We start from the raw sequence: 52,163 nt of genomic DNA on the forward strand, positions 1-52,163 counted from the left end.
TCGCGGTAAGCCTATTACGAGAATGAAGGCCAACGAGATCGCGCGTCTGGGCCTAGTGCGCTCTTTCCAGATCTCAGCAGTGTTTGGACATATGACCGCGCTTGAGAATGTGAGAGTGGCCCTGCAGCGTCCGCTTGGCACTTCGTTTCATTTTTGGAAATCCGAGAAAAGCCTTGACCACCTCAACGAGCACGCCCTCTCGCTGCTTGATGAGGTGGGCCTTGCCGATTACGCCGACGTGCTCACTGTCGAGATGCCCTATGGGCGCAAGCGCGCGCTGGAAGTAGCGACCACCTTGGCATTGGACCCCACGTTGATGCTGCTCGACGAGCCGACCCAGGGCATGGGCGCCGAGGATGTCGATCGCATCGTCGAGCTGATCCGGCGCGTCTCGAAGGGACGCACTGTTTTGATGGTGGAGCACAACCTCAGTGTGGTCAGCCGGCTGTGCGACCGTATCACTGTATTGGCGCGTGGTGCCGTTCTCGCTGAAGGAGATTATGACGAGGTGTCGCGAAACCCCAAGGTGCGGGAGGCCTACATGGGCAGTGAGACAGCGGAAGAGGGGGTGAATGTATGAGTCAGACAGCTAAGACGATCAACGAGCATCACGACCCGTATCACAATCATGATGGCGCCGAGATGCTGCGGGTGAGCGACCTCCATGCCTTTTATGGTGAGTCCCACATTCTCCACGGTGTCGACTTCGACGTGAAGCGCGGTGAGTTGGTGACCCTGCTCGGGCGCAACGGTGCCGGACGCAGCACTACCCTTAAGGCCATCATGAATATGGTCGGCCGGCGTACTGGCTCGATTGTGATTAATGGCAACGAGACTCTGATTATGAAGCCCCATCGCATCCCACGGTTGGGCATCGGCTACTGTCCCGAGGAGCGAGGTATCTTCGCGAGCCTCAACGTCGAGGAAAACTTGCTGTTACCGCCCACGGTGCGCTCCGGCGGTATGTCTATCGACGACATCTACGCCATGTTTCCCAACCTTTACGAACGTCGTCACAGTCAGGGCACCCGCCTCTCCGGCGGAGAACAGCAGATGCTGGCTATGGCGCGGATCCTACGTACCGGCGCGCGACTCTTGCTGCTCGATGAAATCACTGAGGGTCTGGCACCGGTCATTGTCCAGGCGTTAGGTGAAGTACTCGTCAAGCTCAAGCAACACGGCATGACCATCGTGCTGGTGGAGCAGAATTTCCGCTTCGCTGCACCACTGGCCGACCGTCACTTCGTGATGGATCACGGTCGCATCATTGAGGAGATCAGTGCTGCCGAGCTGCCGTCGCGGCGCGATCACCTTAATACCCTGCTGGGGGTGTGACGTCATCGTCTGCCCTCGAGCAACCTTATCGTTATTGATCGATACCACAACAACAAGCCGCCCCTTTGGGGTCACGGAGCAGAGTATGACTCTCAATAAGAAGATACTTACCACAAGTATTGCCGTCGCCACCGCTTCTCTAGTGTCGCTATCGGCCCAAGCAAATGTCAGCGATGATAAGGTTGTCATCGGCTATATGGACGACATGAACGGCACCTACAGTGACCTCGCTGGCCCCGCAGGGCTCACCGCTATCGAAATGGCGGTAGAGGATTTTGGTGGTGAAGTTAATGGTGTGCCCATTGAGCTGATCAGCGCTGATCATCGTAATGACCCGGCAGTGGGCTCTAACTTGGCGCGTGAATGGATGGATCAGGAAGACGTTGATTTGATTACCGGTCTCAACGCTTCTTCGGTCGCGATCGCGGTGACCAAACTGGTCGAGCAGAATAACAAGTATGCCATCGTGACCACGGCAGCCGCTGACAGTATTACTGGTGAACATTGCACACCTAATCATGCCCACTGGGTGTATGACACCTTCGCTGTGTCAGATGCAGCAGCGCGAGCCATCGTCGAACAAGGCGGCGAATCCTGGTTTTTGATGAGTTCTGATTACGCTTTTGGCCATGCCATGGAGAGCGCCGTGGAGAATGCCGTGGAAGAGAGTGGAGGCACGATTGCCGGCAAGGTTCGCCACCCCTTCCCGACGGATGATTTCTCTTCCTACATCCTGCAGGCGCAGGCCTCGGGTGCGCAGATTATCGGGTTGGCCAGCGCCGGGAAAGATTTGGTCAACGCTATCAATACCGCTTACCAGTTCGGTGTTCCTCAAAGCGGACAGACGTTGGCAAGCTTGATGGTATTTATCACCGACATGCAGTCGATCGGACTGGAAGTCGCCCAGGGAACCCAGTTTGTGACCGGCTGGTATTGGGATATGGATGATAAAGCACGTGCGTGGGCTGAGCGCTTCGAGGAGCGTGTCGGGCGCATGCCGACCATGGTGCAGGCGGGAAACTACTCGGCTATCACCAACTACCTGAAGGCGGTCGAAGCGACCGACAGTGATGATCCCGCTGCCGTGCGTGCTTATCTTATGGAGAACCCTATCGAGGATTTCTTCTCACGCAACGGTCGGCTGCGTGAGGATGGTCGCATGGTTCACGACATGTACTTGGCTAAGGTCAAAGCACCCGAGGAATCAGAGGGCGAGTGGGATCTGTTCGAGATCGTCACCACTATTCCTGCCGAAGAGGCCTTCCGTCCGCTCGATGAGAGTCAGTGCGAACTGGTTAACCACTGAGTCGATGCGGAACAGGCGGCGGCTTCAGCCGCCGCTACTGATGGGAGATCCATGAGATGACGATGATTTTTGGAGTGCCATTGATGGTGTTCATGGGCCAGCTGATGCTGGGCCTGATTAACGGTGCCTTCTATGCATTGCTCAGCCTGGGGCTGGCGGTGATCTTCGGCTTGCTGAAGATCGTTAACTTTGCCCATGGTGCCATGTATATGCTGGGCGCCTTCGCTGCGCTTATAGGCTTTCAGTATCTGGGGCTCAACTACTGGTTAGCTCTATTGATCGCACCGCTATTGGTCGCCTGTCTGGGCATGCTGGTCGAGCGATTCCTGCTACGACGCATTGCCCATCTCGATCACCTTTACGGACTGCTCCTGACTTTCGGTCTGGCTCTGATCTTCGAGGGGACACTGATCAACTTTTTTGGTGTCTCGGGAACCAGCTATCCAACGCCTACTGTCCTGCAGGGCGGGCACAACCTGGGCTTCATGTTCTTGCCGACCTACCGTGGCTGGGTGTTGGTGGCTGCATTGATAGTGTGTTTGCTCACTTGGTTCGTGATCGAACGTACACGTCTTGGTGCCTACCTGCGCGCCGGCACTGAGAACCCTGCGTTGATGCAGGCTTTCGGCGTCAATGTCCCTCAGTTGATTACCCTAACTTACGGCTTTGGAGTGGCACTGGCTGCATTCGCCGGCGTGCTTGCCGCGCCCCTTTACCCAGTGTCACCGACCATGGGGGCTAACTTGCTGATCGTGGTATTTGCGGTGGTAGTGATCGGCGGCATGGGTTCAATCCTTGGTGCGGTCATCACAGGGCTGAGCATGGGGCTAATTGAGGGTCTTACCAAGGTCTATTATCCCGAAGCCGCCAACACCGTGATCTTTTTGGTGATGATTCTGGTGTTGCTGCTACGGCCCGCTGGCTTATTTGGCAAGGAGGCTTGAACATGAACACATCATCCACACTAACACCCGCCATGAAATTACAGCGGCGTGCGCTTAGACGCCGTAGCGCCTTTTATCTGGTGCTGATCGCCATCGGCCTGGTGGCGCCCTTCATTGTCTATCCCGTGTTCTTGATGAAAGTGCTGTGCTTCGCGCTGTTTGCCTGTGCCTTTAACTTACTGCTTGGTTACGCGGGGCTGCTCTCCTTCGGGCATGCGGCCTTTCTTTCCACCGGTGGCTATGTCACCGGCTACCTGCTGGCCAGCTACCCGGGACTGACGCCGGAGCTTGGCATTCTCGCCGGTACGGCAGCATCGCTGGTTGTAGGGGCGCTCTTCGGTGCCGTGGCCATTCGGCGGCAGGGAATATACTTCGCCATGATTACGCTGGCCCTGTCGCAGTTGATCTATTTCATTTTTCTGCAGTCGCCGTTCACTGGTGGGGAAGATGGATTGCACGGCGTGCCCAGAGGGGCGCTATTGGGTTTCATCGGCCTGGAAAGCAATCTGGCGATTTACTACTTCGTGTTGGGTGTTTTTCTGATCGGCTTTGCCACTATCCAAAGAGCCGTGCATTCACCATATGGGCAGGTACTCAAGGCGATCCGCGAGAATGAACCGCGCGCTGTGTCACTGGGTTACAACGTCGATGCTTACAAACTGCTCGCTTTTACGCTTTCGGCAGGCATTGCCGGTCTGGCCGGTGCCACCAAGACGCTGGTTTTCCAGCTCGCCTCGCTTACCGATGCTCACTGGCACATGTCTGGGGAGGTGATTCTGATGACGCTGTTAGGCGGTGTCGGCACCCTGTTCGGTCCACTGGTGGGCGCTGGCGTGGTGGTCAGTCTGCAGACGCAGCTGGCGCAATCACCCTTGGGCAATTGGGTGAGCGTTATCCTCGGTACCATTTTTGTGCTCTGCGTGCTGAGTTTCCGCAGCGGTATCGTCGGTGAGATTCAAAAAATCGTTAAAAAGAACTTTAAGTAAGTAACGCCAGCCAAGTTGATGTATCAGGAGAACAAAAACATGAACAAGCAAGCCGTCTGGCAGCCTGATCGTGAATATTGTCAAAACACGCGGTTGCAACAATGGTTAGAAACGTTGGGGTTCGAGAATTACGACAACTTCCTAAACAGAAGTATCAATGAAGTTGACTGGTTCTGGGGAGCACTGGAGGAGAAGTTGGGTGTTGTGTGGCGGACTCCCTACGACTCGGTCATCGAGGATCCGCAGGAAATCATGCACCCGCACTGGTTCCCCAAGGGGCGTCTTAATATCATTGAATCCCTTCTGGAGCGCTGGGCGCATGACCCAGAACATGCTGCCAAGGAGGCTTTGATTGCCCAGTCCGAGAATGGCAGTGAGGTGCGTTATACATACCTCGAACTTACCAGAGAGGTAGCGCGCTGTGCCGATATGCTGTACGCCTTGGGCGTTAGGCGTGGGGATGTGGTGTCGATCTACCTGCCGATGATTCCCCAGGCAATTATTGCCATGCTGGCAGCAATTCGCCTCGGTGCCATCTATGCGCCGGCTTTTTCCGGCTATAACGCCGACGCGCTGGCTGTGCGTCTCGAGGATTCTGGTTCGCGCTTTCTAATAACGGCAGATGGCTACTACCGGCGTGGACGCTTTATCGAGATGAAGGCGAAAGCCGATGAGGCGGTGGCGGCAGGTAGCGCGATTGAGTCAGTCATTGTGGTCAATAACACCGGTTCCGACTCGTCCCGACTGGCGCCCCATGAGCACGATTGGGATGTTCTGATGACGGCCGAGGACATACGCGAGAAGCGCGCCCCCGCCTGTGAAATGGCCAGCGATGATCCGTTGCTGCTGATTTATACCTCGGGCACTTCGGGTAAACCCAAGGGCGCTGTACATACCCATGCTGGCCTTCCGCTTAAATCAGCGCTGGATCTAGGCCTATGTATGGATCTTGGCCAGGACGATACGCTCTTCTGGATCACCGATATGGGTTGGTTAACGGCGCCGGTAGCCATTTTTGGCGCCTTGATGAACGGTGCAACCCTGGCAATCTATGATGGCGCTCCAAACTACCCGGAGGAAGATCGCCTCTGGACACTGGTTGAGGACTTCGGTGCTACTCATGTAGGGATTTCTCCGACCTTTACCCGCAGCCTGATGAAAGGCGACATTACGCCAAATCACTTGGGCGATCAGGTTCGGCTGTTCCTTTCTACCGGCGAACCTTGGGATGACGGGAGCTGGCACTGGTTGTTTGAAACCGTTGGTGGGCGTCGTATTCCTATCATTAACTACGCCGGCGGTACCGAGATTGGCGGCGGAATTCTGGTCAATGTGTTGCTCAGACCCATCGGCCCTTCCTGTTTCAATAGCCCTGTGCCCGGCATGGCCGCGAGTGTCGTCAACTCTGACGGGAAGCACGTTGTTGAAGAACTCGGGGAGTTGGTGATTGATAAGCCCTGGGTTGGCATGACGAAAAGCTTTTGGAACAACAACGCTAAGTATGAGGGGGAATACTTCTCACGATGGGCGGGGCGTTGGGTACATGGCGACATGGCCATCGAGTATCCCGACGGTCAGTTGGAGATTCGTGGACGCTCCGATGACACCATGAACGTCGCCGGTAAGCGCGTGGGACCGGCGGAGATCGAGGGTATCGTAGTGGCTTCTCCTGGCGTTGCTGAAGCGGCGGTGGTTGGTGTGGCTGATCCCATGAAGGGTGAGGTGCCGCTGTGCTTCGTGGTGCTCAAGCCGCAGGCCGAGAGCGAAGGCGTCGAGGCGGCCCTCAAGGCACTGGTGAGCGAGAAGCTGGGCAAGGCCTTCGCCCCACGCGAGGTGTTCGTGGTGGACGCCTTGCCCAAGACCAAGAACGGCAAGCTGCTGCGACGGGTGGTGAAAAACGCCTATATCGGTGGCGATGTGGGCGACCTGTCGGCGCTCGAGAGCTATGAGGCGGTGGAGAATATCGCCCGCCTGCGTGACCGCGGAGATGCCCCCGCATGACGAGTTCGATTGGCGCTGGAGAAGTGATGATGAGTGGCAAAAGAGACGGCGAACGAGTGGTCGTGATAACAGGCGCGGCGAGGGGGGTCGGCAAGGCGATTGCAAAGGTGTTCTGCGAAAATGGAGATCATGTGGCGATCTTCGACTTGGACCGGGAGGCCGGGCAGGCAACAGCCGAGGAGCTGGGCAACTGCCAGGCCTATGCGGTCGATATCACTGATGAAGAGGCCGTCCTGGTGGCCCTCGAGCGGGTAAGCCATCAGCTCGGCCCCGTTGATGTCCTGGTCAACAATGCTGGCTTGCAGTTCATCAGCCCTATTGAAGAATTTCCTTATGAGCAGTGGCAGAAACTGCTTGGCGTCATGCTGTCCGGCTCCTTTCTCATGACCAAGCATGTTGTTGAGGGAATGAAACAGCGTGGCTGGGGGCGCATCGTTAATATTTCCTCGGTACATGGCTTGACCGCTTCTCCTTATAAGTCGGCTTACATCGCTGCCAAGCATGGCGTCATCGGGCTGACTCGTGCAGTGGCTTGTGAAACGGCAAGTCAGGGAGTAACTGTCAATGCCATTCTGCCTGGAGCGGTGGATACCGAGTTGCTACGCAACCAGCTCGGTAGAATAGCCGAGGAAGAGGGCTGCTCTCCTGAGCAGGCATTGAAGAAGCATATTCTCTCCAAGCAGCCCATCCATCGATTGATCGGTGCCAGCGAGGTCGCAGGCCTGGTCGCCTATCTCGCCTCCGATGCAGCGGGCGGTGTAACGGGTGAGGCTATGCGTATAGCCGGCGGGTGGCGCTGATGTCGACTGAGAAATACGATCCAGTGCTGCGATTCAATAGTCGCTGGCTGACGCTCGAGGGACATGAATTCCCTCTCTTCCAGGCACGTATTAAGCGAGAGCGTATGCTTCGCTATCTTGAATTTCTAGGTCGGCCAGGACATGAGACGGAGAAAAACATCGTCTGTGAGGATATCGGGTCAGTCCTGCCCACCTTTCCCTTTTCTTTGGAGATGGAAGCCGGCGTAGTGAACGTGGTGGCGCGACTTCTTGAAGTCGATGCCAACTGCTTGCTTCACGCAGAGCAGGCTTTTACCTACTACGGTCCGCTGCGCTGCGAGGATCTCGTCACTGTGGAGTCATGGCTTCAGGACGTGACTTGGAAGCCCGGCAGTCGGGTCTGTTTCTTCGGTAAGGAGAGTCGCTTTCTTGTGGATGGGCGACTGACGGTTAGTAGCCGGTCTGTCTATGCCATCAAGGCTATCAAGGGGGGGAAGGATGACGGGGCAGAATAGCGAAGGAAAATTGACTGACTTTGAGCCGATCCGGCTGCGAAAAATGAACAAAGAGACACTTCACGCATACGCTGAGTTGTCTGGTGACAAGAACCCGATTCATCTTGATCGGGAGCAAGCCCTCCTTGCCGGCCACTCTGACATCATTTGCCACGGCATGCTTTCCATGACCGATATCGGCGGTTGGCTGACGCGTGCCATGGAAGGGTGGCAACTGGTCGATATCGCATGCCGCTTCGTGGCACCGATGGCCATCGGTACCCGCCTCAAGGTAGCGGGCGTCTGCATCGAACAACTGCAAAGCGGCGGGGTTCCCCGGGCCAGCGTCGACTTCACCGCCGAGGATGCCGGCGGCGTCATCAGGGTCACAGGGCGGGCCGACTTTCAGTGGACGAGCGCTGTAACACCCTGATCTTCCATCATCGACAAGAACAATCGAGGAGCCTGTCATGCAAGACGTCTTTCTCTGCCATCCGCGGCGCAGTGCCGTGGGGCGCTTCGGCGGCACCCTTTCCAGCGTGCGCCCCGACAATCTGGCGGCCAGCATCTTCAAGGCGGTGCTGGCGGAGTCTCCCGAGCTGGACCCTGCCGCGATCGAGGAAGTCTTCATGGGTTGTGCCAACCAGGCCGGTGAGGACAACCGCAACGTGGCGCGAATGTCGGCGTTGTTGGCAGGCTTGCCCCCCTCGGTACCTGGCACCACTATGAATCGCCTGTGCGGCTCCGGCATGGACGCGGTGGGCACCGCCTTCCGCGCCATCAAGGCCGGCGAGATGGAGCTGGCCCTGGCCGGCGGCGTGGAGTCCATGTCCCGCGCGCCCTACGTGCTGGACAAGGCCGACAGTGCCTTCTCCCGCGGCCAGAAGATCGAGGACACCACCATCGGTTGGCGCTTCATCAACCCGCTGATGAAGACGGTCTACGGTGTGGAATCCATGCCCGAGACCGCTGAGAATGTCGCCGAGAATTTTAAGATTGCGCGTGAAGATCAGGACGCTTTTGCTCTTCGCTCGCAGCAGAAAGCTGCCGCCGCGCAAAAAGCCGGCCGCTTCGCCCAAGAGATCACCGCGATCGAAATTCCGCGCAGTAAGCAGGAGTCGCTGATCTTTGATCAAGACGAGCACCTGCGGGAGACAAGTCTCGAGAAGCTCGCAAGCCTGCCCACTCCTTTTCGTAAGGGTGGTTCCGTCACAGCAGGCAACGCGTCGGGTATAAATGACGGTGCCGCCGCTATGCTGGTGGCTAGTGCTGAAGCGGTAGAGAAACACAGCTTGGCACCGATAGCGAAAATCCTGGGTATGGCTACTGCCGGCGTTGAGCCATGCATTATGGGCTATGGTCCGGTGCCCGCAGTGCAAAAACTGCTCAAGCGTACTGGTGTAAGCATTGATGAGATTGACGTAATCGAACTCAACGAAGCCTTCGCCGCTCAAGCACTCGCCTGTATGCGCGATCTTGGCATTGCCGACGACGACCCACGCGTAAACCCTAACGGCGGTGCTATTGCCCTTGGCCATCCGCTGGGAATGTCCGGGGCACGGTTGCTGCTCACTGCCGCGCACGAGCTGCAAAATAGTAGTAAGCGCTATGCTCTCTGTACTATGTGCGTGGGAGTGGGACAAGGAATCGCTACACTTCTGGAGAGGGTGGATATATGAAGGCTGTATTCATTACCGGCCATGGTGGCAACGAGGTGATTAACGTCAGAGAATGCGAGTATCCGCAACGCCGGCCGGGTGAGGCGCTGGTGCGCATTGAGGCAGGGACCCTTAACCAAGTTGACCTCTATATGCGAAATAGCGGTGCTGGCATTACTCATCAGCTACCGCTGATCATGGGTCTTGATGGCGCTGGTGTCGTGGAAAAAATAGATGCTGATGAGACTCGGATTTCAGTTGGTCAGCGGGTTGTGGTGTTTCCAGGTATGTCCTGCGGGCGCTGTGAATTTTGTCGGCGTGGCGACGATGTGCTTTGCACCGGTATGAAGCTGATGGGGGAGCATTGTGATGGCACCTTCGCTCAGTGGATCAGCGTGCCGGTTGAGAACCTCTTTTCTATGCCAAAGCATTTGGACTTTGTGCAAGCTGCGGCGATGGGTGTGAACTATCTCACTGCCTGGCGGATGCTGTTTACCCGGGCGCAGTTGAAGCCTTGGGAAACTGTACTGGTTTTCGGGGTCGGTGGTGGCGTATCGCTTGCTGTCATGCATTTAGCCAAGAGTATTGGCGCCAGGGTGGTTGTTACCTCCAGGGAAGAGGGGAAGCTCGAAAAAGCCCGCAATATGGGGGCGAATGAGACGATCAATAGCCAGACGCATGATGTGGCCAAGGCAGTGATGGCGCTTACTGAGGGGCGTGGTGTAGATGTGGTCGTCGAGAATGTCGGCGAGGCTGTCTGGTCATCAGCCATGAAGTCTTTGGTACGTGGGGGAAGGCTAGTGACCTGCGGAGCGACATCAGGTGACCAGCCGCCGGCGGATCTGAAGCGGATCTTCATCCGTCAGCTACAGATTATTGGCTCTACTAGTGGAAATTCCTCTGAATTTAAACAGCTACTAGCCTATGCTGAACGGCATAGGATTATCCCAATGATCGATAGCGTATTTTCTTTGGACGATATCCACCAGGCATTGGACCGTTTGGAATCAGATGGCAGGATGGGAAAGGTTGGGCTAGCGCTGAATCCGCCTAAGTAGGTTGTTGGCACCGGCAACGTTACGGTATCTAGGCGGTACTGACTAGTGGAGATGTAGGTTGGTGGGGTTTGTAATCACGCTGGAAATTTCAAGCGGCAAAAGATGTTATAAATTTTCCAATTTTTGCGTGTGACATTTTCGTACCAAAGGAATTGCTAAAAGTGATCTGTAAGGGAAACGCTGCATAAATACTGACGTAGGTGCTTAAGCGTCACCTTCGGGAAAATGTGGCTTTCTATCGTCTGACAGGGTGCACCCTGATGAAACAGATCTCGTTTGCTCAGGCTGAGCATCAGCACAAGAAGAAGGTCACCCGCCGGGAACGATTCCTGGCATAGATGGATGTCCTGATGCCATGGCAACGCTTGATTGAGGCGCTGTCACTGTCCTATTTTCCGAATTCGGCGGGCAAGCGCGGCGTTGTACATACCATCGGGCTGAGTGACAAGGGGATGCCGGGCGTCTACCGCATCGAATTACAGGTCACGGCAGGCAGCGGCAAACTGGCCATGTCCGGCCTATGGAATTCCATGGCCGCCAAGGAACAGGTCAAGATGGCGTTTGATTACTTCAAGGCCAACGCCAGCCGCATCAGCGGTGCCCGAAAGGTCATGGAGCACGATTTTCACCTGCATGTGGTCGACCTGCAAAGCACCGGCGTATTGCGGGATATCGCACTGGCCAGCCTGGTGGCGTTCTCCTCCGGGCTGGTGGGAAAGCCCACCCAGAGCCAGATGGTCGTGCTGGGCGATATGAGCCTGGGCGGCAGCCTCAAACCCGTGGAAAGCCTCGCCGAGTGCCTTCAGGTAACGTTTGATGCGGGCGGCAAGCGCGTCACTCTCCCGATGAGCAGTGCCATGGATATTCCGACGATCCCCGGTGAGCTGTTCACCAAATTCCAGACCAGTTTCTACGCCGAGCCCGTGGATGCGGTGGTCAAAGCGCTGGGGGTGGAATAAGGTTATTAATGAGAACGAGCTAGCTAGTCCCGCATGGTGCATACCATATCAGTGAGCAAAAGATTGGCAGGTGAGGAGCATAGAGATGAAAGTGACTGAAAAAGTAGAAGTCGATGCCGTCACCGATGTGGTATGCGATGTATGTCTAACCTCAACCCGCACAGCAGGTGAAAATCTTGAGTACGCCACCCTTCAAGCGCACTGGGGCTACGGCACCCAGCACGATGGAGAACGGTACGAGCTGCACCTGTGTGAAAGCTGCTTTTTCGGTACGTTGGCTTATTTCAAGCAGGAGCGCAGAGTGCAAAATTTATTCAGCGAAGATGGCTGTGCATTGAGTGCAGACGACCACTTGGGGTTGGTAGCCGAAGACGACTACTTCCGCGATGAAGGTGGCAACAAAGCGCAATAGGTATTCGCTTTATCAACTGCGCGTGATAGAGGTTACGTACGACAGCAAACGACTCTGAGCGGTCATGCCGGCAAATACTGCAGGCACGTTCGTTCATGTTATGCAGCGGGCACGGTGATTGATGTTATTTTGCCGAGTTATAATTAATATTTAGTGGTTTCAATAAGTTAGGATATGCGTGGTGCGCTAGATAACATTATTAAACGTGCCGTCACGTTCATCTTGTATCACAGCGTTCCGCCTAATCACTGTTGAACTAAACCGCTTCGCGGCAGCTGTCGACGAACCACGCCTTTCGCCTCATCGGGCCACACTGTTGATTGACCCACGTGGGTCAATCAACAGGAGTGACGACGATGACTGCCTTGCGACAGAAGATGATCGCGGCCATGCGTCAGCGTGGCTTTGCGCAACGTACCCACAACACCTACCTGATGGTGATCACTGATCTGGCACGTTATTTCCACCGCCCGCCAGACACGTTGAGTACCGACGACCTGCAACACTTCTTCAATCACCTGGTTCAGGAACGCGGTTTGTCCGCGGCCAGCTGCCGTGTCTACCTGCACGGCGTACGGTTTCTGTACTTGCACGTGTTGCAGTGGCCGTCGTTTGATGTGCCGCTCACCGTCCCCAAAAAACCGCAGCGGATTCCAGAGCTGCTGACTCGCGACGAGGTTCGGCGGATTCTGTCCGCCTGTCAAAACGCCAAGCATCGCATGATGCTCGAACTATGCTACGGCTGCGGATTACGTGTGACCGAGGTCTGCCACCTGCGAGTCAGTGACATCGACAGCCAGCGTTATCAACTCCGTGTGACGCAGGGCAAGGGCGGCAAGGATCGTATGGTGCTACTACCGGTGACCCTGCTTGATCGCTTGCGCGATTACTGGCGCGCCTACCGGCCAGTCACATGGCTGTTCCCGAGCGCTCTGTTTCCCGATCAAGCACTGCACTCCAGTGCGCCGCAGAAGGCCTTTACCCAAGCCAAGCGCCTGGCCGGAGTCGAGCGGGTCGGTGGCATCCATAGCCTGCGCCATGCCTATGCCACCCATGTCTTGGAGCAGGGCCTGCCCGTTCATCAGCTCCAGCGGCTGCTAGGCCACCGGAACCTCCAGTCGACGATGCGCTACCTGCACTGGCTACCGAGCCAGCAAGGGGGCGATCAGTGTCATATTGACCTAGTGGCCGCCTTGGAGGTGAGCCATGACTAAGGCCGCTACCTTGCAACAGGCGCTGACCCGCTTCCTCGATCCCACCGGTCTTGATCGCCAGCGCCAACGGGTGTGTACCCATCTGCTGGCCTGCCGAACGGAGGCGATGGGTGGGATGATCTTGCAGTGCTCCGACTGCGCTTACGTACAGCCACGCTACTTTGGCTGTCGCGATCGTCACTGCCCACAGTGCCAAGGCCGTGCTAGAGTGATCTTACCCAGCAACAGTGGACACTCGTTTAAGCGATCATTCGGACTTCAAACGCCTCTGGGCTGATCATCCCTATAGCACTGTGCCGTCGTTGCTTGGTAAGCGTCCGGTGATCACACCTTGTCAGGTATAGTCGGCTTCCAGTTGTGGGGTAATAGCTCATCGATGGCGTTGTTTTTCTGTGTCGGCAACCGAGTCAGTACATCCTTCAGATAGGCATAGGGATCAAGCCCGTTTAGCTTCGCTGTCTGGATCAGTGTCATGACCGCCGCCGCACGTTGGCCACTACGCAGTGACCCTGCGAACAGCCAGTTGGAACGACCTAGCGCCCAGGGCCGGATCTGGTTTTCCACCCAGTTGTTGTCGATAGGTACAGAGCCATCATCAAGGTAGCGCGTCAGCGCTTCCCAACGTTTGAGACTGTAATCCAACGCTTTGGCGGTGCCGGAGCCATCCGGTACCTTCTGGCGATGCGACAGCATCCATTGATGCAGCGCATCAGCGATTGGTTTGGCTCTGGTTTGACGGATTTCTCGCCGCTTATCCGGTGGCAGATCTTTGGTTTCCCGTTCGATCTCGTAGAGTCCGCCGATGGTTTCCAGGGCCTTGGCCGCCAGTTCGCTCTTATTGGTGTCGTGCAGGTCGTAGAACTTGCGCCGGGCATGAGCCATGCAACCGATTTCGGTAATGCCGTTACCGAACCCGGCCTTGTAACCGGCGTAGTCGTCACAGACCAGTTTGCCCTGCCAGTCACCCAGGAAGGTTCGGGCATGTTCGCCCGCACGACTGGGAGCGAAGTCATAAACCGTGGCGCTCAGGTCCGAGAACGATGGGGTGCAGTAGACCCAGACGTAGGCTTTGTGGGTTTTCTTCTTGCCTGGGACCAGCATGCTGACCGGGGTTTCATCGGCGTGCAGAACGCTGTGCTCCAGCAGGGCATGTCTCAGCGCATCCGCCAGGGGCTGCAACTGCACACCACAGGCACCGACCCATTCGGCCAGCGTAGAGCGCGGTATTTCCAGGCCGGCACGGCCGAAGATACGTTCCTGACGGTACAGTGGCAGATGGTCCGCGTATTTGGCCACCAGCACCTGGGCCAGCAGACCGGCGGTGGGAATACCCTTGTCGATTACCTGCGGTGGTACCGGCGCCTGGATCAGGGTTTCGCACTCGTCGCAGGCCCACTTGCCACGGATATGACGCTCCACCGTGAGCTCGCCCGGGACGTAATCCAGCTTCTCGCTGACGTCCTCACCGATGCGTTTGAGTTGGCAGCCACACTGGCACTGAGTATTGTCCGGTTCGTGGTGGATCAGGATACGGGGCAGTTCTGGTGGCAGTGAGGTCCGCTTGGGTGTTTGCTTTGGCCGAGCCGCTTTCTGCTCGTCGGTCATCGCCTGATCCAGCTCAGCTTCGATCGAGGCCAGGTCGCTGTCGATCAGTTCATCCAGCAGTTTTCCCTGAACTGCGTCCAGTTGCTCGCTGCGCCGAGCGTACTTGTGACGCTTGAGGATGGCGACTTCGTGGGTCAGCTTCTCGATGATGGCATTACTGCACACCAACTCTCGTTCCTTCCGGCCCAGGATTTGATCCTTGGCATCCAAAGAGTCCATGAGTTCCGTTGCCAGGGCACGGAGCTGATCGGCAGAGAGTTGGTTGATATCGGGGCGCTGAGACATGCCCGATAGTATGCCAAGCCCATGAGCTGCAAGCGATTCGCAATTCTGGTTATAGCGGTGCTACGGCACTTGTGGTTACAGGATGGAGATGACGCCGTCGGACCCAAGGCGTTGCCATGGTAGGCCCTGAACCAGGGCGGCCAACTGTTCTTCGGTCAGGCACAGTTGGCTACCGCGCCAGGGTTCACCCCAATGGAACTTACCCCTATTCAACCGGCGAGCACAGAGCCATATGCCGAGACCGTCGTGGATCAGTACTTTCATCCGGTTGCCCCGCTTGTTGGCGAATAAATAGGCGCAATGGGGTCTGGCCGAACCGAAGACCTGAATAACCCGGGCCAAGGCCTTGTCGGGCCCTGCCCGCATGTCCAGTGGTTCAGTGGCCAGCCAGATCTCATCGATGCGGATCATCCTAACAGGTCCCGTAACAGAGCCACACACTGATGGGCCTGCTCCGCCGGCCACTCCACCATGATCGGACCACCGGCGCGGGGAATCTCAATACGGATGGTATTACGCTTGTCCGAGGCCAACTGGTTGCCCGGTAAAGAGGTTGCCGCAGGCAGATTAACCGGAACAAATCCCGGTGTTGCTGGTATTTGATCAGGCCGCTGCGCTTCTCTCATCTAGCGCCGGACCATGTTCGCGTTGAGGCCGTTATCCAGCGAGATCCGGGAAATGGAGACGCCGGGTTCCAGGCACTGGGCAACAATTTGGGCTTTGAACTCCCGGGAAAACCGGCGACGTCGTTGGTAGGGCCTGGATACGCTTAATTCGTTCATGCTAAGTGTCCACTAAAAAAATAAGTGGACACTATCTTGACGGCGGTAGCGCCTGGCTCAAGATGAGATCACCGGACGCTTACGTTGCTTGTTGTAGTCCAGTTCGATGTATTCAAACACCTGGCGTCTCATCATATCTCGCGTTTTAAAGTTCTCGCCGTGGATCGCTTCCACCTTGAGGCTGTGAAAGAAGCTTTCGGCACAGGCGTTATCATAACAGTTGCCTTTCGCGCTCATACTGCACTTGAGTTCATGTCGCGTCAGTAGCGACTGATACAGCGTCGAACAGTACTGACCACCTCGATCTGAATGGACGATCACGCCTGTTGGCATTTTACGTTTCCATAGCGCCATTTGTAGTGCATCACAGACAAGATCTGCCGTCATACGCTCGCTCATTGCCCAACCAACGACTTTGCGAGAGTAAAGATCAATTAGCACAGCAAGATAAAGCCAACCTTCACCCGTCGCCAAGTAGGTGATATCACCCACCCACTTTTGATTAGGGGCTGAAGCCCTGAAGTCTTGCTCTAGCAGGTTTGGCGCAACAGGTAGCGAATGTCGAGAGTTTGTGGTGGCCTTGAACTTACGGGCAGCTTTAGCACGCAGGCCTTGTCGCTGTAAGCTGGCAGCCACGGTCTTGCGATTCACCGGTATTCCGTCATCTTGCAGGTCTAGAGCTAATCTCGGGGCGCCTGAGCGGCCTTTACGTTGGTGAAACGCCGCAGCCACACGCTTATCGAGAACGGCTTGCTGGCTGCGCTTTAGAGACAGACCTCCTTCGCGCTGTCGCCAAGCGTAGTAGCCGCTTCGAGCGACCCCAACAACATGGCACATGCGCTGAACACTGAAAGCCTGGCGATGACGATGGATAAAGGCGTACTTCACTTCAGGCTCTTCGCAAAGTACACCGCGGCCTTTTTTGTGATAGCCAGCTCCTCATTGGCTTCGGCTAATTGCCGCTTCAGACGAACGTTTTCTTCTGCCAGCGACCGCTCTCGCTCAGATGTATCTTGCTGTTGCTGAACCTTAGAACGCCACTGATAAAGCTGACTCGAGTGTATGCCCAGTTCACGAGCCGCTGCGGCAACGCCTATGCGATCAGCAAGCGCTAACGCTTCTTGCCGATAGGTATCTGAGTAACGGGTATAGGATTTTTTCTTCATTGATGTCGTCGATCTTGCCATGGTTCACCTCGTTGCAGTGTATTACATTCTTGAGGTGTCCATCGTTACTGGGCAAGATCAACCCGCCTAGGGTTTGTAAGACAGACGAAGTAAGCATAAAAAAGCCGCCACGCGTTAGCGTCGGCGGCAGGCTAATGCTTCTACTCTCTAGCGCTATTGTGCCTGCAACATAGGCGTCCCTGGCCGCCAGAAAACGTTTTGCCCAATCCGGCTAAAGCCCCACTGGCTTTTGCTACGAAACGCACGCTGTTGGTTATCTGTCATTGCACTCTGCCCGTCTGCATCACGAATATAACGAGCCAGTGTCATGGCGGCTGGCTGGCCGTAGCGTGCACCCGGGGAGGCGCATGTCCAGATATGGCGTAAGGTCATCGCAATATCAGGTTCATGTTGGTCTAAGTAGGTAAGGCCATAGGCACACGCTTCTAGCGTAAACGCATCGTGGCTACAGAGCTTCCACGCCGCGTTAGGCTTGCCTTTCGCGTCGTAGGTATACGTCTTGCCAATATCGTGCAACAGCCCCGCTACAAAGCACGTTTCCTGCATCAGGCGCGGCATAGCTGGCTCATTTAAACGCAGCATGGCAACAGCATTATTCGCGACGTTCAGCGAATGCTCTAGCAACCCACCTGCATAGGCGTGGTGGTAGGTCACGCTGGCGGGTGCATTCAGAAACGCCTCGATACGGTCCTTACGTTCCAATACCCGTGTTAAAAACGCCCGGAGATGCTCTGATTGAAGCGACTGCACGGTCTCGACTAATTGATCGAACACCGCTGGTGCGGGGGCGTACACGCGTGGCAACGATTGTAGCGTGTCCAGTGAATGGATTTCCTCACGGGTCGCCTTGCGGAGCTCATCAAGCAGGAATTGGCCTGATAAGCACTTTACTCCTGATGCAGTAACAAAATCCAAATGGCCAATGCGCTCAGGTACGTGTGTCTTGGCCAAATTCAGCATTGCGATACGATCACCTTCGCAGTCGCTTAGCCGAAGCTTTAGAAAAGGCGTTTTTGCATTGTCGAACTCCACCACGCGCCCCGTAAGGCGATAAGTGCCCGTAAAAGTGCGAGACAGGTGTGCTGGAGCTTGTTGATTAGGCAGTTTCATGGCGGTGCTCCTTCTCGGGCTTGGTGGACGTGGCATTGCCTAATAAACGCTCGAAAGCAGAGCCGTCCATACGTGTGGCATTAGGCACATAGCGCGAATAGACCTTAAACAGCATCTCGGTTGAACTGTGGCCTAACATGCGCGCTACCCACTCTGGGTTCTCACCCGAGGCTAGAAACAGCGTCGCGGCGGTATGGCGCGTTTGGTACGGGCGGCGTTTGGTAAGCCCCAGTGACCGCAGTAGGGGATACCACACGCGTTTCGTCACGTTGTTGTGATCAAGCGGCTGTCCCAGTTGATTGCAGAACACGAACTGGCTCATACGCCCAGTCGCGGCGTACTGCGTTTTTAAGGCGTCATATACCTGCCCAAACATGGGGATTTCACGCTGGGAGCCATCGGTCTTGGTGTATTCCGTTTCGCCATTGATCAATGTCTCGCGCACCAAGATTTCTCGTTTAGCGAAATCGACATTTTTCCACTTCAATCCATCTATTTCACCGGTACGCATACCGGTAAAAAAGCGCACCGTGTAGTAGTTGCGATAGTCGGGGCGCACGTTATCGATGATGCGGTGGACTTCATGGAGCGAGAAGGGCTCGATGTGCGTTTTCTGTAGCTTTAACGGTTTGATATTTTTGTAGGGCGTCTCGAAATCGAATCGCTCGGCAGCTTCATCCAGCACCATGCGAAGAATGGTCATATGGCTGTTGATAGTCTTTGGCGATACGAGCCCCGTGCTGCCACGCCCTTTGCGCTTGGCCAGCTTGGCGCGAAACCCCATGATGTCGGCCTTGGTGATATCACCAATGGGCTTTTTACCGAATGCGGGCTTCAGCGAGCTATTCAAGATCGAGCGCACATTGCGCACGTGGGAAGCACGCCACTGGATCTTGCTCTCCTCAAACCACTGCTCAGCAAAGTCGTTGAAGAGTGGTGTGTCTAAAGCCACTGCATCTTGATGCTCAGTGGTAGGAGCTTGCTGGTGGCCTTTCAGTTTCTGTAAATTGCTGCTGTTGGGGAAAAACTCGGCATAATTGAATTCGCCTAGCAGCATCTTTGCTTCCATGCGCTGTAACAGCAGCTCCAGCTGTTTGCGATTTTTGGCGTTATCGTCAAGCAGGGTCTGCTCACGAAAGCGCTGGCCGTCAAACCGAAAGTCAATAAAAAGCTTTTTGCTTTCCTTGCGCGCGCGCACCTTACCCATGGCAGACTCCTCCATTCGCCATCGGTATGGTGACTTGTTGTTGGCGAGGTGTTGCTTGCAGCATTTCTTCTTGGATAGCCTCCCAGATATACAGAATTTTCCGACGTCCAAAGGGACGGATGTAATGGGTGCCTTCAATGAGCACGCTGTCTTTGAGTTGCTGGCGGATAGTGCGCGCATCGTATTTGATACGTGAGGCGAGTTCTTCCGTTGTCAAAAAAGTGCAGTCCATGAGATTATCTCCTCATGTGGTGATCATTTGATAATATTTTTAATCTCTCGATTAGGAATATATACAATCAAATGATTATTTCAAGCACTTTTTGATAATTTTTATGATCAATAATAGAGAAGACGATGATTCGGTATCACTTAAAAGAGTTGATTGCAGAGAAGGAATTTGCCGAGCGGCGCAGAATTACGATCGGGGAGATAGCGAAAGAAACGGGCATCAATCGGATGACGTTATCGAAAATTATCAATCACCCAGGCCACAGCACGGTGACAGATAATCTAGATAGGCTTTGCTACTACTTTAATTGTGAGATCGAACAGCTAGTGACTCACATCAAGGAGTCCAGTCCAGAACCTGCGCCTTAACTCGGTAGGAAAGAAAAAGAAGGAAATGCTGAATCAATTGTTCGGTGCCTGAAGGTCGCCGCCTTTTTTACCTACCAATAGGCATTTTTAAAAATGGGCACGGTGTGGGCACAATTTGGGCACAGAGCTTTTTGGAATGACAGGCAACAAAAAAGGCAGATCATTAAGTAACTGATCTGCCTTTCAAAATATTGGTAGCGGGGACCGGATTTGAACCGATGACCTTCGGGTTATGAGCCCGACGAGCTACCAGACTGCTCCACCCCGCATCAACGTGTGGCGTATTCTACAGAAGTTTTAGATGAAGTCAATAGGGTGATTAACACGTTTGGCTTATAGCCGTTGATTATGACCTGCGGCAACATGAGGTAAGTGAAGCTATGCTTTATATAGCCATAACAACAAGCTTACGTTGGTGCACCGAATTGCCAAATAGTGCACTAGGGTAATACAGGCGCAGTCGCGCTTATTCACAATGGCTTGCGACACAACGTGCATACTTTGCGATCCAAGCCATTTGTCATATCAGGGAGGTAGTCAATGGCCAATCAAGCCCCCGTCGCCTGGGTAACTGGTGGAACTGGTGGTATCGGTACGGCAATTTGTCGTTCGTTGGCAGATGCGGGATATCTGGTTGTGGCGGGTTATCGCAACCCGGACAAGGCCAAAACCTGGCTAGAAACGCAGCACGCCGACGGCTATAACAATATCGAATTGTCTGGAGTCGACCTCGCTGATCACCACGCCTGCCTGGAAGGAGCCCGCGAAATCCACGACAAGTATGGCCCGATTAGCGTGCTGGTGAACTGTGCGGGGATTACCCGCGATGGCACCATGAAAAAAATGTCCTACGAGCAGTGGTATGAAGTGCTCGACACCAACCTCAATAGCGTTTTTAACACCTGCCGTAGCGTCATTGAGATGATGCTTGAAAATGGCTATGGTCGGATTATCAATATTTCTTCCATCAATGGTCGTAAAGGCCAGTTTGGTCAGGTCAATTACGCGGCGGCGAAAGCCGGTATGCATGGCCTAACCATGTCGCTGGCGCAGGAAACCGCGACCAAAGGGATTACCGTTAATACCGTATCGCCTGGCTATATCGCCACCGATATGATTATGAATATTCCAGAAAAAGTGCGCGAAGCAATCCGGGAAACAATTCCCGTGAAGCGCTATGGCACGCCAGAGGAGATTGGCCGACTGGTCACCTTCTTAGCCGATAAGGAGTCAGGGTTTATCACCGGTGCGAACATTGATATCAACGGTGGTCAGTTTATGGGCTAGTGGTTAGCTCAAGAGGAGAACGTAAACGGGAGGCTCATAGCCTCCCGTTTTCTTGCTAATGCTACGGCAATGGAACCCGCGCCAGGCGGCTTAGCAGGTTATCCAGCTCTTCCACTTCAGCGGTCCATAGCGTGGCGGGCATTGGACCTAGCGCCAATAGCGCAACCAGGATGTCGACAACGTCTTGATCACGGCTGCGCGCTTGGTTGAAGCCTTCATTCAAGCGCTCTACCTGAATTGCCAGGCGCAGCGGTTCGTCGCTTTGCCGCACGCTACCCACGGCCAGCATCGACAAGTGCACTCTTAGCCTGGCGAGAGAGTCGGCTATGCGGGCGTGATCCGCGTCGGATAGCGGTGCTGCCACGTTATGGCGCTGTTGATTACGTGCGTCATGTGCCTCATTAAAGGCGGGGGGAAGCGAGGCGCTAAGCACCGTTTGGGCATCCACATCGCTGAGGGCGCCCTCACTGAGGTAGCGCTGGTCGGCTGCTAAGTGAGCGTTTACTAACGGCATAAGAGCGTGCCACTGCTGAACCGTATCGGCAACCGCCAGGCGGTTTAAGCGTTCGCGACGCGCTCGCACAATCCCGCTCATTCTTCGCTGCATGCCTTCGCTGCGCCGATTGCGTGGCAGCGGCTCAAGCTGGTTGGCCTGTTCGATAAAGCGATCCAGTGCGGCCGCCTCGCTGGCCTCAATAGGTTGCCAGCTATCCATTTCGTCGATCAGGGTCTGCATCTCATCCAACTGCTGTTGCTGGCGCGCTGCCTGCTCATTTTTATGCGCATCGCGCTGGGCAAAGAGTTGGTCGCACTCATGGCGAAAAGTTTTCCACAACGTTTGCTCTTCGCCTTTGGGTGCCCGGCCTAGCGTTCGCCACTGTTGCTGTAGCTGTTTGGTCTGGTGAATACGCTGGGCTAATGGTTGGCTGTCGTCGCTGCGCAGCGCGCTCACTTGGCTAATCAGGTCGCGTTTTTGTGAGGCGATAGTCTCAGCGCGTTGATCAATTAAGGTCTGCAAACGGTGACGAATAGTGCCGAAACGACGCCCAACGGTTTCAGAGCGCTCGCGTGGCACGGGGCTATAGTGCCGCCATTGGTGGCGCGCTTTGTCGCGAATTTGCCGCAGCACATCAGGGTCGGCGTCTTCAGCGGGCTGGGCCAGTAGGCTTTCAAGCTGATCGCACAGCGCCTCGCGGGCTTGAAGGTTGGTCTCACGCTCTTGGCTAAGCTGATCCCGCCAGGGGGCGAGGCGCTCGTGGATGCGATCCGAAGCGCTGCGAAAACGCGCGGACTGTTCGCGGTTGGCCGCCGCATCGCCCAGTGATTTCCACTCTTTGACCAGTTGGCGATGGTGGCGGTCAAGCGCTTCTTCCGCCATATGGGGGTCGTTAGCCAGAGTTTCGATGCTGGCACATAGCTGCTCGCGCTTGGGTCCGGCGACGAACCCCCGCCAGTCGCGTAGTTCTGCCAACCGGGCGGCTAAATGCTTTAAGCGCGTTTTGAGCGGTTGAGCAGAGGGGCTTTCCAATGCTTCGATGCGTGGTTTTAGCCGCTGATGCAGGCGGCTGGCACTTTTAAAGGCGCCGCGTTCTAGCAAGTGCTCAAAGGTGTCGAGTTCCGCACCATGGGTCTCCAGTGTGGCGCTGTCTTCTGTAGGCTGCGAGGGGGCGGTGTTGTCAGCGTTGAGAGCCGCTTGGGCGCGGCCGAGCAGCGCGGGGGGCGTTAAGGCTTCCGGCCATTGGCATTCGCTAATCAGTGTGGCCAGGGTAGCGTGGTCACCACTGGCCAGTGCGGTTTCGATGGCGGCGCTTACCGCACACCAGCGCTGCCATGCCTCTAAGCACTGATCGTAGTGCTGTATCGCCAGCGTGTAGCGCTGGCGCAGGGTCTCGCTGGGCGGATGCATATCGGAAAGCGCCTGCCAGCGTTGGCCGAGCAGTTGGCGCTGGGCGCGCAGGCTGTCGATATCCTGCACGGTCATGGCGGAAGCGTGGCGCAGGCCATCGAAGGTCTCTTCGATCCCTTCAAGCAGCTGTTCGCGGGTGTTTTCGGCTTCCTCGCGGCGCTCGTCGCTCTGCTGCCGAGCCTGCTCCTGGGTCTCGTGGTCGTGGAGCGTTTTGCGGCAATTGAGTACGGCTTGATGAAAGCGCTGCTCCTGTTCCACGCTGGGTGGCTGCGTCAGCTGCTCCCACTGGCGTTCAAGATGCCGAAAGCGGCCGCCGTAAAGTGGTTCCCAAGGCGCATGTGCGTGCTGCTCCAGCTGTTTCAGAAGTGTTTCGCGCTGCTGCGCTTCCGCTTCCAGCCACTGGGCATCGCTGCGCAAGCGGTTTAGGCGCTCCCGCGCCAAGCGAACCACCTGACGGTCGCGGCGCGCCTCTTTTACTAACCGCTTAAGGCCCTCTTCGTCCTCAATGCGTTCGGCGGCCTGATGGCGAACGGCGGCCACACCGTTATGGCAGGCTTGACGAATCAGGTCATTTTCATCGCTTAGCTTGCTCAGTGCGACCAAGCGCAGATTAAGGTTGTCACCTTGTAGGGCGACCGCACTCAGCACCCTTGGTTCTTCAATCTGTTCGACCAGAGATTGGCGTTGGTGCAGATCGGTATGGCCTTCTCGCCCGCTGAGTCGTTGGCAAACGGCATTGAACCAGGCTTCCTCCTGCTGATGCTGGGGGTAAGCATTGACCAGTCCCTCACAGTCATCCAGGGCCAGCAGCGCGGTAAGGCGAATCTGGCTATCGCTATCTTGAGCGAGCGACTGCAGCGCTTGGCGCTGTTCGGCTTGCTCTGGATTCAGTCGTTGGAGGGCCTGACGGCGCACCTCGGGGTCAGGGTGTTGCCACCGAGGTGCGAACAGGCGTCTTAACAGTCCGTGCATGGATCATCCTGCTAGTATGAAATGCGTAGCGTGAAAAAAACGGCTCGGTGGTTGCAGTCACCGGCGCTGTCGCTTAGCTTGGCGTTGCTATTGCTATCTTGTAATAAGCATGGTGTGACAAGCAGCTATTTTCTAGGCCACACTGCTTCTAGAACACACTGTTTTTAGGCTACAGTGTTTCTAGACGACGAAATGCGTGATAGTACGCTACCTTTATCTTATCTGAACATGACGGGGAGTTCGGCCATGAGCCTTAACGTGGATAGTGCCGCAGTGGCCTTTACCTTCAAAGGCGGCATGCTGCCGATGACCGTCATGGAGTTAAGTAGCGCTGATCCGGAACAAATCCGGCAGCAGTTGGCTGGCAAATTCTCCCAGTCGCCTGCTTTCTTTCAGCATACACCGGTTGTGCTCAGCGTGGAAAAACTCGATGAACCCCACTTAGCTCTTGAGCGCATTTGTGCTGTATGCCGTGACCATAAACTGTTGCCGGTGGCCGTTCGCGGCGGCAGCGAGCCAGTACGCCAGTCGGCCTGGGCGCTGGGGTTGGGGTGGTTTCCGCCAGTGGCAGAGGGGCGTGCCCGGGTGCTGGAAAGTGTTAGCAACTCGCCGGTGCATGAGGTTACCCGTGAGGAGACGGTGAGCGAGACGGAAGCGCCAACCCTTGCTACCCGGCTGTATCGCGGCACCGTGCGTTCGGGGCAGCAAGTCAGCGCTGCTGATGGCGATTTAGTTGTCATCGGGGCGGTGAATGCCGGGGCAGAAGTGCTGGCTGCCGGCAGTATTCACGTTTATGGCGCGCTACGCGGTCGTGCTTTGGCGGGGATTCATGGTAACACTCAAGCGGGCATTTATTGCCGCGAACTGGCCGCCGAACTGCTTTCGGTGGCGGGTAATTATAAGCGCTCGGAAGATATCGATGCACAGCTGCGGGGTCAGCCTGCAGAAGTGCACTTTGCGCAAGAACAGCTCGAAATTAAGCCATTAGGGTAATGTTTCCGTATGAGCGCACGTTGGTGCTTCATGCCTAGCGACGCCGAAGACGCTATCCGTTACAGTATGGCATGTTGATGACATTGACGTTCCCGTTATGCGCAGAGCGCCCACTGAACTTGCGCTCGCGACCAACGACTTCAAGAAGGAAGTGACTTTTGGCCAAGATAATTGTAGTGACCTCTGGTAAAGGGGGGGTCGGTAAAACCACCAGCGCTGCGGCAATCTCCACCGGGCTTGCGTTGCGCGGTAAAAAAACCGTCGTGATCGATTTTGATGTGGGGCTGCGTAATCTCGACCTGATCATGGGCTGCGAGCGGCGTGTGGTGTATGACCTAGTCAACGTGATTCAAGGCGAAGCGGGGCTTAATCAGGCGCTGATTCGCGACAAGCGCGTTGAGAATCTGTTCATTCTGCCTGCCTCACAAACCCGCGATAAAGATGCCTTAACCCAGGAAGGCGTCGCGGAGATCCTGGAGAAGTTGAAAGAAGATTTCGATTACATTCTGTGTGATTCTCCCGCGGGTATTGAACGCGGTGCGCAGTTGGCCATGTATTTTGCCGATGAAGCGATTGTGGTCACCAACCCCGAAGTATCGTCAGTGCGCGACTCTGATCGTATTTTAGGCCTGCTGGCCTCTAAAACCCGGCGCGCTGAGCAGGGCGATGACCCCATCAAGGAGCACCTGCTGGTTACCCGCTATAACCCCGAGCGAGTCACCTCTGGCGATATGCTGACGCTGGACGATATTCGCGAAATTTTGGCGATTAATCTGCTGGGCCTGATTCCGGAGTCTGAAGCCGTACTGCGTGCTTCCAACCAGGGCGTGCCCGTCACCCACGATATCTCCAGCGACGCGGGCCAAGCCTACAGCGACACGGTATCGCGCCTGCTTGGCGAAGACATGCCGCTGCGTTTCCATGAAATGCAACGCAAAGGCCTGCTAAGCCGTATGTTCGGGGGAGGTCGTCGATGAAACTGCTGGAGTTCTTGAAGCGTGAGCGCAGGAAATCCGCCTCGGTAGCCAAAGAACGTTTGCAAATTATTGTGGCGCACCAGCGTAGTCAGCGCGGTCAGCCTGACTATATGCCGATGCTTGAACGCGAACTGCTTGAGGTGATCCGTCGTTACGTGCATGTGGACGACGACGCCATTCAAATTTCCTTGGACAGCGAAGACAACTGCTCTGTGCTGGAGCTTAACGTGACGCTTCCAAAGAGCTGAGCCCTTTAGCTAAGTCCAGGAACTGAAGGCGGGGCGAAAGGGGCGGCGGGTGTGCTAGGCTTGGGCTTTTCATTGCCCAGCGGAGTGTTTATTCATGGCATCACCCAATGCTGCCCCTGCCAGTTTTCTCTGGCATGATTATGAAACCTTCGGGGCTGACCCGCGCCGCGATCGGCCCGCTCAGTTCGCTGCACTGCGCACGGATGCAGAACTGAACGAGATCGGTGAGCCCATTGAGCTCTACTGCAAACCCGCTGATGACTACCTGCCTCATCCTGCTGCCTGTTTGATCACCGGAATTACCCCGCAAAAAGCCCAGCGCCATGGTCTCCCCGAAGCAGAGTTCGCGGGTGAGATTCAGCGCCACATGAGCGAGCCGGGTACCTGCGTAGTGGGCTACAACAGCCTGCGTTTTGATGACGAAGTTTCGCGCCACCTGTTTTACCGCAATTTGCTTGACCCTTATTCCCGCGAGTGGCAAAACGGCAATTCCCGCTGGGATTTAATCGATATTGTGCGCGCCTTTTATGCGCTGCGCCCGGATGGCATTGAATGGCCGCTGCGCGAAGACGGTGCGCCCAGCTTTAAGCTCGAGCACTTAACCGCCGCCAACGGCATTGCCCATGAGGGTGCCCACGATGCGGTGGCAGATGTCCGCGCCACTATCGCCTTGGCGCGGTTGCTCAAAGTGCGCAATGCCAAGCTGTTTGACTATCTGCTCGGCCTGCGCGGTAAGCGCGCGGTGGCCAAGCAGCTCGACTTACCCAACGCCAAGCCGCTGCTGCATATCTCCCGCCGTTATCCCGCTAGCCGGGGCTGTAGTGCACTAGTCATGCCGCTGGCCGAGCACCCGACAAACCCTAATGGGGTGATTGTTTACGATTTGAGCGTTGATCCCAGCGATATGCTGAGCATGTCGGCGGAGCAAATTCGTGAGCGGGTGTTTGTCAGTCAGCAGGATCTCGCCGAAGGCGAGGCGCGCATTCCGCTAAAGGTAATCCATATCAACCGCTGCCCAGTGGTGTTCCCCGCTAGTGCTTTGAAAGACGTTGAGGGGCCTCATCAGGGCGAGTACGGCACCATTGTTGAACGCTTGGGTTTGGATGTTGCGGCCTGTCGACAGCACTGGAAAACCCTGCGCGATGCCAGCGGTGTCGCCGCTAAGGTCGCCGAGGTGTTTAGTGCCGGTTACGACGATGTACCCCAAGACCCTGATCTAATGCTCTATTCGGGCAGTTTCTTCTCCGCTGCTGACCGTCAGCAGATGGAGCGGGTGCGAGAGATGGAACCGTGGGACCTGGTCGGTCAGCGCTTTGCGTTTCAGGATCCGCGTTTGGAAGAGATGCTGTTTCGCTTTCGTGCGCGCAGTTACCCCGACACGTTGGAAGGCGAAGAGCGCGAGCAGTGGGAGGCGTTTCGCTGGATGCGGATCAATGACCCGGCCTTGGTGGGCTTTACGCTTAAGGCGTTTGCGCGGGAAATCGAGCAGTACAATCAGCAAACCCTCACTGATCGCGAGCGGCAGGTTCTGGAAGAGCTGGTGATGTTCGTGGAAGCCATGATGCCGGCCCAGGCATTTGACGCCTGAGCCGGTACCGATGGCCTAACAGCGCTGTTTATTCACGCACTTTAGGCAGCGCTGAGCGCGCTTCCCGATAAGTACTCACATCGCTGGGTTCGTCGCCCGGATTAAAGCGTATGTCCAGAGTGTGCTCGCGCAGCGATGGCCAGAGAGCCTTAATATCCTCAAGGCTAACGTTAAGCACTAGCTCGGCCAACTGGTCACGGCGGTCGAAGCGAACGTCTTCAAGCGCCGTGGCTTGCCAATAGCGGTTAGCCATGCCTGAAAGGCTGGTATCGCGCTGGCGTAACTGGTCGTGAACTGCTTGGCGATAAGGCACTAAGTCAGCGTCGCTAAGTTGTTCAAGACGCTGGTTAGCCTCGTCAAGAAATGCATCCATCCGCTCAGCAATAGTGCCGCTCTCGACATCGGGGGATTGCACCATGAGCGCAATCCCTGGTGCTTCGAGCAGCGGTGAATAGCCTGCGTTGACGATGTAGCCGAGCTGCTGCTCGGTGCGCAGCTGCTGGTAGAACGGTGTTTCCAGCCACTGGGCGATCACGGCGGTGGCGGCTTGCTCCTCTGGGGTCTGGTCGCGACCTTGCATGTAGCGCAGTACCAAAGACTCATCCCGCGTGCTATGAGGGTGCAGCACGCGGTGCTCCTCACTGGCCGCAAGGGGGATTAAGTTAGCAATGGCATCGCGGGTTAGGCGTGGCTTGAGCTTAGCGCGCATCAGCTGAGTTTGTTCACGGGCCAGGTCAGCATCCAGGTTGCCCACCGCCATAGCGTCGACGTACAGGTCATTTAGAAAGCGCTTGCGGAAATTTTCCAGGTGCCCCCGATCAAATCGCTCGCTGGCGGCGAGAAGCTCTGCGTTAGACCACTGCGGTGTGAGCAGGGCTTCGCCTAGCGTACGGCTGGCTTGGCCGGTGAGCGACGCCTGGGGCGCGTTGCGCCACTCCCGCTGGAGCTGGTAACGCACGCGCTCGAAGGCGCTGTCGCTGATCGGCGCGGTTTTAAGCTGCTCAAGCACGCTTTCAATCAGTGGGGTTTGACCATCTCTCCACCCCGAAAACGATAGCGTCATGCCTCGGGCGTGGGGATAGGCGCTGAATGACTGCCCTGCCAGCCACGCGGGGTAGAGCGATTCATTCAGGCTGTCATTCAGCCAGCTGGCCAGCAGACGGGTGAGTACCGCTTCTTCAGCGGAGTAGCTGGCGGTGGGGTTTTGCAGGCTAACGCGCCACTCAACTTTAGGGGTGTTAAAGCGCTCATCCTGCATGTGCCAAGCCGTAAACGAGGGCGTGTCGACCAGCAGGCTGGGATGCTCATCCTGCCCCTCTATCAGCGTCAAGTCACTGGCAATAAAGGGGTTGGGGCCAGGGAGCTGCAAGCCACTTAGTGCTTGACCTGACTGGTCGGGCGCTTGCTCTTTCCACTGGGTGTTGAACCACGGTGACACGGTGTCGCTTTCGACATCCGGCGCCGAGTAGAAACGCAGCATGTTATCTGGCGTTAGCGCGTTTAGGTAGGTCTGCTGGAGTTCTGCATCGGGGCCATCCATGCGGTAGGCCGCGTACTGCACGTCTTCTACCGGGTAGCGCGATAGGCTCATGGAGAGGCGTGTGGCTTCCTGCTGCGGGGCGCCATGTTGCTGGAAGCGGAAGGCCTGTTCATTAAGGTCTGCTTGTTCCTGGTAACGCCACTCAGCAAGGCCGTCGTTGCGCAGTTGCCCGATGGCCGCAAACAGGGTGGCTTCAATATCGTCAAGGCGCTCGGCGCCTGCGGGCGTTAGGCTGATGGAGACTGTGAACAGCGCTTGGTTGCCATCACCGCGGCCAACGCCAGCGGAAAGACCGTCGGCCAGACCGGCATCGCGCAGTACCGCTAACAGGCTACCTTCACCTTCATCGCCAAGCAGGTGGGCGATTACCTGGGTGGGTTTTGTGCGGTAGTCGTCGGTGGGGTCGGGTACCGGGAAGTAGAAGCGTAATTGACGGCGATCCTGCAGCGACTGACGCTCGATATAGTGGGGGAGCGTGTCTGAATCAACCAGCGGCGCGTCAATCGTCGGCACGCTTAAGTCGTTGTTGGGAATATCGGCAAAGCGTTCGGCGACCAGCTCTTCCAATTGATCCAGCGGCTGCGGCGCCACAATCGCCAGGTTCATCACATTGGCGTCGTAATGCTGGTGATAAAAATCGATCACCCGCTCGCGCAGCGTGGCTTCGCCTTCAGGCGGGCTGGCCAATGTTTCCCGGCTACCCACCGCAAAGCCGGTGGTGGGATTGTCAGGGTTGAGCAGTTGGTTGAGCACATCGTTTTCGCGCCGGGATTCGTCGCGAATGCGCGCCATATACTCCGAGTGAACGATATTGCGCTCGCTCTCCAGGTGGTCGGCGTTAAACAGCGGTGAAAGGAAAAATTCGCTGAAACGGTCAAGCGCACCCGGCAGTGCCGACGGCTCAATATCAAAGAAGTAATTGGTATCCTGCTGGGCGGTAAAGGCGTTGTGGGAACCCGCATTATTGGAAATGTAGCGCTGGTAGCCGTCGGATTCGGGGTAGGGGTCGGTGCCTAGAAACAGCATATGTTCGAGAAAATGTGCTAATCCCTGAAGGTCATCGGGATCTTGGGCGCTGCCGACCCGTACATTCATCGACGCTGCCGCTTTGTCCGCTTCTGGGTCGCTGACCAGTAATACATTGAGGCCATTTTCAAGCGTCAAAACCCGGTAGTCGCGGCTGTCATACGGGCTAATGATTGGGGTGACCGTATCAGCAATGGCGTCGGCAACGGCGTCATCATTCGCGGCGAAGGCGAGTGGCATCATCGCGATGCTGGCAATGACGCCAAGCAGTGCGCGCTGAGGGAAAAGCCGCCGGCGGGTTAAGCAAGTGGATTGCAACATTACAGCTCCTGTGACACAGCCCAGCGCAGCATCGACCCGGTGGGGTGGGCACAAGCCGGTGACTGGTAGGCGGGATTATTGACATGTTTAGATACCGGAAAAGCGCCCAACAGTTCCAATGGCGCCGGGGTTAATAGCGAATTAAGCGTTGCTAAATCCGTATCCGGGTTGAGCCAGGCGGATAGCGCATGGCTGGGAATAGTGACCGGCAAACGGTCGGTTAATGGCGATAAAAGTAAATTAGCGGGCACGGTGATCAGGGCTGCGGAATCGGTGAACGCCGTTAACGTGGTGTGGTAGCGGCACCAGAGTCCGCCCAACAGCAGCGGCGCACGGGATACCTGGGTGACTAGATAGGGCTGCTTGCTACGCGGCTGGCTTTTCCAGACATAGAATCCACTAACCGGAATAACGCAGCGGCGCGCGCTAAAGGCATCGCGAAACATAGCACGTGTTTCAAGGGTTTCGGCTCGGGCGCAGTGGGGGGCGTGATCCAGTACCTCCAGCCAGGGGGGCGTCAGACCCCAGAAAATTGACGACAGCCGATACTCCCCCTGCTCAAGGCGAATCGCCGAGATGGGCCTTCTAGGCGCTAAGTTGGGCGATTCAACCAGTGGCTCAGGAGTGGCTAGCGTCGGTAATAAACGGGCCAGCGGTAAATGTTGCACATGCAGTCGCCCCGTCATAGCTATCTCCTTAAGCAAAATCGTCGAGGAAGTGTACCTGCATCGCGGGGGACTTCGCGCAATAAAGCACGAAATGGTGTGTTTTAGTGTCGAAAACAGTGTTCGATGTAAGGTATCCTATCGTATCCCTTGCTCCCGCTAAAGCGCAGTGAGGCTTTCCTCCTTGTTTGCCGTTGACCTTAAGAGATCGCCATGGCCCGTCCTAGACAGCATGCGCCCGATGCCCTCCACGCGCAGGTCATGCACGCTTGTGATGAGTGGTTGGCTGAGCAGCCAGTCCATGGCCTCTCACTGCGTGCTTTGGCCAGAGAAGTCGGCTGCGCCCCCAGCACCCTACTGAAGCTATATGGCAGCTTCAATAACTTATTGCAGCACGTCAATGTGGAAACCTTGGCACGCTTACAGCACACCATTACCAGCCTGGTCGATGATGACCCTGAGCCATGGCTGCGCTCCCTGGCGCGTGCCTACTGGCGGTTCGCCGAGCAGGATTGTTACCGCTGGCAACTGCTGTTCGATTATCCGTTGGCCCAAGAGGGTGAGCTGGATCAGCGCCAGAGCGATTTGATCGAAGCGCTATTTACCCAAGTTGAGGCCTCGATCAAAGCTTACCAGCCCGCGCTGGATGATCTCGAAGCCCGCCGTTTGGGGCGCACGCTGTGGGGTAGCGTTCACGGGCTAGTCCAGCTTGGGCTGAATGAGCGGTTGGGCTACTGGCAGGGGCAGCAGTTGAAAGTGGATGAATTGTTGGATCAACTGATGAGCACTATTTTGGCCGGTTTGCGCCATCGTGAGGCGGCGACGTGATGGGTTGGGTCAATGCGGCCCGCCAGGCGCTACGCTGGCTGATTTTTGTCTCCATGCGCCTCTGCTACCGACTGCAGGTGCATGGGCGTGAGCATATCCCCAAGCAGGGGGGCGCGCTGGTGGTGTGTAACCACGTCAGTTTTATGGATGCCTTGGTGCTCGGTGGCGCTAGCCCCCGGCCACTGCGCTTTGTCATGGATCAACCGATTTTTGACTCCCCCTGGCTTAAGTGGTGGTTTCAGCTGGTCGGTGCGATTCCCATTGAGTCTGAACGGCGCAGCCCTGGCGCCCTTAGGCGTGCGTTGGATGACGTCAGCGCAGCGCTACGCGAGGGGCAGGTCGTGATGGTCTTTCCTGAAGGGCGACTGACCCCGGATGGCGAGATTCACGCCTTTCGGCGCGGCTTAGAGGCGATTCTCGCTCGGGACGATGTGCCGGTGATTCCGGCAGGGCTGGCAGGCTTATGGGGGTCGTGGACATCTCACCATAACGGCAAGGCGCTTAAAAAGTGCCCTAAGCGGTTTCGGGCGCCGGTGAGCTTGCACTTTGGCTCACCGCTCAACCGCCTGGACGCCGATGACATAGCGCTGCGGCGGTTTCTTGAAGCGCGGGTTAGGGCGTTAAAAGCGGCGGCGGATCAGGATCTTGCCAACCGCCGCTAACGCGCTTGTTGGTCGTTAGCGGCGTGGCACCCGCAGCTTTTGCCAGCAGCGCGCCGAGGTGATGAGATTATCGCGAATCTCCAAAATCTCCATGCGCATATTGCCAATCTGCAGGCACGCCGGGCCTTCTGGGAAGGCTTCAAGGTGCTCAAGAATGAGCCCGTTGAGCGTCTTGGGGCCGTCGGTAGGTAGTTGCCAGCCAAGCATCTTGTTAATTTCACGGATATTGGCGGTGCCTTCAATCACATGGCTGCCGTCGTCCTGCTGGTGAATCTCCTCGTCTTCGGACACGTCAGTAGTGAACTCGCCCACGATCTCTTCCAGAATATCTTCCAGCGTCACCAGGCCTTCCACGTCGCCGTACTCATCCACCACAATGCCGATACGCCGCTTCTGCTTCTGAAAGTTGAGCAGTTGTGTATGTAACGGTGTGGATTCGGGAATGAAGTAGGGTTCGCGAGCCTCCTGCACAATCGACGCTTTGGTGACTTCGTCCCGGGAGAGAAAGCGAGCTGCATTGCGCAGGTGTAGCATGCCAATAATGTTATTGATGTCGCCTTTGTAGACTGGCAGTCGGGTGTGCTGGCTGGTGCGAATCTGGGTCAAAATCTCTTCGAGCGAGTCATCCAGGTCAATGCCCAGCACCTCGTGGCGCGGCACCATAATGTCGTTGACGGTGACGTTCTCAAGGTCAAGAATCGATAACAGCATCGCCCGGTGGCGGTAGGGAATTAGCGTGCCCGCCTCGTGTACCACCGTGCGCAGCTCGTCGCGGGTTAGGCTGTCACCGCCGTTATCAACGCTTTTTACGCCCACTAGCCGGAGTAGGCCATTGGATACCACGTTGACCAGCCAGACCAGTGGGTAAAGCAGCTTTAGCAACGGCTCAAGGGCATAGGACGTAGGGTAGGCGATCCTTTCGGGCTTAATGGCGGCGTAAGTCTTCGGCGTCACTTCGGCGAAAATCAGAATCGTAATGGTCAGCAGGGCGGTAGAGATCGCCGGGCCTGATACGTCGCCAAAGAAGTGAATGGCGATAATGGTGGCAATGGAGGCCGCCAGATTATTGACGAAGTTGTTGCCGATCAGGATAACGCCAATCAGGCGGTCTGGGCGGGTGAGCAGGCGCATAACCCGTTTGGCTCTGCGGTCACCGCTGTTAGCTTGATGGCTCAAGCGATAGCGGTTAATCGACATCATGCCGGTTTCAGAGCTGGAGAAAAACGCAGAAAGCACTATAAGTAAGGCTAGCAGGCCGAACAGTAACCCCAGGGGGAAGTCGTCGCTCAAGTCGAAAAGTCCTTTGTGGCGAATTAGGCTCGATTTGTAGAAGGTCGCGAGTGGAGTGTCAAGACAACCAAAGGCGTTGTTGCGCCCCCGTTAACGATTGAGAGCTATCGATTGAGTACAACCTCAAGAATAAACTTGCTGCCAAAGTAAGCTAACACCAGTAGGGTACAGCCGCCCAGTGTCCAACGCACGGCACGCATGCCACGCCAGCCAAAGCGGTAACGGCCGATCAAAAGCGTTGTGAAGATTATCCAGGCCAGCAGTGACAGCACCGTTTTATGTGCCAAATGCTGGGCAAAGAAGTTGTCGAGAAAAATCAGCCCGCTTGCGATGGAGAGAGTCAGTAGAATAATGCCCGCCCAGACCAGCTCGAACAGCACCCGTTCCATCGTGGTCAGCGGCGGTAATGACTGCACAATGCCGCGAATATGATGGTGGCGCAGCGCCTGGTTCTGCAGGCCGACCAGCACGGCCTGAACGGCGGCAATCGCCAATACGGCAAAGGCCAGCGCTGAACTTATCGCATGCAATAAAATACCCGGCGTCAGCCCGGTATGGCCGCCCTGGTTCGGCAGCCAAGTGGCGGCGAGCAGTGCAATGCCCGCCAGCGGAAACAGCGCAATGCCGGCGTTAAGCACCGGTTTGAACAGGCTGGCTACCAGCACCACGTTAACCGCCACCGCCATCAACAGTGTAGCGCTGGTGGTAAAGCCCGGCAGCAGGCCTGGGGATTGGCCCACTAGTATGACCACGACAGGAATGTGGAGCAGTAAACCCAGTACGGCAAGCAGGCGCACCATGCCCTGGCGGGGCGGTACACGCCGGAACAGCGTCATGCCCTGCCAAATGGCAGCGGCAACATAAACAATAAAAGCAATCGTGGCGAAAGGGAGCGCCTGCATGATGCTATCCGTGCGCCTTGCAGCGCGTTGCGGTGAATAAATAAACGGGTTAAGTGTGATTACGACGCAAATCTATCCAGCTACTATAACGAATCCTAGCGGCGTCGCCCAGCGGGGTAAGCGCACGAAAATAGCCAGTAGTGCCGAATGTACCCCATGGAGACTCGAAGCTTGAGCGCGTATAATCTTTCCACTAATTAGTCCCGGGCGTGCGCGCCGACGGCAGTGACGGAGGCAGAGAGGCCCCATGTTCCAGAATCTAAGTGAGCGTCTTTCCCAGACGTTAAAGTCGATTAAGGGTCAGGCTCGCCTGACCGACGACAATATTAAAGATACCCTGCGCGAAGTACGCCGCGCACTGCTTGAGGCCGACGTAGCACTGCCGGTCATCAAGGAATTCATTGAACGCGTGCGCGAACGGGCAGTTGGGCAGGAAGTCTCCAAAAGCCTGTCGCCTGGCCAGCAGTTCGTCAAAATCGTCCAGCAAGAGCTGGAAGCGATTATGGGCGAAGCCAACGACGGCTTTGTGCTGAAGGGTTCTCCCGCCGTTGTCTTGATGGCTGGTTTACAGGGCGCGGGTAAAACCACCTCGGTGGCCAAACTGGCCCGCTACCTGCGCGAACGCGAGAAGAAGAAAGTCTTGGTAGTGTCTGCCGACGTCTACCGCCCGGCGGCCATCGACCAGCTGGAAACCCTGGCCAAAGAGGTCGAGGTAGATTTCTTCCCCTCACGCTCTGACCAGCAGCCGGTGGCGATTGCCGAAGCGGCCATCAAGCACGCCAAGATCCAGTTTCACGATGTGGTGCTGATTGATACCGCCGGTCGTCTGGCGATCGATGAAGCCATGATGGCGGAGATCCAGGCGCTGCATAAAGCGGTTTCCCCTCAGGAAACGCTGTTTGTTGTCGATGCCATGACCGGCCAGGATGCCGCCAATACCGCCAAGGCGTTCAGCGAAGCGCTGCCGCTAACCGGTGTGATCCTAACCAAAGCCGACGGTGATGCCCGCGGCGGTGCCGCGCTGTCGGTACGCCACATTACTGGCAAGCCCATCAAGTTTATGGGGATGGGCGAAAAAGTTGACGCCCTGGAGCCGTTCCACCCCGACCGGGTTGCCTCGCGTATCCTGGGCATGGGCGACATGCTGTCGCTGATCGAGGAAGCCGAGCGCACCGTCGATAAATCCAAAGCCGACAAGCTGGCCAAAAAGGTCAAGAAAGGCGACGGTTTTGATCTGGAAGATTTCCGCGACCAGCTCCAGCAGCTCAAGAAAATGGGCGGCATGGGCGGTCTGATGGGCAAGTTGCCCGGCATGGGGCAGATGGCTGAAATGGCCCAAGGCCCCGGCCCTGAGAAAGAGCTGGGCAAGCTGGAAGCGCTGATTAACTCAATGACGCCTAAAGAGCGCCGCAAGCCTGATATCATCAACGGTTCGCGCAAGCGCCGCATTGCCACTGGTGCGGGCCTACAAGTGCCCGACCTGAATCGTCTGCTCAAGCAGCATAAGCAGATGCAGAAGATGATGAAGAAAGCGGGCCAAAAAGGCGGCATGCAGAAAATGATGCGTGGTATGTCCGGCATGATGGGCGGCGGCGGTGGTCCGGGAGGCCCAGGTGGAATGGGCGGTATGGGTGGTCCAGGCGGATTGCCCCGCCGTTAATTCGCTGCCAGCTCGCTGGGGAAGGTTGACGGTCTATGAGTTTTCTGGCTATCAGGCTTTCCAAGCCGAGCGCATTTGCGTAGAATGCGGCCTCTTCATGCGTGGGTGTTGCGTAAAAGCGCGTCAATCGCGGTAGCAGCACCTCTCAATGAAGGCCTTTATATAGCCTATAGCACGACGAGTGTTTCGATAGCCGATAGCGCTAACAACACACTCTCGTAACCTCAACCGAAGGATAGTTATCGTATGGTTACCATTCGTTTGGCCCGTGGTGGCGCCAAGAAGCGTCCCTTTTACCACCTGACCGTTACCGACTCGCGTAACGCTCGCGACGGTCGCTTCATCGAGCGTATCGGCTTCTTCAACCCGGTTGCCCGTGGTCAGGAAGAGCGTCTGCGCGTTGACCTAGACCGCGTTGTTCACTGGCAGAGCCAAGGCGCCCAGCTGTCTGGTCGCGTTGCTGAGCTGGTTAAAGAAGCACGCAAACAGGCTTAAACCTGCTTTTGAGTCTTGTTGTCTGAGACTTGTTGCGTGAGAAAGAAAGTGAGTGCTGGGTAGCTGAGGTCGTCGATGACGCGTTTTGAAAGTAGCCAAACTGACGACACGCATGTGGTGCTAGGCAAGCTGACTAGCCCTTATGGGGTGAAAGGTTGGCTTAAGGTGTACTCCTACACTAGCCCAATGGACAGCATTCTTGAGTACCCGGAATGGTGGGTGCGCCAGGGCGAAAACCTAAAGCGCATAAGCATTGTTCAGGGGCGTCGGCAGGGCAAGGGAATTGTAGTGCAGCTTGAAGGGGTCGATGACCGTAGTGCGGCGGAAGCATTAGCCCAAACGGACATCTTAATGCCCAAAGAGGCGCTACCTAAGCTTTCCGACGATGAGTATTATTGGCATGAGCTTGAAGGCATGGCGGTCTTCACTCAGGCCGGCGAACGGCTAGGACGGGTAAGCTACCTGTTTGAAACCGGCGCCAACGATGTCATGGTGGTTCGCGGCGATTCTGAGTCAATCGACAAGCGCGAGCGACTGCTGCCTTTTTTGCCAGACGATGTCATTGTCGAAATCAGTGCCGAAGAGGGCCGCATGGTCGTCGATTGGGATCCTGAGTTTTGACCAAACTGATCAATAGTTTGAGCGGTGATATGTCTACCGACTCGGCAGAGCCGGTGCGAGGTGAAAATGCAGTCGTGTCGCCAGCAATGTGGATTGGCGTGGTGTCGTTGTTTCCCGAGATGTTCGACGCGCTAACGCAACAAGGTGTCGTCGGCAGAGCGGTAGAGAAACAACGCATCGCACTGGAGTTTTGGAACCCGCGGGATTACGCCACTGACCGCCACCGCAGCGTTGATGATCGCCCCTACGGCGGTGGTCCAGGTATGTTGATGAAAGTCGACACCCTGCGCGCAGCGATCTGTGCGGCCCGGGAACGGGCGCAGCAAGCCACCGGCTTAGTGCCGACGGTGATCTACCTCTCGCCCCAAGGGCGTAAGCTGGATCAGCAGGGCGTTCAAGCACTGGCTTCCGCCGGGCCTTTAGTGGTCGTGGCTGGGCGCTATGAAGGCATTGATGAACGCGTGGTGGAGAGTGACATCGATGAAGAGTGGTCGATTGGCGACTATGTGCTGAGCGGCGGCGAGCTGCCAGCAATGGTGCTGATTGATGCAGCGGCAAGGCTGATTCCCGGCGTGCTGGGCCATCAGGATTCCGCTGTCGAAGACTCGTTTAATGACGGTCTGTTAGACTGCCCGCACTATACCCGTCCAGAGGTCATTGACGGGCGCCAGGTGCCGGATGTGCTGCTAAGCGGTAATCATGCAGCTATCAAGCGTTGGCGATTAAAGCAGTCACTAGGCCGGACATGGCAACGTCGCCCCGATCTTTTAGAAGGGCGAACATTAGATGCCGAACAGCGCAAGCTGTTGAACGAGTTTATCGAGGAACACGCTCTGTCCACTCAGTAGTTGCTTTTTAGCTAACAAGCTTTTCAACAACTTAGAGCAGAGCGGCGGTGCAGGGCGAAAAAAGCGCACCTGTGTCACCCATAACGACTCCCGCGTAGCTCGTTTCGAGCGCCGGGATCACGGCTTCCGCCACCCATGATTGAGCGGTCAAGCCAACACGTTATTCAGGAGTATGATGATGAGCAGTAAAAGCAAAGTGATCCAGGCGATCGAATCTGAGCAAATGGGCAAGGAAATTCCTGCCTTTTCTCCCGGCGACACCATTGTCGTTCAGGTAAAAGTAAAAGAAGGCACCCGCGAGCGTCTACAGGCGTTTGAAGGTGTGGTCATCGGTAAGCGTAACCGCGGCCTGAACTCCGCTTTCACCGTGCGTAAAATTTCTCACGGCGTTGGCGTTGAGCGTACCTTCCAGACCTACAGCCCGCTGGTTGACTCTATCGAAGTCAAGCGTCGCGGTGACGTGCGTCAAGCCAAGCTTTACTACCTGCGCGAGCGCAGCGGTCGTTCTGCACGTATCAAGGAAAAGCTGGCTTAAACGCCGCTATTTCTGCGGGCGCGCGCTGTTTTCTAACAGCCGCGCCTGGATACCAAAACCCCGTCTCCGCTTTGCGGGGCGGGGTTTTTTTATCTACATGCATGTTTATATCGCTGAGTAAAAGCGGCAGAAGGTAGCTAACGTATGAGCGTTATCGATGCATTTTTAGATGCCCTGTGGCTAGAGCAGGGCGCCAGCGATCATACGTTAGCCGCCTATCGGCGTGATTTAACCGCCTGGCAAACCCACTTGGAGAGCCACGGCGAAGCGCTCTTGGCGCCGCCGCCGGAGCGACTCAGTGAGTGGCTGGCAAGCCGCCGGGAGGAAGGCTATCAGTTGCGCAGTAATGCCCGGCTGCTATCGACGCTGCGCAGCTTCTACCGCTGGGGGCGTTTAAATAACCAGGTGGAAAGCGACCCGCTCACCGACATCAAGCTGCCGCGCGTGATCCCCGGTTTACCGAATACCTTGGAAGAGGACGAGGTCGAGCGCTTACTCTTAGCGCCAGATACCGACACCCCGCTGGGCGTCCGTGACCGTGCCATGCTGGAATTGCTTTATGCCTGTGGCTTGCGGGTCTCTGAACTGGTAGGGCTCACCGGCGACGCGGTCAACCTGCGTCAAAACGTGGTGCGGGTACGCGGTAAAGGCGATAAAGACCGTCTGGTACCCATGGGTGAAGAGGCGGCGGATTGGCTGGCGCACTATATGCAGACCGCACGGCTGGCGCTGATGAGCGACCCAACTCGGCCTGCGCTATTTCCCGGCCGGGGCGATAAAGCCATGACCCGACAGACCTTTTGGCACCGAATTAAGGTGCATGCGATAACCGCAGGGATTACCCGGCCACTGTCTCCGCATACGCTTCGCCATGCATTTGCCACCCATTTATTGAATCATGGGGCCAATTTGCGGGTCGTACAGCTGCTGCTAGGTCATAGCGACCTGTCGACGACCCAAATTTATACCCATGTAGCCCAGGCGCGTTTGGAAAGCCTGCATGCAGAACATCACCCAAGAGGTTGAATTGATAATGCGTCAACGCCGTTTTGTAGCACTCCCTTTATTAACACCCTCCTTGATGCTGGCGTGTTTGTTCTCCGCCAGCCTGTTGCCCGTCGCTGCCCAGGCTGATGACGTGGCAGACCAGCTGGCGGGATCACTAAGTGTCAATGGCCAGCAGATGCCCGTAGAGGCAGTCACCAAAACGCCTATGGAAGGCGTCTATCACGTCCGCTTAGAGAGCGGCGAATCTTTCTACTCCAATGCTGACGGTAGCCACTTTCTGGTCGGCGACCTGTACGAAAATGCCGATGAAGGGCTGGTCAATTTAACTGAGCAAGAGCAGAACCAAGAACGTGCCGATGCATTGGCGGCCGTGCCTGACCGTGAGTTGGTGATCTTTCGCGGCGCCAATGAACCGAAAGCCACTATAACGGTGTTTACTGACCCGACTTGCCCCTACTGCGCGCGGTTACACGACACCATTCCAGAGTTGAATGAACGCGGCATTGCCGTTCACTATATGGCGTTTCCCCGTGCGGGCATGGGAAGCCAAGCCGCCGCCACGCTGCAGCAGGTGTGGTGCTCGGATAACCGCAGCGAAGCGATGACCCAAGCCAAGGAAGGCCAGACTATTTCCAGCGCAGCAGACTGCGACAATCCCGTAGCAGGGCAGTATGATCTGGGCAAAGCATTGGGCGTACAGGGCACTCCTGCGATTATTTTGCCCGATGGGCAGCTAGTGCCGGGATTTGTGCCCCCCGAGCGGCTATCCGCCATGTTAGGCTTGGATGACGAATAACGTCACATTGAAAGATAATACAAAACGCTGAGACACGGTCTTTAAGATCGCATTCATAACCGTAATTAAGGCCAGCACCACCAGGTGCACAACACGAAAGGGGAAGTATTTTGAAACCGGTAAGAGTAGGTATCTGTGGTTTAGGCACTGTCGGTGGCGGCACCTTTAACGTATTGACCCGCAACGCCGACGATATTGCGCGTCGCGCTGGCCGCCCTATTGTGGTTGAGCAGATTGCTCACCGCAGTATTCATCCTGACTGCGATATTACCGGCATCAATGCCACCTCCGATGTATTTGAAGTGGCGACTAACCCGAATGTAGATGTCCTGGTGGAGCTGATTGGCGGCTACGACATCGCCCGCGAGCTGGTGCTCACCGCCATTGAAAATGGTAAGCACGTGGTCACTGCCAACAAGGCGCTGATTGCCGTGCACGGCAACGAAATCTTCAAGGCCGCGCATGAAAAGGGCGTCATCGTGGCGTTTGAGGCCGCGGTGGCCGGCGGTATCCCCGTCATTAAATCGCTGCGCGAAGGCCTGGGTGCCAACCGCATCGAGTGGGTGGCGGGCATTATCAACGGCACCGGCAACTATATCCTTACCCATATGCGCGATGAAGGCCGCGCCTTTGAAGACGTGCTCGCAGAAGCCCAGGCGCTAGGCTACGCTGAGTCTGATCCCACCTTTGACGTGGAAGGTATCGATGCCGCGCACAAGCTGACGATTTTGGCCTCAATTGCCTACGGCGTGCCGCTGCAGTTCGAGAAAGCCTTCACCGAAGGTATCTCGCGGATTACCGCGGAAGACGTCGAGCAGGCCGACAATCTAGGCTATGTGATCAAGCACCTGGGTATTTCCAAGCGTACCGATCAAGGCCTGGAACTGCGGGTTCACCCTACGCTGATTCCCAAAGAGCGTCTGCTGGCCAATGTTCATGGCGTAAAAAATGCCATCGCGGTGATGGGCGATGCGGTAGGACCGACGCTCTACTACGGTGCTGGCGCGGGTGCAGAGCCGACCGCTTCAGCGGTGGTGGCCGATTTACTCGACGTGGCGCGGGATATCTCAACCGAGCACCGCTACCGGGTGCCGTACCTGGCGTTTAGCGGCATCGACGAAGATGTCAGCCAACTGCCCATCATGCCGATGGAAGATATCATCACGGCCTACTACCTGCGCCTGCTGGCGGTGGATCGCCCCGGCGTGTTGGCGCGGGTGGCCACGATTCTATCTGAGCAGGGCATCTCGATCGAGGCACTGATTCAGAAAGAGGCGACCGAAGGCGAGCTGGTGCCGATCATTCTGCTGACACACCGTACCAAAGAGAAACAGATGAACGCAGCGATTCGCGAAATCGAATCCATGGCCGATATTGCGGGCCCCGTCACGCGTATTCGCGTGGAAAGCTTGAGTGAAGGGGAGTAAGCCTAGATGCGCTATATCAGCACGCGTGGGCAGGCACCCGCGCTCTCCTTTGAGGAAGTGGTGCTCACCGGTATGGCCAGCGACGGCGGTCTCTATGTGCCGGAAACCCTGCCAGAATTCTCCCGCGAAGAGCTGGCCGACATGGCCGGGCTCCCCTACGCGGAAATCGCTTTCCGAGTGATGAAGCCGTTTGTGAATGGTGAAATTGACGACGCGACGTTCCACAGCATCGTCACCGAGGCCTATGCGACCTTCAATCATGACGCCGTGCTACCGCTCAAGCAGTTGGACGCCAATCATTTCCTGCTTGAACAGTTCCACGGCCCAACGCTGGCGTTTAAAGATGTGGCGCTACAACTGCTCGGCCGCCTGCTGGATCACTTCCTGAAAAAGCGCGGCGAGCGCGCGGTGATCATGGGCGCGACCTCCGGCGATACCGGCTCAGCGGCGATTGAGGGCTGTCGCCACTGCGACAACCTGGATATCTTTATCCTGCACCCGCACAACCGGGTCTCGGAAGTACAGCGTCGGCAAATGACCTCGGTGCTGGCCAATAACGTCTTTAACATTGCCATTGAAGGCAATTTCGACGACGCCCAGGCGATGGTCAAGGCCAGCTTTGCCGACCAGTCGTTCCTCAACGGTACCCGTTTGGTCGCAGTGAATTCGATCAACTGGGCGCGCATTATGGCGCAGATCGTTTACTACATTGCGTCAGGTGTTGCCTTGGGCGCGCCGCACCGGGAGGTGAGCTTCTGCGTGCCGTCGGCTAACTTTGGTAACGTCTTTGCAGGCTATATGGCCTATAAGATGGGGTTGCCGGTGAAGCAGTTCATCATCGCCACCAACGCCAACGATATTCTTCACCGTACGTTGGCCGCCAACGACTTCTCCAAAAAAGAGCTGGCGGCAACGCTGGCGCCCTCCATGGATATCGTCGTGTCGTCCAACTTTGAGCGCCTCCTGTTTGACGCCTATGACCGTGATGGTTTGGCCGTCGCAGCACTGCTTGAACGCTTCCAGCAGGAGCCGACGGCGTTGGCCGATGCGCCGCTGGCCAAGCTGCGCGAGAAGTTTTCCAGTTACAGCGTGGACGATGCAACGATTCTGGAAGCGATTCGCGACGCCCATAAGCGCACCGGCGAAATGCTCGACCCGCATACCGCCACCGGCTACCGTGCCGCCGAGCGCGCCCGCGCAGATCAATCAACGCCGATGATAACGCTGGCCACTGCGCACCCGGCCAAGTTTGCCGAAGCCGTTGTCAAAGCGGGCTTCCTGGGCGTGCCACTGCCGCCGCATATGGAAGACCTGATTGAGCGGGAAGAGCGCTATACCGTGTTGCCCGCCGAGCTTGCCGCTGTGCAGCAGTTTGTCGTGGAAAACCGGCGTTGAATGCCCGTTCGTTGAGACACCGATGACCTCAGTGATCGATTTGCCCCATAACACTCTGTCTTCTAATACAAGCAGGCCGCGCTTAGAGCCTCGTCCCGTGGACGAGGCGCTCTATGCCCGTGCCCAAGCAGAAGGCTTAAGCGAGCTGCAGGCGCGGCTGTTGGCTTCGCGGTTGCCGGGCTACAGCGGTGAGCTTGCGCCGTTAATTGCCCCCAGCCTGCGCTATCTGGCCCATCCGGAAAAACTCGCCGACGGTCGCCGCGCTGCCGAGCGCATTGCCCAAGCAGTAGCGGAAGGCGAAGCGATTGGTATCCTTACCGACTACGACGTGGATGGCATCACCTCCCACGTGGTGATCCGGCGCACCCTGGTGGAGTTATTCGGCGTGCCGGAAGGCAAACTACACAGCCTGATTGGCCACCGTATTCATGACGGCTACGGCATTAGCCTGCCGCTGGTGGAACGCACGCTGGCGCAAAAGCCGTTTCCCACCCTGGTCATCACCGCTGACTGCGGTAGCTCTGATGAGCCCCGCATCGCACGCCTTAAGGCAGCGGGTATCGATGTGGTGGTGAGTGACCACCACGCGCTGCCCATTGAGGGGCCGCCAAGTTCGGCATTTGCCTGCGTTAATCCTACCCGGGATGACTGCGAGTATCCTGATAAAACCATCGCCGGCTGTATGGTGGCGTGGCTATTGATGTCGCTCGCCCGCGGTGTGCTGATTGAGTGGGGAGCGCTGTCGGAATCGACGCCCAAGCTTTCGCCTTGGCTCTCTTACGTAGCCTTGGGCACCGTGGCGGATTGTGTCTCCCTGGGCGGCAGTCCAGCGAACCGTGCAGTGGTCAATCAAGGTTTAAAACTGATTAATCGCATGGATGCGGCTTGCTGGCGGGCGATGGCTACCCGCCTGGGCGCTGACAGCGTGCCGTTTAACGCCGAGACGCTAGCGTTTCAGATGGGGCCACGCATTAATGCCCGTTCGCGGCTGGACGACCCCTACGCGGCGCTGCACTTTATGCTCGCCGAGAACGATGGCGTCGCCAATCGCCAGCTCGACGTTTTGGATCAGGATAACCAGTCCCGCAAAGCGATTGAGGCTGATATGGCTGCCGAGGCGCGTACCCTGGCGGTAAGTGCGTTAACCGCCGACGAGCCCGCCGTGGTGGTGCTGTTGGAAGATGGCCACCCAGGCGTGCAGGGCATTGTTGCCTCACGTTTGGTACAGGCTTATGGTCGCCCAGCGTTGGTGCTTACCCAGGCGTCGGCGCCGGGTATGCTCACGGGTTCCGGGCGTTCGATTGATGGGCTGCACCTGCGCGATGCACTACAGCGCACCTTTGAGCTTGCTCCTCAGACGTTACCACGCTTTGGCGGCCATAGTGGCGCAGCAGGCGTGGGCGTGCCTCGGGATCAGCTTGATGCCTTTAAAGCGGCTTTCCTGCAGGCAGTAGGCGAGCAGCTGGGCGGGCGGACGCTCTATCCGCGGTTATGGACCGATGGCGAGCTTTCCACGGCGCAGCTTTCGCTGACCACCTTGCAGGAGATCGAAACGCTTGGTCCCTACGGACGGGAATTCGACCCGCCGCTGTTTGAAGGGCGCTTTATTGTCGAAGCGCTGCGTCCGGTGGGGGCAGATGGCGCGCACCTGATGCTGGAGCTCTCAACTGGCCCGGTGACCTGTAAAGCGATCTGGTTTCGCGCCCTAACGCCGGGGGAACTGCCTGGGTTTAGCGTTGGCGATACGCTGCACTGCGCCTATAAGCTTAATCTCAACCGTTGGCGTGGACGGGAAACGTTGCAATTAATGGTCGAGCACGCCAGTCCTATCTAAACAAAGCACTTAATAACGTCAACAACTCATGTAAGGACGCCCTATGCGCGTGGAAGATTTACCCAAGGATCAACATCGCCCCTACGAAGATGTCATGGCGATGCTGCTGGGCACGTTCTTTGTCGCGTTGGGAGTGACCTTTTACACCCATGCGGTGCTACTGACCGGCAGTACGGCAGGCTTGGCGCTGCTGTTGAGCTACATGACCAGCAGCGTGACCGGTTGGGGCTTTGGGGTGTACTTTTTTGCCATTAACCTGCCGTTTTACTACTTGGCGGTGAAGCGCATGGGCTGGAGTTTTACCCTGCGGACCTTCGCCGCCATCGGCTTGGTCTCGCTGTTTTCCGAGCTAACCCAGGGCTGGGTGCAGTTTGCCAGTGTGCCCTCGATCTACGCCGCCTTAATGGGCGGCGCGCTGATGGGCATCGGTATGCTGATGCTGTTTCGCCACCGCACGAGCCTTGGCGGTATCAATATTCTCGCGCTCTACTTGCAGGATAAACACGGCTTTCGTGCAGGCTACGTTCAATTGGCCATCGACGGCGTTATCCTGCTGATTGCGCTGACCCAGCTACCGCTGGATCGCGTGGGCTATTCGGTGCTGGGGGCGCTGACGCTCAACCTGATTATCGCTCTGAACCATAAGCCAGGGCGTTATATTGGGGTGAGCTGAGAGGAGGCATTGCTTAAGACAACCGCTTTTCATCGTCTATCACGCAGACCTTGGTAGGCACTTGGTGCGACCATTTCCAGAACACAATATTAACGTCTCGATGGGTCGCTCCCTTGGCTTGGGACGGCACTCGAATGCCCGCGAATCCCATCGTGATCAACTGCTCCGCGACTTCCCAGGCGATAACGGGCTCGCGCCTTATTTTCTTATCTAACCAGGCTTCCTGCATCCAGCTCTCTGGATGCGGTCGAACGCGCGTTTGGATAGCTGGGTCACAGAGATCGAGAATCGGACCGCAATTTACCTCATAGCTGCACAGCGTCAGCGGTTGCGTCTTAAAGGGAAAGCCTTGTTGAGCCTCAAGCCAGGCTGTTTCGAACCGCTCACTGGTGTACAGCGCGGGCAGGTCAACGGGGTTCCAGCGGCCGCCGTTGCGTGCGGCGCCTGCTCCTGATGTGGGTGCATGCTGCCATCTGGGGTTGTGCCCACGATAGACCAGCCCTGTGTATTGAAACCCAAGTGCCAGCAGACTCACGCATAGCCTCCCTCGGCAATGTGGGAGAGGTAGGCGCGGACATCATCCGCCCGCCCGTGACTAACCAGTTCTTCAGCGGTGAAATCCCCCAGCGGCGCGATAGGGTAGCTGCGATACCAAGACCATGCGGCGCTTATCGACCCCGCCCAGGGTTCAATGCGCTTAAGTATTTCCATAGTTTGGCGCAGGCGCTGCTGTGTGGAGACGGCGCGGAGACGGTCTTTACGGATGATGGCGTTGTGGCTAAGCCCAATCGCATGGGCGAACTCACGTTTGGTAATATGCAACTCGTCAAGGAGCGCGTCGGTGATAATAAAACCTTCATGATCCAAGACGCTGTTGATGTCAGGACTCATAAATGTCACCTATATAGGCGTATGTTTACGTCATTATGGGTGACAATAAGGCATTTGTAAAAAACGGCAGTTGTAAACGCGTGGCGATAAGTGTGGCGAAACGAAAGTTGAAGACGTTGGCTCAGCCAGCTTTGCTAAGCCAGAACCACCACACGATAGCGGCGATAAGCCCAAGCCCCGCCAAGTTGATCAATAGACTCATGCGACGTCCTCCTGGCTGGGTGACTTCCAGAGGCGCAAGCGGTTGGCGTTACTCACCACGGTGATGGAAGAGAGTGACATGGCAGCGCCCGCGATCATCGGTGAGAGCAGCATGCCGGTGAGCGGGTAGAGCACCCCCGCAGCAATGGGAATACACAGTAGGTTGTAGCCAAACGCGCCTACCAGGTTCTGTTTGATATTGCGCAGCGTGGCGCGGCTGATCTCTATGGCTGACGCCACCCCGTGCAGCGAGCCGCGCATTAGCGTGATACCCGCGCTCTCAATGGCCACATCGGTGCCTTGGCCAATCGCAAACCCCACATTTGCCCGGGCCAGCGCCGGGGCGTCGTTGATGCCATCGCCCACCATGCCAACGATTTCTCCCGCCTTTTGACGGCGCTCAATCTCGGCGTGCTTGTCCTCGGGTAGCAGGCCTGCGCGGTACTCATCAATGCCTACTTCTTGAGCAATCGCCTTGGCGGTGTGCTCGTTATCGCCGGTTAGCATGACGATGGTTAAGCCATCTTTTTGCAGGCGCTTGATGGCGGCCGCGGTGTCGTGGCGAAGCGGGTCGCTGATGCCAAATAGGGCGGCCAGTTTGCCATCTACCGCCAAGTACACCAGCGTGCGGGCCTGCTCCTCTAGAGCGCGTGCTTGCTCTTCAGCTGCCTTGAGATCCACACCGGCTTCGCTTAACAGACGCGCATTGCCCAGCAGCAATGCTTTGCCGTCGGCAGTTTGGGCTTTTACCCCGCCACCAGTCACGCTGTCGAAACCATTAATCTCGGCAGGGTTGGCGTTGTGTTCATCCGCGTAGGTCATTAACGCCGCCGCCAGTGGGTGTTCGGAGCCGCGCTCAAGCGCGTTGACCAGCGCCAGCACGGTGGATTGCTCCACGCCAAACATTTGCGCATCGGTAACGCTGGGCTTGCCCTGGGTGAGCGTGCCGGTCTTATCGACTACTAGCGTGGTCAGCTTGCTGGCGGTTTGCAGCGCCTCGCCGCTGCGCACCAGCACCCCGTGCTCCGCCGCTTTACCGACACCGATCATGGTCGAGATCGGCGTCGCCAGACCCAGCGCACAGGGGCAAGCAATAATCAGCACGGTGGTCGCCGTCACCAGCATATGGATCACCTGGGGAGCGGGCCCTAGGTTGAACCACACCAGGGCCGTCAATACGGCAATGATCATTACCGCAGGTACAAAAACGCTGGAGACCTGGTCGGCTAGCTCGCCAATCGGTGGGCGCGAGTTTTGGGCGCTCGCTACCTGTTCGGTAATCTGCCCCAGGCGAGTGTCGGTGCCCACCCGCGTGGCGCGATAGATCAAGCCGCCTTTGCCATTCACCGTGCCAGCGCTGACTTCATCCCCTGCGTTTTTGGCGATGGGGAGTGGCTCGCCGGTAAGCATCGACTCATCGATATGGCTTTGGCCTTCAACGACGTCACCATCCACCGGTAAGCGCTCGCCGGGGCGTACCCGTACGTGGTCGCCAGCACGCACAGCGTCAATATCCACTTCTTGCTCGTGACCGTCGCGAATCACCCGCGCCGTGCGGCTCTGCAGATCGAGCAGGCGCTTTAGCGCGTTGCTAGTGCGGCCCCGGGCGCGTAGCTCCATGGCATTGCCGAGCAGAATCAACCCGATCACCATCGCTGAGGCTTCAAAGTAGATGCCCTGGGCAACCTCGGGTAACCACGGCGCAAACAGCACCACGGCCATGGAATATAGCCAGGCGGCGCCAGTGCCCATAGCGACCAAGGTATCCATATTGGCCTGGTGGTGCTTAAACTGCTTCCAGGCGTTGACGAAAAAGTGGCGTCCTGGGAAGGCCAAAATGCCCAAGGTTAATAAGCCGATCACCAGCCAGTAGAGACGCCCCATGCCCATCGGGTGGGGATGGAAAAAAAACATGCTCATCATCAGCGGAACCGCCAGTGCCAGCGAGATGGCACTTCCGCGCAGCCGTTTTTGGTACGTCTTGGCGTCCTGTTCTGCACGAGTGCGTTCTGCTTCCCGCATATCCACAATCGGTTCGGCGCCATAGCCGGCTGACTCAACGGCGGCGATTAACGCTTGGGTCTCGGCACTGCCAAATACCTGGGCGGAGTGGGTGCCAAAATTGACGCTGGCGGTGTCGACTCCCTCAGTGCGCTCTAGTGCTTTCTGCACGCTGTTGACGCAGCTGGCGCAGGTCATCCCACTAATCGCCAAGCGCTGTTTCTTGCCTTGCCCTTGAGACTGGGAGTGAGCACTTGCGGTTTTTTCAGCTTCGGCATCAGCGGGTGCCGCGGTTTCTGGCTGATTATCAGCATCGTCTGGGGCTGCTTCCTCCAGAGCTGCTTCGCCTGGCGGGTAGCCCGCCGCGGTCAAGCGTTGATCAAGCTCGGCGTCGGTTAGAGTCGAAACAACCTCGAGGCGTTTTTCGCTAGGCATGCCGGTGACGTCTGCTTCAGGGTCACCACTTTGAATCGCCTCGCGCATACGCTTGACGCAGCCCTGGCAATTCATGCCGGGGATGGTTCGCGTGGTGGCTCCATTTGCAGGGCTTACGCTTGAGGCGGCTTCGGTAGAGGCGTCGCTCATGGGGTCTCCTTGGTAGACGTGGCGTCAGGAAAACTCTCAATCAGGCGGCACACGCTGTGGCCGTCGGGGGAACCGTCGGGCATCTGCTGCCAACTCTCCATGGCCTGTTCCATTCGTTCGGCTAGCGCTTCCAGCTCGGCAATACGTGCGCGGATTTGTGGCAGGCGGCTGGCGAGTAAGTCGCGTACCAAGGGGCAGGGGGAGTCTCCTTGGTCGGCGTGGGTCAGGATGTCGCGAATCTCCGCCACGCTAAAACCGAGCTTGCGTGCCCGCTGAATAAAGCGCAGCCGCTCTAAGTCGGTATCTGAAAATAGCTGATAGCCGTTATCCGGGTGGCGCTGAGGAGCAAGTAGCCGCTCACGAGCGTAGTGACGCACGGTCTCGGCGGTAACACCGCCTCGTTTAGCAAGCTCGTTAACTTTCATGGCCTGTTCTCCCGACCGGTTAAATAGTAACCACTTTAGTGTAGAACCTATGGGTTACCCATAGGTCAAGGGCGACTTTGTGCAATAAGCTAAGATGACTAAAACACTGATTTAAAACGACCGTGCGACTAATGTATAAGTCAAAAATAAAATAAAACGAACGTTTGCCCTTGAACCTTTGGCTCAGTTGCGAGAAAACAGTCATGTAAAAATAAAGCGAGTGGATCGTCGGTATCCACGGGATCATCGGGAAGAGAGGCCCACTATGAATAATAAATTTAATAAGCTCACCCTGGCTGCTGCCATTACAGCCGCCTTCGCCAGCCAAGCCCACGCGGGCGGGTATCAAGTCAACGAGCAGAGCGTGAGTGGGCAGGGCTATGGCCATGCCGGGCGCAGCTCTAATATCCATGATGCCACGATCGTGTACGGTAACCCTGCAGGTATGTCGTTTTTGGATCGTGCGCAAGTGACGGTTGGGGGAACCTATCTAAACGTAAATACTGATCTTTCTAATGTCGAAGCTAGCCGCTTTATTGATTCGGGCGTGGCCGCTGGCGGCGCCCCCAATGGCAATCAGATTCCCATCGGCAGCATTCCTGGGGGGAATGATGGCGATATGGTGCCTGGCACTCCCATTCCTTTTGCGTTCTATGCGCAGCCAGTGACTGATCAGTTAGCGTTTGGGTTCGGGGTGTATGCACCCTTTGGCTCCAAAACCGACTACGAAGATGATTTCCAGGGACGCTATTTTGGCGACTATACCGAAGTCAAAGTGATCAGTGCGCAGCCGACGGTTTCTTATCGCTTTAACGATCAATGGTCGGTTGGTGCGGGTATTACCTACAACCAAGTGGAGGGGGAACTGCGTCGCCAGCTACCCTCTGAGGCTACGTTTAATCCAGCTGCCGACATCGACTCTCGGGTGGATGGTGACGATGAAGCCTGGGGTTATAACCTGGGTGTGATTTATCGACCGGTGCCTGAAACCACCTTGGGCCTGACCTATCGCTCAAAGGTAGATTACACCCTGGAAGGTGATTTTAGCGCTACCGACCCGCTGGGTAATGTCCTTCGCTCAGATACCGCGAACCTGGATTTAACCACCCCAGAGACGGTTAACTTCTCCGTGACCCAGCAGATGACCGATCGTCTCAAGCTGATGTTCGGGGCGTCCTGGGTTCGCTGGAGCCAGTTTGATCAAATTCTGGTTACCGGAAGCCAAGGTGATACGATTACCCGAGAAGTTCAGAACTATTCAAATGCCTGGGCGTTTGCCACTGGCGGCGAGTATCAGTTAACGAAGACATTAGCGCTTCGTGCTGGGGTAACGTTGGACTTTACACCCACCAATGATGAAGACCGCAGCGTGCGTATTCCTTCTGACGATCGGCGTATTTTCTCGCTGGGGGCAGGATGGAGCCCAACGCCTGATATGACCATTGACGTGGCGTACTCCTATCTCACGGAGCGCGGCACCTTTGTTGAACAGGATCGTAACGATCTGCTCCAAGGTGCAGGCGGCGCGTCCTACTCAGCCGACTACAAAAACGAAGCCCACGGTTTTGGTGCGCAGTTAACCTATCGCTTTTAAGCTTGAGAGAGCTAAACCCCAATGAAACCCGGCGCACGCCGGGTTTT

51 protein-coding genes, 1 tRNA gene and 2 pseudogenes (1 of these 54 running past the window's edge) are annotated in these 52,163 nt (G+C 56.7%); 36 read left to right on the forward strand and 18 right to left on the reverse strand.

Features of this window, described 5'->3' with window-relative positions:
* From ACT3UM_RS16245 to ACT3UM_RS16320, 16 genes and pseudogenes are all read left to right on the forward strand, one after another.
* Positions 1-580 carry the 3' portion of an ABC transporter ATP-binding protein gene (locus ACT3UM_RS16245; protein ID WP_444674109.1) on the forward strand. The gene continues 194 nt to the left of window position 1, outside the view, so only the last 580 of its 774 coding nucleotides appear in the window; its start codon lies off the left edge, out of view; it ends in the stop codon at positions 578-580.
* 62 nt (positions 581-642) lie between these two features.
* Positions 643-1,335: an ABC transporter ATP-binding protein gene (locus tag ACT3UM_RS16250; RefSeq protein ID WP_444674126.1), complete on the forward strand. Its 693-nt coding sequence runs from the start codon at positions 643-645 to the stop codon at positions 1,333-1,335.
* 85 nt (positions 1,336-1,420) lie between these two features.
* Positions 1,421-2,641: an ABC transporter substrate-binding protein gene (locus ACT3UM_RS16255; RefSeq protein WP_444674110.1), complete on the forward strand. Its 1,221-nt coding sequence runs from the start codon at positions 1,421-1,423 to the stop codon at positions 2,639-2,641.
* Between the two features lie 56 nt (positions 2,642-2,697).
* Entirely contained in the window at positions 2,698-3,585 is an 888-nt protein-coding gene (locus ACT3UM_RS16260) for a branched-chain amino acid ABC transporter permease (protein WP_444674111.1), read from the forward strand.
* A 2-nt stretch (positions 3,586-3,587) separates the two neighbouring features.
* The gene (locus tag ACT3UM_RS16265) at positions 3,588-4,571 is read left to right on the forward strand and encodes a branched-chain amino acid ABC transporter permease (RefSeq protein ID WP_444674112.1); all 984 of its coding nucleotides are present in this window, start codon (positions 3,588-3,590) and stop codon (positions 4,569-4,571) included.
* Positions 4,572-4,610: 39 nt separating this feature from the next.
* The gene (locus ACT3UM_RS16270; protein WP_444674113.1) at positions 4,611-6,572 is read left to right on the forward strand and encodes an AMP-binding protein; all 1,962 of its coding nucleotides are present in this window, start codon (positions 4,611-4,613) and stop codon (positions 6,570-6,572) included.
* A 56-nt stretch (positions 6,573-6,628) separates the two neighbouring features.
* Positions 6,629-7,372 carry a 3-hydroxybutyrate dehydrogenase gene (locus ACT3UM_RS16275; RefSeq protein ID WP_498900477.1) on the forward strand — a complete coding sequence of 248 codons (744 nt, stop codon included), beginning with the start codon at positions 6,629-6,631 and terminating at the stop codon, positions 7,370-7,372.
* Positions 7,372-7,866, forward strand: a complete 495-nt coding sequence (locus tag ACT3UM_RS16280; RefSeq protein WP_444674115.1) for an FAS1-like dehydratase domain-containing protein — start codon at positions 7,372-7,374, stop codon at positions 7,864-7,866. Before ACT3UM_RS16275 ends, ACT3UM_RS16280 begins: the two co-directional genes overlap by 1 nt.
* The gene (locus ACT3UM_RS16285) at positions 7,850-8,278 is read left to right on the forward strand and encodes a MaoC/PaaZ C-terminal domain-containing protein (RefSeq protein ID WP_444674116.1); all 429 of its coding nucleotides are present in this window, start codon (positions 7,850-7,852) and stop codon (positions 8,276-8,278) included. The genes ACT3UM_RS16280 and ACT3UM_RS16285 overlap by 17 nt, the downstream gene beginning before the upstream one ends.
* 37 nt (positions 8,279-8,315) lie before the next feature.
* Positions 8,316-9,524 (forward strand): 3-oxoadipyl-CoA thiolase, encoded by a 1,209-nt coding sequence (gene pcaF / locus ACT3UM_RS16290; RefSeq protein ID WP_444674117.1) that lies wholly within the window; start codon positions 8,316-8,318, stop codon positions 9,522-9,524.
* Positions 9,521-10,561, forward strand: coding sequence for a zinc-binding dehydrogenase (locus ACT3UM_RS16295; RefSeq protein WP_498900480.1), 1,041 nt, complete (start codon positions 9,521-9,523; stop codon positions 10,559-10,561). Before pcaF ends, ACT3UM_RS16295 begins: the two co-directional genes overlap by 4 nt.
* A 260-nt stretch (positions 10,562-10,821) precedes the next feature.
* Positions 10,822-10,980: pseudogene (locus tag ACT3UM_RS16300) on the forward strand (IS5/IS1182 family transposase); the annotation flags it as partial.
* A 33-nt stretch (positions 10,981-11,013) separates the two neighbouring features.
* Positions 11,014-11,520 (forward strand): S16 family serine protease, encoded by a 507-nt coding sequence (locus ACT3UM_RS16305; RefSeq protein WP_444674127.1) that lies wholly within the window; start codon positions 11,014-11,016, stop codon positions 11,518-11,520.
* An 85-nt stretch (positions 11,521-11,605) separates the two neighbouring features.
* Positions 11,606-11,932 carry a hypothetical protein gene (locus ACT3UM_RS16310; RefSeq protein ID WP_444674119.1) on the forward strand — a complete coding sequence of 109 codons (327 nt, stop codon included), beginning with the start codon at positions 11,606-11,608 and terminating at the stop codon, positions 11,930-11,932.
* Between the two features lie 356 nt (positions 11,933-12,288).
* Entirely contained in the window at positions 12,289-13,146 is an 858-nt protein-coding gene (locus tag ACT3UM_RS16315; protein ID WP_444674120.1) for a tyrosine-type recombinase/integrase, read from the forward strand.
* Positions 13,139-13,351 (forward strand): annotated as a pseudogene (locus tag ACT3UM_RS16320) (transposase zinc-binding domain-containing protein); the annotation flags it as partial. The gene ACT3UM_RS16315 and the pseudogene ACT3UM_RS16320, both read left to right, overlap by 8 nt.
* A gap of 119 nt (positions 13,352-13,470) precedes the next feature.
* Here the strand turns inward: ACT3UM_RS16320 and tnpC are convergent.
* From tnpC to ACT3UM_RS16360, 8 genes are all read right to left on the reverse strand, one after another.
* Positions 13,471-15,036 carry an IS66 family transposase gene (gene tnpC / locus ACT3UM_RS16325; protein WP_444674121.1) on the reverse strand — a complete coding sequence of 522 codons (1,566 nt, stop codon included), beginning with the start codon at positions 15,034-15,036 and terminating at the stop codon, positions 13,471-13,473.
* Between the two features lie 75 nt (positions 15,037-15,111).
* Positions 15,112-15,447 (reverse strand): IS66 family insertion sequence element accessory protein TnpB, encoded by a 336-nt coding sequence (gene tnpB, locus ACT3UM_RS16330; RefSeq protein WP_444674122.1) that lies wholly within the window; start codon positions 15,445-15,447, stop codon positions 15,112-15,114.
* Positions 15,444-15,662 carry a hypothetical protein gene (locus ACT3UM_RS16335; protein ID WP_444674123.1) on the reverse strand — a complete coding sequence of 73 codons (219 nt, stop codon included), beginning with the start codon at positions 15,660-15,662 and terminating at the stop codon, positions 15,444-15,446. Before ACT3UM_RS16335 ends, tnpB begins: the two co-directional genes overlap by 4 nt.
* Positions 15,663-15,818 (reverse strand): transposase, encoded by a 156-nt coding sequence (locus ACT3UM_RS16340; protein WP_444674124.1) that lies wholly within the window; start codon positions 15,816-15,818, stop codon positions 15,663-15,665.
* A gap of 57 nt (positions 15,819-15,875) precedes the next feature.
* Positions 15,876-17,005, reverse strand: a protein-coding gene (locus ACT3UM_RS16345) for an IS3 family transposase (protein WP_498900484.1) whose coding sequence is annotated in 2 segments (ribosomal slippage) — positions 15,876-16,744 and positions 16,744-17,005 — 1,131 coding nt in all. Because the reading frame shifts where the segments join, the coding sequence is not laid out codon by codon here.
* Positions 17,006-17,158: 153 nt separating this feature from the next.
* A complete protein-coding gene (locus ACT3UM_RS16350; RefSeq protein ID WP_444673837.1) occupies positions 17,159-18,115 on the reverse strand; it encodes an HD domain-containing protein in 957 nt (318 codons plus the stop codon).
* Complete coding sequence (locus ACT3UM_RS16355; protein ID WP_498900486.1) at positions 18,102-19,322, reverse strand: tyrosine-type recombinase/integrase; 1,221 nt, start codon at positions 19,320-19,322, stop codon at positions 18,102-18,104. Before ACT3UM_RS16355 ends, ACT3UM_RS16350 begins: the two co-directional genes overlap by 14 nt.
* The gene (locus ACT3UM_RS16360) at positions 19,315-19,554 is read right to left on the reverse strand and encodes a hypothetical protein (RefSeq protein ID WP_498900488.1); all 240 of its coding nucleotides are present in this window, start codon (positions 19,552-19,554) and stop codon (positions 19,315-19,317) included. The genes ACT3UM_RS16355 and ACT3UM_RS16360 overlap by 8 nt, the downstream gene beginning before the upstream one ends.
* A gap of 125 nt (positions 19,555-19,679) precedes the next feature.
* On the opposite strand from ACT3UM_RS16360, the gene ACT3UM_RS16365 reads away from it, so the two are divergent.
* Complete coding sequence (locus ACT3UM_RS16365) at positions 19,680-19,922, forward strand: helix-turn-helix domain-containing protein (protein WP_498900490.1); 243 nt, start codon at positions 19,680-19,682, stop codon at positions 19,920-19,922.
* Between the two features lie 192 nt (positions 19,923-20,114).
* Here ACT3UM_RS16365 and ACT3UM_RS16370 read toward each other — a convergent pair.
* A tRNA-Met gene (locus ACT3UM_RS16370) sits at positions 20,115-20,191 on the reverse strand.
* Positions 20,192-20,462: 271 nt separating this feature from the next.
* On the opposite strand from ACT3UM_RS16370, the gene phbB reads away from it, so the two are divergent.
* The gene (gene phbB, locus ACT3UM_RS16375) at positions 20,463-21,209 is read left to right on the forward strand and encodes an acetoacetyl-CoA reductase (protein ID WP_498900492.1); all 747 of its coding nucleotides are present in this window, start codon (positions 20,463-20,465) and stop codon (positions 21,207-21,209) included.
* Positions 21,210-21,270: 61 nt separating this feature from the next.
* Here phbB and ACT3UM_RS16380 read toward each other — a convergent pair whose 3' ends face one another.
* Positions 21,271-24,087: a DUF349 domain-containing protein gene (locus ACT3UM_RS16380; protein ID WP_498900494.1), complete on the reverse strand. Its 2,817-nt coding sequence runs from the start codon at positions 24,085-24,087 to the stop codon at positions 21,271-21,273.
* A gap of 246 nt (positions 24,088-24,333) precedes the next feature.
* Here ACT3UM_RS16380 and minC point away from each other — a divergent pair, with 246 nt between their 5' ends.
* The 4 genes from minC (at position 24,334) to sbcB (ending at position 27,893) form a co-directional block, all read left to right on the forward strand.
* Complete coding sequence (gene minC, locus ACT3UM_RS16385) at positions 24,334-25,080, forward strand: septum site-determining protein MinC (protein ID WP_498900496.1); 747 nt, start codon at positions 24,334-24,336, stop codon at positions 25,078-25,080.
* A gap of 158 nt (positions 25,081-25,238) precedes the next feature.
* Positions 25,239-26,057: a septum site-determining protein MinD gene (gene minD, locus ACT3UM_RS16390; RefSeq protein WP_035576496.1), complete on the forward strand. Its 819-nt coding sequence runs from the start codon at positions 25,239-25,241 to the stop codon at positions 26,055-26,057.
* Positions 26,054-26,305, forward strand: coding sequence for a cell division topological specificity factor MinE (gene minE, locus ACT3UM_RS16395; RefSeq protein WP_007111776.1), 252 nt, complete (start codon positions 26,054-26,056; stop codon positions 26,303-26,305). Before minD ends, minE begins: the two co-directional genes overlap by 4 nt.
* A 94-nt stretch (positions 26,306-26,399) precedes the next feature.
* On the forward strand, positions 26,400-27,893 hold the full coding sequence (gene sbcB / locus ACT3UM_RS16400; protein ID WP_498900499.1) for an exodeoxyribonuclease I: 1,494 nt from the start codon (positions 26,400-26,402) through the stop codon (positions 27,891-27,893).
* A 28-nt stretch (positions 27,894-27,921) separates the two neighbouring features.
* Here the strand turns inward: sbcB and ACT3UM_RS16405 are convergent, their stop codons facing one another.
* Both ACT3UM_RS16405 and ACT3UM_RS16410 read right to left on the reverse strand, forming a co-directional pair.
* Positions 27,922-30,780 carry an insulinase family protein gene (locus ACT3UM_RS16405; RefSeq protein ID WP_498900501.1) on the reverse strand — a complete coding sequence of 953 codons (2,859 nt, stop codon included), beginning with the start codon at positions 30,778-30,780 and terminating at the stop codon, positions 27,922-27,924.
* Positions 30,780-31,466, reverse strand: coding sequence for an SOS response-associated peptidase (locus tag ACT3UM_RS16410; protein ID WP_498900503.1), 687 nt, complete (start codon positions 31,464-31,466; stop codon positions 30,780-30,782). Before ACT3UM_RS16410 ends, ACT3UM_RS16405 begins: the two co-directional genes overlap by 1 nt.
* Positions 31,467-31,658: 192 nt before the next feature.
* Here ACT3UM_RS16410 and ACT3UM_RS16415 point away from each other — a divergent pair, with 192 nt between their 5' ends.
* Positions 31,659-32,273 carry a TetR/AcrR family transcriptional regulator gene (locus ACT3UM_RS16415; protein WP_035576500.1) on the forward strand — a complete coding sequence of 205 codons (615 nt, stop codon included), beginning with the start codon at positions 31,659-31,661 and terminating at the stop codon, positions 32,271-32,273.
* Positions 32,273-32,935, forward strand: coding sequence for a 1-acyl-sn-glycerol-3-phosphate acyltransferase (locus tag ACT3UM_RS16420; RefSeq protein ID WP_498900505.1), 663 nt, complete (start codon positions 32,273-32,275; stop codon positions 32,933-32,935). Before ACT3UM_RS16415 ends, ACT3UM_RS16420 begins: the two co-directional genes overlap by 1 nt.
* A gap of 15 nt (positions 32,936-32,950) precedes the next feature.
* Here ACT3UM_RS16420 and ACT3UM_RS16425 read toward each other — a convergent pair whose 3' ends face one another.
* The gene (locus tag ACT3UM_RS16425; protein ID WP_498900507.1) at positions 32,951-34,225 is read right to left on the reverse strand and encodes an HlyC/CorC family transporter; all 1,275 of its coding nucleotides are present in this window, start codon (positions 34,223-34,225) and stop codon (positions 32,951-32,953) included.
* A 104-nt stretch (positions 34,226-34,329) separates the two neighbouring features.
* The gene (locus tag ACT3UM_RS16430) at positions 34,330-35,127 is read right to left on the reverse strand and encodes a cytochrome C assembly family protein (RefSeq protein WP_498900509.1); all 798 of its coding nucleotides are present in this window, start codon (positions 35,125-35,127) and stop codon (positions 34,330-34,332) included.
* Between the two features lie 247 nt (positions 35,128-35,374).
* On the opposite strand from ACT3UM_RS16430, the gene ffh reads away from it, so the two are divergent.
* The 11 genes from ffh (at position 35,375) to ACT3UM_RS16485 (ending at position 46,419) form a co-directional block, all read left to right on the forward strand.
* Positions 35,375-36,787: a signal recognition particle protein gene (gene ffh / locus ACT3UM_RS16435; RefSeq protein WP_498900511.1), complete on the forward strand. Its 1,413-nt coding sequence runs from the start codon at positions 35,375-35,377 to the stop codon at positions 36,785-36,787.
* Positions 36,788-37,033: 246 nt separating this feature from the next.
* On the forward strand, positions 37,034-37,282 hold the full coding sequence (gene rpsP, locus ACT3UM_RS16440) for a 30S ribosomal protein S16 (RefSeq protein WP_007111767.1): 249 nt from the start codon (positions 37,034-37,036) through the stop codon (positions 37,280-37,282).
* A gap of 75 nt (positions 37,283-37,357) precedes the next feature.
* Positions 37,358-37,903, forward strand: coding sequence for a ribosome maturation factor RimM (gene rimM, locus ACT3UM_RS16445; protein ID WP_498900513.1), 546 nt, complete (start codon positions 37,358-37,360; stop codon positions 37,901-37,903).
* Positions 37,904-37,989: 86 nt separating this feature from the next.
* Positions 37,990-38,751, forward strand: coding sequence for a tRNA (guanosine(37)-N1)-methyltransferase TrmD (trmD, locus tag ACT3UM_RS16450; RefSeq protein WP_498900540.1), 762 nt, complete (start codon positions 37,990-37,992; stop codon positions 38,749-38,751).
* 178 nt (positions 38,752-38,929) lie between these two features.
* Positions 38,930-39,286 carry a 50S ribosomal protein L19 gene (gene rplS / locus ACT3UM_RS16455; RefSeq protein ID WP_035576506.1) on the forward strand — a complete coding sequence of 119 codons (357 nt, stop codon included), beginning with the start codon at positions 38,930-38,932 and terminating at the stop codon, positions 39,284-39,286.
* Positions 39,287-39,430: 144 nt separating this feature from the next.
* Positions 39,431-40,312, forward strand: coding sequence for a site-specific tyrosine recombinase XerD (gene xerD / locus ACT3UM_RS16460; RefSeq protein ID WP_498900516.1), 882 nt, complete (start codon positions 39,431-39,433; stop codon positions 40,310-40,312).
* Positions 40,287-41,090: a DsbC family protein gene (locus ACT3UM_RS16465; RefSeq protein WP_498900518.1), complete on the forward strand. Its 804-nt coding sequence runs from the start codon at positions 40,287-40,289 to the stop codon at positions 41,088-41,090. Before xerD ends, ACT3UM_RS16465 begins: the two co-directional genes overlap by 26 nt.
* A gap of 110 nt (positions 41,091-41,200) precedes the next feature.
* The gene (locus tag ACT3UM_RS16470) at positions 41,201-42,517 is read left to right on the forward strand and encodes a homoserine dehydrogenase (protein ID WP_498900520.1); all 1,317 of its coding nucleotides are present in this window, start codon (positions 41,201-41,203) and stop codon (positions 42,515-42,517) included.
* Positions 42,518-42,523: 6 nt separating this feature from the next.
* Positions 42,524-43,912, forward strand: coding sequence for a threonine synthase (gene thrC / locus ACT3UM_RS16475; RefSeq protein WP_498900522.1), 1,389 nt, complete (start codon positions 42,524-42,526; stop codon positions 43,910-43,912).
* Positions 43,913-43,934: 22 nt separating this feature from the next.
* Complete coding sequence (locus ACT3UM_RS16480) at positions 43,935-45,746, forward strand: single-stranded-DNA-specific exonuclease RecJ (RefSeq protein WP_498900524.1); 1,812 nt, start codon at positions 43,935-43,937, stop codon at positions 45,744-45,746.
* Between the two features lie 43 nt (positions 45,747-45,789).
* A complete protein-coding gene (locus tag ACT3UM_RS16485; RefSeq protein ID WP_280105551.1) occupies positions 45,790-46,419 on the forward strand; it encodes a YitT family protein in 630 nt (209 codons plus the stop codon).
* A 13-nt stretch (positions 46,420-46,432) separates the two neighbouring features.
* Here ACT3UM_RS16485 and ACT3UM_RS16490 read toward each other — a convergent pair whose 3' ends face one another.
* The 4 genes from ACT3UM_RS16490 to ACT3UM_RS16505 all read right to left on the reverse strand — a co-directional run bounded on the left by ACT3UM_RS16490 (position 46,433) and on the right by ACT3UM_RS16505 (position 50,522).
* Complete coding sequence (locus ACT3UM_RS16490) at positions 46,433-46,954, reverse strand: RES family NAD+ phosphorylase (RefSeq protein WP_498900527.1); 522 nt, start codon at positions 46,952-46,954, stop codon at positions 46,433-46,435.
* Positions 46,951-47,310: an XRE family transcriptional regulator gene (locus tag ACT3UM_RS16495; RefSeq protein ID WP_498900529.1), complete on the reverse strand. Its 360-nt coding sequence runs from the start codon at positions 47,308-47,310 to the stop codon at positions 46,951-46,953. Before ACT3UM_RS16495 ends, ACT3UM_RS16490 begins: the two co-directional genes overlap by 4 nt.
* Before the next feature lie 198 nt (positions 47,311-47,508).
* The gene (locus tag ACT3UM_RS16500) at positions 47,509-50,097 is read right to left on the reverse strand and encodes a heavy metal translocating P-type ATPase (protein WP_498900531.1); all 2,589 of its coding nucleotides are present in this window, start codon (positions 50,095-50,097) and stop codon (positions 47,509-47,511) included.
* Positions 50,094-50,522, reverse strand: coding sequence for a MerR family transcriptional regulator (locus ACT3UM_RS16505; protein ID WP_498900533.1), 429 nt, complete (start codon positions 50,520-50,522; stop codon positions 50,094-50,096). The genes ACT3UM_RS16500 and ACT3UM_RS16505 overlap by 4 nt, the downstream gene beginning before the upstream one ends.
* 265 nt (positions 50,523-50,787) lie before the next feature.
* Between ACT3UM_RS16505 and ACT3UM_RS16510 the strand changes: the two genes are divergently transcribed.
* A complete protein-coding gene (locus ACT3UM_RS16510) occupies positions 50,788-52,116 on the forward strand; it encodes an OmpP1/FadL family transporter (RefSeq protein WP_498900535.1) in 1,329 nt (442 codons plus the stop codon).
* Positions 52,117-52,163 lie beyond the last annotated feature (47 nt).

This window comes from Halomonas sp. AOP13-D3-9 (assembly GCF_052379125.1).
Classification (GTDB): domain Bacteria; phylum Pseudomonadota; class Gammaproteobacteria; order Pseudomonadales; family Halomonadaceae; genus Vreelandella.

What these genes read in the sequence shown, in the direction of transcription:
- ACT3UM_RS16315 (WP_444674120.1), top strand. Translation starts at nt 12,289, where the DNA reads ATGACTGCCTTGCGACAGAAGATGATCGCGGCCATGCGTCAGCGTGGC.
- ACT3UM_RS16505 (WP_498900533.1), bottom strand. Translation starts at nt 50,522, where the DNA reads ATGAAAGTTAACGAGCTTGCTAAACGAGGCGGTGTTACCGCCGAGACC.
- ACT3UM_RS16260 (WP_444674111.1), top strand. Translation starts at nt 2,698, where the DNA reads ATGACGATGATTTTTGGAGTGCCATTGATGGTGTTCATGGGCCAGCTG.
- ACT3UM_RS16510 (WP_498900535.1), top strand. Translation starts at nt 50,788, where the DNA reads ATGAATAATAAATTTAATAAGCTCACCCTGGCTGCTGCCATTACAGCC.
- rimM (WP_498900513.1), top strand. Translation starts at nt 37,358, where the DNA reads ATGACGCGTTTTGAAAGTAGCCAAACTGACGACACGCATGTGGTGCTA.
- ACT3UM_RS16365 (WP_498900490.1), top strand. Translation starts at nt 19,680, where the DNA reads ATGATTCGGTATCACTTAAAAGAGTTGATTGCAGAGAAGGAATTTGCC.
- ACT3UM_RS16295 (WP_498900480.1), top strand. Translation starts at nt 9,521, where the DNA reads ATGAAGGCTGTATTCATTACCGGCCATGGTGGCAACGAGGTGATTAAC.
- tnpB (WP_444674122.1), bottom strand. Translation starts at nt 15,447, where the DNA reads ATGATCCGCATCGATGAGATCTGGCTGGCCACTGAACCACTGGACATG.
- ACT3UM_RS16500 (WP_498900531.1), bottom strand. Translation starts at nt 50,097, where the DNA reads ATGAGCGACGCCTCTACCGAAGCCGCCTCAAGCGTAAGCCCTGCAAAT.
- tnpC (WP_444674121.1), bottom strand. Translation starts at nt 15,036, where the DNA reads ATGTCTCAGCGCCCCGATATCAACCAACTCTCTGCCGATCAGCTCCGT.
- thrC (WP_498900522.1), top strand. Translation starts at nt 42,524, where the DNA reads ATGCGCTATATCAGCACGCGTGGGCAGGCACCCGCGCTCTCCTTTGAG.
- ffh (WP_498900511.1), top strand. Translation starts at nt 35,375, where the DNA reads ATGTTCCAGAATCTAAGTGAGCGTCTTTCCCAGACGTTAAAGTCGATT.
- ACT3UM_RS16265 (WP_444674112.1), top strand. Translation starts at nt 3,588, where the DNA reads ATGAACACATCATCCACACTAACACCCGCCATGAAATTACAGCGGCGT.
- sbcB (WP_498900499.1), top strand. Translation starts at nt 26,400, where the DNA reads ATGGCATCACCCAATGCTGCCCCTGCCAGTTTTCTCTGGCATGATTAT.
- phbB (WP_498900492.1), top strand. Translation starts at nt 20,463, where the DNA reads ATGGCCAATCAAGCCCCCGTCGCCTGGGTAACTGGTGGAACTGGTGGT.
- ACT3UM_RS16430 (WP_498900509.1), bottom strand. Translation starts at nt 35,127, where the DNA reads ATGCAGGCGCTCCCTTTCGCCACGATTGCTTTTATTGTTTATGTTGCC.
- ACT3UM_RS16410 (WP_498900503.1), bottom strand. Translation starts at nt 31,466, where the DNA reads ATGACGGGGCGACTGCATGTGCAACATTTACCGCTGGCCCGTTTATTA.
- ACT3UM_RS16270 (WP_444674113.1), top strand. Translation starts at nt 4,611, where the DNA reads ATGAACAAGCAAGCCGTCTGGCAGCCTGATCGTGAATATTGTCAAAAC.
- ACT3UM_RS16340 (WP_444674124.1), bottom strand. Translation starts at nt 15,818, where the DNA reads ATGAACGAATTAAGCGTATCCAGGCCCTACCAACGACGTCGCCGGTTT.
- minC (WP_498900496.1), top strand. Translation starts at nt 24,334, where the DNA reads ATGAGCCTTAACGTGGATAGTGCCGCAGTGGCCTTTACCTTCAAAGGC.
- ACT3UM_RS16405 (WP_498900501.1), bottom strand. Translation starts at nt 30,780, where the DNA reads ATGTTGCAATCCACTTGCTTAACCCGCCGGCGGCTTTTCCCTCAGCGC.
- rpsP (WP_007111767.1), top strand. Translation starts at nt 37,034, where the DNA reads ATGGTTACCATTCGTTTGGCCCGTGGTGGCGCCAAGAAGCGTCCCTTT.
- ACT3UM_RS16285 (WP_444674116.1), top strand. Translation starts at nt 7,850, where the DNA reads ATGACGGGGCAGAATAGCGAAGGAAAATTGACTGACTTTGAGCCGATC.
- trmD (WP_498900540.1), top strand. Translation starts at nt 37,990, where the DNA reads ATGTGGATTGGCGTGGTGTCGTTGTTTCCCGAGATGTTCGACGCGCTA.
- ACT3UM_RS16415 (WP_035576500.1), top strand. Translation starts at nt 31,659, where the DNA reads ATGGCCCGTCCTAGACAGCATGCGCCCGATGCCCTCCACGCGCAGGTC.
- ACT3UM_RS16305 (WP_444674127.1), top strand. Translation starts at nt 11,014, where the DNA reads ATGCCGGGCGTCTACCGCATCGAATTACAGGTCACGGCAGGCAGCGGC.
- ACT3UM_RS16360 (WP_498900488.1), bottom strand. Translation starts at nt 19,554, where the DNA reads ATGGACTGCACTTTTTTGACAACGGAAGAACTCGCCTCACGTATCAAA.
- ACT3UM_RS16495 (WP_498900529.1), bottom strand. Translation starts at nt 47,310, where the DNA reads ATGAGTCCTGACATCAACAGCGTCTTGGATCATGAAGGTTTTATTATC.
- ACT3UM_RS16350 (WP_444673837.1), bottom strand. Translation starts at nt 18,115, where the DNA reads ATGAAACTGCCTAATCAACAAGCTCCAGCACACCTGTCTCGCACTTTT.
- rplS (WP_035576506.1), top strand. Translation starts at nt 38,930, where the DNA reads ATGAGCAGTAAAAGCAAAGTGATCCAGGCGATCGAATCTGAGCAAATG.
- ACT3UM_RS16380 (WP_498900494.1), bottom strand. Translation starts at nt 24,087, where the DNA reads ATGCACGGACTGTTAAGACGCCTGTTCGCACCTCGGTGGCAACACCCT.
- minE (WP_007111776.1), top strand. Translation starts at nt 26,054, where the DNA reads ATGAAACTGCTGGAGTTCTTGAAGCGTGAGCGCAGGAAATCCGCCTCG.
- ACT3UM_RS16310 (WP_444674119.1), top strand. Translation starts at nt 11,606, where the DNA reads ATGAAAGTGACTGAAAAAGTAGAAGTCGATGCCGTCACCGATGTGGTA.
- ACT3UM_RS16255 (WP_444674110.1), top strand. Translation starts at nt 1,421, where the DNA reads ATGACTCTCAATAAGAAGATACTTACCACAAGTATTGCCGTCGCCACC.
- ACT3UM_RS16485 (WP_280105551.1), top strand. Translation starts at nt 45,790, where the DNA reads ATGCGCGTGGAAGATTTACCCAAGGATCAACATCGCCCCTACGAAGAT.
- ACT3UM_RS16355 (WP_498900486.1), bottom strand. Translation starts at nt 19,322, where the DNA reads ATGGGTAAGGTGCGCGCGCGCAAGGAAAGCAAAAAGCTTTTTATTGAC.
- ACT3UM_RS16280 (WP_444674115.1), top strand. Translation starts at nt 7,372, where the DNA reads ATGTCGACTGAGAAATACGATCCAGTGCTGCGATTCAATAGTCGCTGG.
- pcaF (WP_444674117.1), top strand. Translation starts at nt 8,316, where the DNA reads ATGCAAGACGTCTTTCTCTGCCATCCGCGGCGCAGTGCCGTGGGGCGC.
- ACT3UM_RS16250 (WP_444674126.1), top strand. Translation starts at nt 643, where the DNA reads ATGCTGCGGGTGAGCGACCTCCATGCCTTTTATGGTGAGTCCCACATT.
- ACT3UM_RS16480 (WP_498900524.1), top strand. Translation starts at nt 43,935, where the DNA reads ATGACCTCAGTGATCGATTTGCCCCATAACACTCTGTCTTCTAATACA.
- xerD (WP_498900516.1), top strand. Translation starts at nt 39,431, where the DNA reads ATGAGCGTTATCGATGCATTTTTAGATGCCCTGTGGCTAGAGCAGGGC.
- ACT3UM_RS16335 (WP_444674123.1), bottom strand. Translation starts at nt 15,662, where the DNA reads ATGAGAGAAGCGCAGCGGCCTGATCAAATACCAGCAACACCGGGATTT.
- ACT3UM_RS16420 (WP_498900505.1), top strand. Translation starts at nt 32,273, where the DNA reads ATGGGTTGGGTCAATGCGGCCCGCCAGGCGCTACGCTGGCTGATTTTT.
- ACT3UM_RS16465 (WP_498900518.1), top strand. Translation starts at nt 40,287, where the DNA reads ATGCAGAACATCACCCAAGAGGTTGAATTGATAATGCGTCAACGCCGT.